The sequence below is a fragment of the Streptomyces sp. NPDC088733 genome (assembly GCF_044751185.1).
GTDB lineage: Bacteria > Actinomycetota > Actinomycetes > Streptomycetales > Streptomycetaceae > Actinacidiphila.
In genome coordinates, this window is sequence record NZ_JBIVLH010000003.1 from 435418 (window position 1) to 491733 (window position 56316).

51 protein-coding genes, 1 tRNA gene and 3 pseudogenes (1 of these 55 only partly in view) are annotated in these 56316 nt (G+C 73.5%); 34 read left to right on the forward strand and 21 right to left on the reverse strand.

What is annotated here, in order from left to right; all coding sequences use genetic code 11:
* From ACIP64_RS08020 to ACIP64_RS08050, 7 genes and pseudogenes are all read left to right on the forward strand, one after another.
* A protein-coding gene (locus ACIP64_RS08020; RefSeq protein WP_360905924.1) for a LacI family DNA-binding transcriptional regulator crosses the window boundary here: on the forward strand, window positions 1–494 show its end. 520 nt of this gene lie to the left of the window's left edge; only the last 494 of its 1014 coding nucleotides appear in the window; its start codon lies beyond the left edge, outside the window; the stop codon is at window positions 492–494.
* A gap of 26 nt (window positions 495–520) precedes the next feature.
* The gene (locus ACIP64_RS08025) at window positions 521–2059 is read left to right on the forward strand and encodes a sugar ABC transporter ATP-binding protein (RefSeq protein ID WP_401583215.1); all 1539 of its coding nucleotides are present in this window, start codon (window positions 521–523) and stop codon (window positions 2057–2059) included.
* Window positions 2049–3024, forward strand: a pseudogene (locus tag ACIP64_RS08030) (ABC transporter permease); the annotation flags it as partial. The gene ACIP64_RS08025 and the pseudogene ACIP64_RS08030, both read left to right, overlap by 11 nt.
* A gap of 123 nt (window positions 3025–3147) precedes the next feature.
* A pseudogene (locus tag ACIP64_RS08035) lies at window positions 3148–4011 on the forward strand (D-ribose ABC transporter substrate-binding protein); the annotation flags it as partial.
* Window positions 4012–4054: 43 nt separating this feature from the next.
* A complete protein-coding gene (gene rbsK, locus ACIP64_RS08040) occupies window positions 4055–4957 on the forward strand; it encodes a ribokinase (RefSeq protein ID WP_401582952.1) in 903 nt (300 codons plus the stop codon).
* Complete coding sequence (rbsD, locus tag ACIP64_RS08045; protein WP_401582954.1) at window positions 4954–5343, forward strand: D-ribose pyranase; 390 nt, start codon at window positions 4954–4956, stop codon at window positions 5341–5343. Before rbsK ends, rbsD begins: the two co-directional genes overlap by 4 nt.
* A 66-nt stretch (window positions 5344–5409) precedes the next feature.
* Complete coding sequence (locus ACIP64_RS08050; RefSeq protein WP_401582955.1) at window positions 5410–5853, forward strand: DUF937 domain-containing protein; 444 nt, start codon at window positions 5410–5412, stop codon at window positions 5851–5853.
* 265 nt (window positions 5854–6118) lie between these two features.
* On the opposite strand, the gene ACIP64_RS08055 is transcribed toward ACIP64_RS08050, so the two are convergent.
* From ACIP64_RS08055 to ACIP64_RS08065, 3 genes are read right to left on the reverse strand one after another with little or no spacing between them, the layout of a single operon-like run.
* Window positions 6119–6970, reverse strand: a complete 852-nt coding sequence (locus ACIP64_RS08055) for a sugar phosphate isomerase/epimerase family protein (RefSeq protein WP_401582957.1) — start codon at window positions 6968–6970, stop codon at window positions 6119–6121.
* A gap of 2 nt (window positions 6971–6972) precedes the next feature.
* On the reverse strand, window positions 6973–8148 hold the full coding sequence (locus tag ACIP64_RS08060; protein WP_401582958.1) for a dihydrodipicolinate synthase family protein: 1176 nt from the start codon (window positions 8146–8148) through the stop codon (window positions 6973–6975).
* Window positions 8145–8768 carry a hypothetical protein gene (locus tag ACIP64_RS08065; protein ID WP_401582960.1) on the reverse strand — a complete coding sequence of 208 codons (624 nt, stop codon included), beginning with the start codon at window positions 8766–8768 and terminating at the stop codon, window positions 8145–8147. Before ACIP64_RS08065 ends, ACIP64_RS08060 begins: the two co-directional genes overlap by 4 nt.
* A gap of 236 nt (window positions 8769–9004) precedes the next feature.
* Here ACIP64_RS08065 and ACIP64_RS08070 point away from each other — a divergent pair, with 236 nt between their 5' ends.
* From ACIP64_RS08070 to ACIP64_RS08105, 8 genes and pseudogenes are all read left to right on the forward strand, one after another.
* Window positions 9005–10111 (forward strand): LacI family DNA-binding transcriptional regulator, encoded by a 1107-nt coding sequence (locus ACIP64_RS08070; protein ID WP_401582962.1) that lies wholly within the window; start codon window positions 9005–9007, stop codon window positions 10109–10111.
* A 110-nt stretch (window positions 10112–10221) separates the two neighbouring features.
* On the forward strand, window positions 10222–11145 hold the full coding sequence (locus tag ACIP64_RS08075; RefSeq protein WP_401582964.1) for a GNAT family N-acetyltransferase: 924 nt from the start codon (window positions 10222–10224) through the stop codon (window positions 11143–11145).
* A 10-nt stretch (window positions 11146–11155) separates the two neighbouring features.
* On the forward strand, window positions 11156–11956 hold the full coding sequence (locus ACIP64_RS08080) for a sugar phosphate isomerase/epimerase family protein (protein WP_401582966.1): 801 nt from the start codon (window positions 11156–11158) through the stop codon (window positions 11954–11956).
* A gap of 157 nt (window positions 11957–12113) precedes the next feature.
* Window positions 12114–13025, forward strand: a complete 912-nt coding sequence (locus ACIP64_RS08085) for a LysR family transcriptional regulator (protein ID WP_401582968.1) — start codon at window positions 12114–12116, stop codon at window positions 13023–13025.
* 43 nt (window positions 13026–13068) lie between these two features.
* Window positions 13069–13371 (forward strand): annotated as a pseudogene (locus ACIP64_RS08090) (LysR substrate-binding domain-containing protein); the annotation flags it as partial.
* Between the two features lie 64 nt (window positions 13372–13435).
* Complete coding sequence (locus ACIP64_RS08095; RefSeq protein WP_401582970.1) at window positions 13436–14425, forward strand: hypothetical protein; 990 nt, start codon at window positions 13436–13438, stop codon at window positions 14423–14425.
* Window positions 14426–14517: 92 nt separating this feature from the next.
* Complete coding sequence (locus ACIP64_RS08100; RefSeq protein ID WP_401582972.1) at window positions 14518–16314, forward strand: glycoside hydrolase family 3 protein; 1797 nt, start codon at window positions 14518–14520, stop codon at window positions 16312–16314.
* Between the two features lie 98 nt (window positions 16315–16412).
* Entirely contained in the window at window positions 16413–17039 is a 627-nt protein-coding gene (locus ACIP64_RS08105; RefSeq protein ID WP_401582974.1) for a hypothetical protein, read from the forward strand.
* A gap of 64 nt (window positions 17040–17103) precedes the next feature.
* On the opposite strand, the gene ACIP64_RS08110 is transcribed toward ACIP64_RS08105, so the two are convergent.
* Together ACIP64_RS08110 and ACIP64_RS08115 are read right to left on the reverse strand one after the other, a co-directional pair.
* Window positions 17104–20949, reverse strand: a complete 3846-nt coding sequence (locus ACIP64_RS08110) for an ABC transporter ATP-binding protein (protein WP_401582976.1) — start codon at window positions 20947–20949, stop codon at window positions 17104–17106.
* 75 nt (window positions 20950–21024) lie between these two features.
* Window positions 21025–21660, reverse strand: coding sequence for a TetR/AcrR family transcriptional regulator (locus ACIP64_RS08115; RefSeq protein ID WP_401582978.1), 636 nt, complete (start codon window positions 21658–21660; stop codon window positions 21025–21027).
* A gap of 54 nt (window positions 21661–21714) precedes the next feature.
* Here ACIP64_RS08115 and ACIP64_RS08120 point away from each other — a divergent pair, with 54 nt between their 5' ends.
* A complete protein-coding gene (locus tag ACIP64_RS08120) occupies window positions 21715–22293 on the forward strand; it encodes a GNAT family N-acetyltransferase (RefSeq protein WP_401582980.1) in 579 nt (192 codons plus the stop codon).
* Window positions 22294–22333: 40 nt separating this feature from the next.
* On the opposite strand, the gene speB is transcribed toward ACIP64_RS08120, so the two are convergent.
* Window positions 22334–23296 (reverse strand): agmatinase, encoded by a 963-nt coding sequence (gene speB / locus ACIP64_RS08125; protein ID WP_401582982.1) that lies wholly within the window; start codon window positions 23294–23296, stop codon window positions 22334–22336.
* Between the two features lie 181 nt (window positions 23297–23477).
* On the opposite strand from speB, the gene ACIP64_RS08130 reads away from it, so the two are divergent.
* Window positions 23478–24983: a PucR family transcriptional regulator ligand-binding domain-containing protein gene (locus tag ACIP64_RS08130; protein WP_401582984.1), complete on the forward strand. Its 1506-nt coding sequence runs from the start codon at window positions 23478–23480 to the stop codon at window positions 24981–24983.
* Between the two features lie 117 nt (window positions 24984–25100).
* Window positions 25101–25901: a phosphatase gene (locus tag ACIP64_RS08135; RefSeq protein WP_360905942.1), complete on the forward strand. Its 801-nt coding sequence runs from the start codon at window positions 25101–25103 to the stop codon at window positions 25899–25901.
* 31 nt (window positions 25902–25932) lie between these two features.
* On the opposite strand, the gene tesB is transcribed toward ACIP64_RS08135, so the two are convergent.
* Genes tesB through ACIP64_RS08150 form a run of 3 tightly spaced genes read right to left on the reverse strand, consistent with a single transcriptional unit; the run spans window position 25933 to window position 28673 of the window.
* The gene (gene tesB, locus ACIP64_RS08140; RefSeq protein WP_401582987.1) at window positions 25933–26817 is read right to left on the reverse strand and encodes an acyl-CoA thioesterase II; all 885 of its coding nucleotides are present in this window, start codon (window positions 26815–26817) and stop codon (window positions 25933–25935) included.
* A 34-nt stretch (window positions 26818–26851) separates the two neighbouring features.
* Window positions 26852–28009: an acyl-CoA dehydrogenase family protein gene (locus ACIP64_RS08145; protein WP_360905944.1), complete on the reverse strand. Its 1158-nt coding sequence runs from the start codon at window positions 28007–28009 to the stop codon at window positions 26852–26854.
* 40 nt (window positions 28010–28049) lie between these two features.
* A complete protein-coding gene (locus tag ACIP64_RS08150; RefSeq protein WP_401582989.1) occupies window positions 28050–28673 on the reverse strand; it encodes a TetR/AcrR family transcriptional regulator in 624 nt (207 codons plus the stop codon).
* Window positions 28674–28812: 139 nt separating this feature from the next.
* On the opposite strand from ACIP64_RS08150, the gene ACIP64_RS08155 reads away from it, so the two are divergent.
* The 6 genes from ACIP64_RS08155 to glmS all read left to right on the forward strand — a co-directional run bounded on the left by ACIP64_RS08155 (window position 28813) and on the right by glmS (window position 36856).
* Window positions 28813–30441 (forward strand): carboxyl transferase domain-containing protein, encoded by a 1629-nt coding sequence (locus ACIP64_RS08155; RefSeq protein ID WP_401582991.1) that lies wholly within the window; start codon window positions 28813–28815, stop codon window positions 30439–30441.
* A 22-nt stretch (window positions 30442–30463) separates the two neighbouring features.
* Window positions 30464–32476, forward strand: a complete 2013-nt coding sequence (locus tag ACIP64_RS08160; protein WP_401583216.1) for an acetyl/propionyl/methylcrotonyl-CoA carboxylase subunit alpha — start codon at window positions 30464–30466, stop codon at window positions 32474–32476.
* 29 nt (window positions 32477–32505) lie between these two features.
* Window positions 32506–33429 carry a hydroxymethylglutaryl-CoA lyase gene (locus ACIP64_RS08165; RefSeq protein WP_401583218.1) on the forward strand — a complete coding sequence of 308 codons (924 nt, stop codon included), beginning with the start codon at window positions 32506–32508 and terminating at the stop codon, window positions 33427–33429.
* 8 nt (window positions 33430–33437) lie between these two features.
* Window positions 33438–34604, forward strand: coding sequence for an acyl-CoA dehydrogenase family protein (locus ACIP64_RS08170; protein ID WP_401582992.1), 1167 nt, complete (start codon window positions 33438–33440; stop codon window positions 34602–34604).
* A 72-nt stretch (window positions 34605–34676) separates the two neighbouring features.
* Window positions 34677–34952, forward strand: a complete 276-nt coding sequence (locus ACIP64_RS08175; RefSeq protein WP_360905948.1) for a hypothetical protein — start codon at window positions 34677–34679, stop codon at window positions 34950–34952.
* A gap of 89 nt (window positions 34953–35041) precedes the next feature.
* Entirely contained in the window at window positions 35042–36856 is a 1815-nt protein-coding gene (gene glmS / locus ACIP64_RS08180) for a glutamine--fructose-6-phosphate transaminase (isomerizing) (RefSeq protein ID WP_401582994.1), read from the forward strand.
* Between the two features lie 72 nt (window positions 36857–36928).
* Here glmS and ACIP64_RS08185 read toward each other — a convergent pair whose 3' ends face one another.
* Both ACIP64_RS08185 and ACIP64_RS08190 read right to left on the reverse strand, forming a co-directional pair.
* The gene (locus tag ACIP64_RS08185; protein ID WP_360905950.1) at window positions 36929–37525 is read right to left on the reverse strand and encodes an acetate uptake transporter; all 597 of its coding nucleotides are present in this window, start codon (window positions 37523–37525) and stop codon (window positions 36929–36931) included.
* Between the two features lie 107 nt (window positions 37526–37632).
* The gene (locus ACIP64_RS08190) at window positions 37633–38154 is read right to left on the reverse strand and encodes a universal stress protein (RefSeq protein ID WP_360905951.1); all 522 of its coding nucleotides are present in this window, start codon (window positions 38152–38154) and stop codon (window positions 37633–37635) included.
* A 740-nt stretch (window positions 38155–38894) separates the two neighbouring features.
* On the opposite strand from ACIP64_RS08190, the gene ACIP64_RS08195 reads away from it, so the two are divergent.
* The 3 genes from ACIP64_RS08195 to ACIP64_RS08205 all read left to right on the forward strand — a co-directional run bounded on the left by ACIP64_RS08195 (window position 38895) and on the right by ACIP64_RS08205 (window position 41195).
* The gene (locus ACIP64_RS08195; RefSeq protein ID WP_401583219.1) at window positions 38895–40415 is read left to right on the forward strand and encodes a helix-turn-helix domain-containing protein; all 1521 of its coding nucleotides are present in this window, start codon (window positions 38895–38897) and stop codon (window positions 40413–40415) included.
* A gap of 5 nt (window positions 40416–40420) precedes the next feature.
* Window positions 40421–41032, forward strand: a complete 612-nt coding sequence (gene orn / locus ACIP64_RS08200; protein ID WP_401582996.1) for an oligoribonuclease — start codon at window positions 40421–40423, stop codon at window positions 41030–41032.
* A 90-nt stretch (window positions 41033–41122) separates the two neighbouring features.
* Window positions 41123–41195 (forward strand) — tRNA-His (locus tag ACIP64_RS08205).
* A gap of 134 nt (window positions 41196–41329) precedes the next feature.
* Here the strand turns inward: ACIP64_RS08205 and ACIP64_RS08210 are convergent.
* Both ACIP64_RS08210 and ACIP64_RS08215 read right to left on the reverse strand, forming a co-directional pair.
* Window positions 41330–42124 carry an SAM-dependent methyltransferase gene (locus ACIP64_RS08210; RefSeq protein WP_401582998.1) on the reverse strand — a complete coding sequence of 265 codons (795 nt, stop codon included), beginning with the start codon at window positions 42122–42124 and terminating at the stop codon, window positions 41330–41332.
* Window positions 42125–42250: 126 nt separating this feature from the next.
* Window positions 42251–42460 (reverse strand): hypothetical protein, encoded by a 210-nt coding sequence (locus ACIP64_RS08215; protein WP_401582999.1) that lies wholly within the window; start codon window positions 42458–42460, stop codon window positions 42251–42253.
* A 108-nt stretch (window positions 42461–42568) separates the two neighbouring features.
* On the opposite strand from ACIP64_RS08215, the gene ACIP64_RS08220 reads away from it, so the two are divergent.
* Entirely contained in the window at window positions 42569–43348 is a 780-nt protein-coding gene (locus ACIP64_RS08220) for an isocitrate lyase/phosphoenolpyruvate mutase family protein (RefSeq protein ID WP_401583001.1), read from the forward strand.
* A 7-nt stretch (window positions 43349–43355) separates the two neighbouring features.
* Here ACIP64_RS08220 and ACIP64_RS08225 read toward each other — a convergent pair whose 3' ends face one another.
* The 6 genes from ACIP64_RS08225 to ACIP64_RS08250 form a co-directional block, all read right to left on the reverse strand.
* Window positions 43356–43859 carry a pyridoxamine 5'-phosphate oxidase family protein gene (locus ACIP64_RS08225; RefSeq protein WP_401583002.1) on the reverse strand — a complete coding sequence of 168 codons (504 nt, stop codon included), beginning with the start codon at window positions 43857–43859 and terminating at the stop codon, window positions 43356–43358.
* 55 nt (window positions 43860–43914) lie between these two features.
* Entirely contained in the window at window positions 43915–44103 is a 189-nt protein-coding gene (locus tag ACIP64_RS08230) for a hypothetical protein (RefSeq protein WP_360906048.1), read from the reverse strand.
* Between the two features lie 120 nt (window positions 44104–44223).
* The gene (locus tag ACIP64_RS08235; protein ID WP_401583004.1) at window positions 44224–45252 is read right to left on the reverse strand and encodes a LacI family DNA-binding transcriptional regulator; all 1029 of its coding nucleotides are present in this window, start codon (window positions 45250–45252) and stop codon (window positions 44224–44226) included.
* Window positions 45253–45306: 54 nt separating this feature from the next.
* The gene (locus ACIP64_RS08240) at window positions 45307–45585 is read right to left on the reverse strand and encodes a DUF397 domain-containing protein (protein WP_401583006.1); all 279 of its coding nucleotides are present in this window, start codon (window positions 45583–45585) and stop codon (window positions 45307–45309) included.
* On the reverse strand, window positions 45582–46379 hold the full coding sequence (locus tag ACIP64_RS08245) for a Scr1 family TA system antitoxin-like transcriptional regulator (protein WP_401583008.1): 798 nt from the start codon (window positions 46377–46379) through the stop codon (window positions 45582–45584). Before ACIP64_RS08245 ends, ACIP64_RS08240 begins: the two co-directional genes overlap by 4 nt.
* 51 nt (window positions 46380–46430) lie before the next feature.
* Window positions 46431–47201 (reverse strand): GNAT family N-acetyltransferase, encoded by a 771-nt coding sequence (locus ACIP64_RS08250; protein ID WP_401583009.1) that lies wholly within the window; start codon window positions 47199–47201, stop codon window positions 46431–46433.
* A gap of 191 nt (window positions 47202–47392) precedes the next feature.
* On the opposite strand from ACIP64_RS08250, the gene ACIP64_RS08255 reads away from it, so the two are divergent.
* The 4 genes from ACIP64_RS08255 (at window position 47393) to ACIP64_RS08270 (ending at window position 52654) form a co-directional block, all read left to right on the forward strand.
* Window positions 47393–49147 (forward strand): nucleic acid/nucleotide deaminase domain-containing protein, encoded by a 1755-nt coding sequence (locus ACIP64_RS08255; protein WP_401583011.1) that lies wholly within the window; start codon window positions 47393–47395, stop codon window positions 49145–49147.
* Window positions 49148–49214: 67 nt separating this feature from the next.
* Entirely contained in the window at window positions 49215–49787 is a 573-nt protein-coding gene (locus tag ACIP64_RS08260; RefSeq protein ID WP_401583012.1) for an SUKH-4 family immunity protein, read from the forward strand.
* A 51-nt stretch (window positions 49788–49838) separates the two neighbouring features.
* Window positions 49839–50660 (forward strand): nucleic acid/nucleotide deaminase domain-containing protein, encoded by an 822-nt coding sequence (locus tag ACIP64_RS08265; protein ID WP_401583013.1) that lies wholly within the window; start codon window positions 49839–49841, stop codon window positions 50658–50660.
* Between the two features lie 23 nt (window positions 50661–50683).
* On the forward strand, window positions 50684–52654 hold the full coding sequence (locus tag ACIP64_RS08270; protein WP_401583015.1) for a hypothetical protein: 1971 nt from the start codon (window positions 50684–50686) through the stop codon (window positions 52652–52654).
* 214 nt (window positions 52655–52868) lie between these two features.
* On the opposite strand, the gene ACIP64_RS08275 is transcribed toward ACIP64_RS08270, so the two are convergent.
* A complete protein-coding gene (locus ACIP64_RS08275) occupies window positions 52869–54212 on the reverse strand; it encodes a tetratricopeptide repeat protein (RefSeq protein WP_401583017.1) in 1344 nt (447 codons plus the stop codon).
* Between the two features lie 261 nt (window positions 54213–54473).
* Here ACIP64_RS08275 and ACIP64_RS08280 point away from each other — a divergent pair, with 261 nt between their 5' ends.
* Window positions 54474–54839, forward strand: coding sequence for a hypothetical protein (locus ACIP64_RS08280; protein WP_360906054.1), 366 nt, complete (start codon window positions 54474–54476; stop codon window positions 54837–54839).
* Between the two features lie 31 nt (window positions 54840–54870).
* A complete protein-coding gene (locus ACIP64_RS08285; protein ID WP_401583019.1) occupies window positions 54871–55725 on the forward strand; it encodes a spermidine synthase in 855 nt (284 codons plus the stop codon).
* 12 nt (window positions 55726–55737) lie between these two features.
* On the opposite strand, the gene ACIP64_RS08290 is transcribed toward ACIP64_RS08285, so the two are convergent.
* On the reverse strand, window positions 55738–56304 hold the full coding sequence (locus ACIP64_RS08290; RefSeq protein WP_401583021.1) for a hypothetical protein: 567 nt from the start codon (window positions 56302–56304) through the stop codon (window positions 55738–55740).
* Between the last annotated feature and the right edge of the window lie 12 nt (window positions 56305–56316).

A 56316-nucleotide genomic window follows, 5' to 3' on the forward strand; every position in this document is an offset into this window, starting at 1 on the left:
ACGCCCTCGGGCACCGCCGGCTGGCGATCATCTCGGGCCCGGCCGCGACCACCACCGGCCGCGAGCGCGTGAAGGCCTTCCGCGACGCGCTCGAGGCATTCGGCCTCGCCCTGCCCGACGACTACATCGGGCAGGGCGACTTCCAAGCGGACAGCGGCCGCCGGGCCACGGCCCGCTTCCTCGACCTCCCGGTCCCGCCGGACGCGGTCTTCGCCGCGGACAACCTGATGGCGCTCGGCGCCATGGACGAGATCCGCGCCCGCGGCCTGCGGGTCCCGCAGGACATCGCGCTCGCCGCGTTCGACGACATCCCGTGGTTCCTCCACACCGATCCGCCGATCACGGCGATTTCCCAGCCCACGGGCGAGCTCGGCCGGGCGGCCGTGCGCTCGCTGATCGACCGGGTGGAGGGCCGGCCCGCACCGTCGGTCACCGTCTCCGCCCGCCTCGTAGTGCGCCGCTCCAGCGGCGCGTCCGAAGGGAGCCCCCGTTGAGCACGACCAGCCCCGAGATCCTCCGCATGGAGGGAGTCCGCAAGGTCTTCCCCGGCGTGGTCGCCCTCGACGGCGTCGACTTCGACCTGCACGGCGGCGAGGTGCACGTCCTGCTCGGTGAGAACGGCGCGGGCAAGAGCACCCTCATCAAGATGCTGTCCGGCGCCAACCGCCCGGACGGAGGGCGCCTGCTCGTGGACGGCCGGGAGGTGCGCATCCACGGCGCGCAGGACGCCGAGCGGCTCGGCATCGCCACCATCTACCAGGAGTTCAACCTCGTCCCCACGTTCAGCGTGGCCGAGAACATCTTCCTGGGCCGCCAGCCGCGCCGCTTCGGCCTGCTGGACCGCAAGAAGATGAACGCCGACGCCGCCGCCCTGCTCCAGCGCGTCGGCGTGGACGTCGACCCCCGCACCCCGGTGGGGGAACTGGGCATCGCCCGCCTGCAGATGGTGGAGATCGCCAAGGCGCTCAGCCTGGACGCCCGGGTGCTGATCATGGACGAGCCGACCGCGGTCCTCACCAGTGAGGAGGTCGAGAAGCTCTTCGCGATCGTGCGCCAGTTGCGCACCGACGGCGTCGGCATCGTCTTCATCACCCACCACCTGGAGGAGATCGCCGCGCTCGGCGACCGTGTGACGGTTCTGCGCGACGGGCGCAGCGTCGCCCAGGTGCCCGCGGCCACGCCCGAGGACGAACTCGTGCGGCTCATGGTGGGACGCAGCATCGACCAGCAGTACCCGCGTGAGCGCTCCGACGCCGGCGCGCCGCTGCTGCGGGTCGAGGGCCTCACGCGCGGCGGCATCTTCCAGGACGTGAGCTTCGAGGTGCGGGCCGGCGAGGTGGTGGGCCTGGCCGGGCTCGTCGGCGCCGGGCGCACCGAGGTCGTGCGCGCGGTCTTCGGCGCCGACCCCTACGACTCCGGGACCGTCGAGGTGCTCGGGAAGCGGCTGCGCCGGCACGACGTGAACGCCGCCATGGACGCGGGCATCGGCCTGGTGCCCGAGGACCGCAAGGGCCAGGGCCTGGTCCTGGACGCCAGCGTCCAGGAGAACCTGGGCCTGGTCACCCTCGGTCGCGCCACCCGGGCCGGTTTCGTCGACCGGACGGGGCAGCGCAAGGAAGCCGACCGCATCTCGGGGCAGCTCAAGGTGCGCATGGCCGGCCTCCACCAGCACGTGCGCACCCTGTCCGGCGGCAACCAGCAGAAGGTCGTCATCGGCAAGTGGCTGCTGGCCGACACCAAGGTGCTGATCCTCGACGAGCCCACCCGCGGCATCGACGTCGGCGCCAAGGTGGAGATCTACCAGCTCGTCAACCAGCTCACGGCCTCCGGCCACGCCGTGTTGATGATCTCCAGCGACCTCCCCGAGGTGCTGGGCATGAGCGACCGCGTCCTGGTGATGTCCCAGGGCCGGATCGCCGGCGAACTCCCCGCGGACCAGGCCACTCAGGACTCGGTCATGGCCCTCGCCGTCGGCGCGGGCACCCCTGGCACCGCGGACAACGGCAACAGCAACACCACTGCGACGAAGAAGGATGTGGAGGGCTCCCGTGGCCACTGACACGCTCAAGAAGACGACGGACACGGGTGGCGTCGCCGCGGCTCGCCGCGTGCTCCTCAACAACGGCGCCCTCAGCGCCCTGGTCGTTCTGCTCGTGGCACTGTCGTTCCTGTCGGGCGACTTCCTGAGCACGCAGAACCTGCTCAATGTCGGCGTCCAGGCGGCCGTCGTGGCAATCCTGGCCTTCGGCTCCACCTTTGTGATCGTCGCGGCCGGCATCGACCTGTCGGTCGGCTCCGTCGCGGCGCTCTCGGCGACGGTGCTGGCCTGGAGCGCGAGCTCCGCGGGCCTGCCGGTGTGGCTGGCGGTCGTGCTCTCCGTGGCCACCGGTGTAGCCAGCGGCCTGCTCAGCGGCCTGCTGGTCTCCTTCGGCAAGCTGCCGCCCTTCATCGCCACCCTGGCGATGCTCTCCATCGGCCGCGGCCTGACCCTGGTCATATCCCAGGGCAGCCCGATCGCGTTCCCCGACTCCGTCTCCCACCTGGGCGACACCATCGGCGGCTGGCTGCCGGTGCCCGTCCTGGTGATGATCGTCGCCGGCGTCGCCACGGCCGTGATCCTGGGCCGCACCTACATGGGCCGCGCCATGTACGCGATCGGCGGCAACGAGGAGGCGGCCCGCCTCTCCGGCATCCGCGTCAAGCGCCAGAAGCTCGTCATCTACGGCCTGTCCGGTCTCTTCGCGGCCGTCGCGGGCATCGTCCTGGCCTCCCGGCTCGCCTCGGCGCAGCCGCAGGCGGCGTACGGCTACGAACTCGACGCCATCGCCGCGGTCGTCATCGGCGGCGCCAGCCTGTCCGGCGGCGTCGGCAAGGCCTCGGGAACCCTGATCGGCGCGCTGATCCTCGCCGTGCTGCGCAACGGCCTCAACCTGCTCTCGGTCTCCGCCTTCTGGCAGCAGGTCGTGATCGGCGTCGTCATTGCCCTGGCGGTCCTCCTGGACACCCTGCGGCGTCGTGGCTGACGCCACGCTCCGCCCTTCCGCACACCACCCTCATCACACCCGCAAGGAACGACCCATGCGTATCAAGAAGATCACGGTCACCGCAGTCGCCGTCAGCGCCCTCGCCCTCACCGCCGCCGCCTGCAACTCCGGCTCCGGCTCGTCCTCCGGCACGAAGGTCGGCCTGTCGGTCTCCACCCTCAACAACCCCTTCTTCGTCCAGCTCAAGGAGGGCGCCCAGGCCGAGGCGAAGAAGGAGGGCGTGAACCTGACCGTGACCGACGCGCAGAACGACGCGTCCCAGCAGGCCAACCAGCTGCAGAACTTCACGAGCCAGAACGTGAAGGCGATCATCGTCAACCCGGTGGACTCCGACGCGGCCGGCCCGTCGGTGAAGGCCGCCAACAAGGCGAACATCCCCGTCGTCGCCGCCGACCGCGGCGTCAACAAGGCCGACCTCGCGACCACCGTCGCCTCCGACAACGTCGAGGGCGGCCGGCTGGCCGCCAAGACGCTGGCCGAGTCCCTCGGCGGCAAGGGCACCGTGGTCGTGCTCCAGGGCACCGCGGGCACCTCCGCCGCCAACGAGCGCGGCCAGGGCTTCGACGAGGGCATCAAGGCCTACCCCGGCATCAAGGTGGTCGCGGAGCAGGCCGCGGACTTCGACCGCACCAAGGGCCTGGACGTCATGACCAACCTGCTGCAGGCGCACTCCGACGTCACCGGCGTCTTCGCGCAGAACGACGAGATGGCCCTGGGCGCCATCAAGGCGCTCGGCTCCAAGGCCGGCAAGACCGTCAAGGTCGTCGGCTTCGACGGCACCCCCGACGGCCTGACCGCGGTCAAGGCGGGCACGCTCACCGCGTCCGTGGCCCAGCAGCCCAGCGAACTGGGCAAGCTGGCCGTGCAGAACGCCGTGAAGGCCGCCAAGGGCGACAAGCTCCCGACCCTGGTCAAGGTGCCGGTCAAGGTCGTCACGGAACAGAACGTCGCGGGCTTCACGTCCTGACGCGACGCACCGTTACGGCCGATTCCGCGAAGGGAACACAAAGATGCACGGCTACGACCTGCTGGTCGTGGGGTCGGCCAACGCCGACCTGGTGATCCACGTCGACCGCCGCCCGGCGGCGGGCGAGACCGTCCTCGGCTCCGACCTGGCCACCCACCCCGGTGGCAAGGGCGCCAACCAGGCCGTCGCCGCGGCCCGCCTGGGCGCGCGCACGGCGCTGCTGGCGCGGGTCGGCGACGACGCGCACGGGCGGCTGCTGACCGGGTCGCTCAGATCGGCCGGCGTGGACACCTCCGGCATCCTGGTCGGCGACACCCCCACCGGGGTCGCGCTGATCACGGTGGACCCTTCCGGCGACAACAGCATCGTCGTCTCGCCGGGCGCCAACGGGCGCCTGGGGACGGCCGATGTGGCCGGGGCGCACGAGCTGCTGGCCGCCGCCCCCGTCGTGTCGCTGCAACTGGAGATCCCGCCCGCGACCGTGGCCGCCGTCGTGGCGGCGGCCACGGAGGCCGGGACGCGGGTGGTGCTCAACCCGTCGCCCCCGGCGCCGCTGCCGCCGAAGGTGCTGGAGGGCTGCGATCCGCTCGTGGTCAACGAGCACGAGGCGCGCTTCCTGCTGGGCGAGGACGCGGGGGCCACTCCGGAGGACTGGGCACGGGGGCTGCTCGCCCTCGGGCCGCGCTCGGTGGTCGTCACCCTGGGCGCCGGGGGCGCCCTCGCGGCGACGACCGACGGCACGGTGCTCGTGCCCAGCCTGCGCGTGGAGGCCGTCGACACCACCGGGGCCGGTGACGCGTTCACCGGGGCGCTGGCCTGGCGGCTGGGCGCCGGCGACGACCTGGAGACCGCCGTGCGGTTCGCGGTGCGCGTCGGCGCCGCGGCCGTGACCAAGGCGGGTGCGCAGGAGTCCTTCCCCACCCTCGACGAGACGGAACAGCTGTGAAGAAGTCCGGAATCCTCAACCGCCACCTGGCGGGCGCGCTCGCCGCGCTCGGTCACACCGACCTGGTCGTCGTCTGCGACGCGGGCCTGCCTATCCCGCCCGGCCCCGTCGTCGTCGATCTCGCCTTCCGCGCCGGGACGCCCTCGTTCGCCGAGGTGCTGGGGGGGCTCCAGGAGGAGCTGGTGATCGAGGGCGCCGTCGCCGCCAAGGAGGTGCGCGACCACAACCCCGAGGTCACCGCGCAGCTCGAGGAGGCGTTCCCGGACCTGGAGCTGGTCCCCCACGAGGACTTCAAGGCGCTCACCCACCAGGCCAGGCTGGTCGTCCGCACCGGGGAGGCGCGACCCTACGCGAACGTCATCCTGCGCTGCGGTGTCCCCTTCTGAGCGGGGTACATCCGTCCGGCTGCGGTCGGCGGGCCGAGCGGGCGATTCGCAACTAACGTCCGGAGCATGAGCGATCGACCGCTGAAGGACGAGGTACTGGAGGAGCTGGGCGAGGACCGGCTCCGGGAGATCGCCGCGCTGCTCGGTACCGACGCCGACGAGACGCGGCAGGTCGTGGGCGGTTCCGTGGCCTCGCTCACCGGGGTGCTCACCGACGACGCGGTGACCCCCGGCGGAACGGCCGAACTGTGCCAGGCCATGGAACAGGCGGCGAACGCGACCGAATCGCTGCCCGCCGCGGCCGCCGGCTTCGCCGGGGTGCAGGGCGGCGCACAGGGCGGAAGCAACAGCGGCGCCCTCGTGGCGGTCCTGACGAAGGTCGCCGCTCCGGCGGCGCGGGCGGTGGCCAAGCGGACCGGGCTGCCGGAGGAGGCGGTCGCCGGGGCACTGGAGTCGATCATCCCGGTGGTCGCGGCGGTACTGGCCCGGCGGGCGCGCGAGAAGCGCTGACCGCCTGCGGGACCGCGGGGCGCGGGGCCCGTACACCGCCCCGTGAACGGCGAAAGGGGTCCGGCTCGGCCGGACCCCTTAAGCGTTCCCCTCCCTCTGCGTGGTGTCCCGAGCCCCCTCCGGACACCGCGCCTCCCCCTCACTCAAGACCCGTACGAGGCCCCCCTCAGGGTCTTGACGCTACATAGACCCGCGAGCCCGGGGGATGGTTGCACGCCCTCCAGAAGAAATTTCAAAGTTTTCCGATCACCCCTCGGAGGCCCGTTCACACCACGTGGGAGCGGTACCTTGCGATGGTTTCGTCCAGAACGTCCCCGCCGTCACGGGCCCACAGGGCCGGGTTGAAGATCTCTACCTCGACGGGCCCGGCGAATCCGGTCGCGTCCACCTGCTCGCGGAACCCCCGCAGATCGACGCACCCGTCGCCGAGCTGCCCGCGCCCCAGCAGGACGCCCGCGGGCAGCGGGGTGATCCAGTCCGCGACCTGGAAGCAGGCGATGCGACCGCCCTCCCCGGCCCGCGCGATGCCCCGGCCGGCGAGGTCGTCCCACCACAGGTGGTAGGTGTCCACAACGACGCCGACCCGCTCGGCGGGGAAGCGCTCGGCGATGTCCAGGGCCTGGGCGAGGGTCGACACGACACAGCGGTCCGAGGCGAACATCGGGTGCAGCGGCTCGATCGCGAGGCGGACACCCCGCTCGCCCGCGTACGGGGCGAGTTCGGCCACGGCGTCGGCGACCCGCTCGCGAGCGGCGGCGAGATCGCGCTCCCCGGCCGGGAGGCCGCCGGAGACCAGCACGAGCGTGCCGGTGCCCAGCGCCGCGGCCTCCTCCACCGCCGCGCGGTTGTCGGCGAGCGCGGCGGCCCGCTCACCGGGGTCGGAGGCGGTGAAGAAGCCGCCGCGGCACAGCGAGGTGACCGTGAGCCCCGCGTCGCGGACGAGCTTCGCGGCGGCCTCCACACCGAACTCGCGGACCGGTCCGCGCCACAGGCCGACGCCCGGCACACCGCGCGCGGCGAGGCCGTCGACCAGTTCGGGAAGGGCGAGTTGGCGCACGGTCTCCTGGTTGACGCTGAGCCGCACGAGATCGTCCGGGACGCGATTGTCAGTACCCACTGTCACACTCCGTACACAGAGAGCAAGTTCCGCATGCGGGACACGGCGAGTGCCGGGTCGGGGAACAGTCCGACGCGGTCGGCCAGTTCGTACGCGCGGGCCAGATGGGGAAGGGGGCGGGCCGAGTGCAGACCGTCGAGCATCGTGAAGTGCGACTGGTGGCCGGCGAGCCAGGCGAGCAGGACGACACCGGTCTTGTAGTGGCGGGTGGGCGGCCCGAACAGGTGCCGGGCCAGCTCGACCGTCGGGTCGAGCAGCGCGCGGAAGGCCGCGGTGTCACCGGAGTCCAGCGCGCGGAGGGCGTCGGCGGCCAGGGGCGCGAGCGGGTCGAGGACGCCGAGGAGGGCGTGGCTGTGGCCCTGCTCGTCCCCGGCGATCAGCTCGGGATAGTGGAAGTCGTCGCCGGTGTAGCAGCGCACACCGTCCGGGAGGAGGCGGCGCAGCCCGATCTCGCGCTCCGCGTCCAGCAGGGAGATCTTGACCCCGTCGACCTTGCCGGGGTGCGCCGCGACCAAATCCAGGAAGGTGCGGGTGGCGGCGTCGAGGGCGGTGCTTCCCCAGTAGCCCTCCAGCGCGGGGTCGAACATCGGCCCGAGCCAGTGCAGGACGACGGGTCGCGCGGACTGCCGCAGGAGATGGCCGTACACCTCCAGATAGTCCTCGGGCCCCTTGGCGACCGCGGCGAGGGCGCGGGAGGCCATCAGCACGGGCCGCCCGCCGGCGTCCTCGACGAGCGCGAGCTGCTCCTCGTACGCCCTGCGGACGTCGTCCAGGCTGTAGGGGTAGCCGATCTCGGTCACGGGCAGCTGGTCGGTGCTCACGCCGCACACGATGCGGCCACCGGCGGCCCGGGCCTCGGCGCAGGAGCGGCGCGTCAACTCGGCAGCGGCAGGCCAGTCCAGGCCCGAGCCGCGCTGCGCGGTGTCCATCGCCTCCGCCACCCCCAGTCCGTGGGACCACAGGTGGTGGCGGAAGGCCAGGGTCGCGTCCCAGTCGACGGCCGCCGGCAGACCGGGGGCGGTGCGGAACGGGTCCGCGACGACGTGCGCCGCCGCGTACACGACGCGGCTGCGCGGCGCGGCGCTGCCGGCTGGTGCGGAGAAGTGGCCCGCGGGTTCGGTGCGCGGCCGGTACGGCCGCAACTCCCCCGACGCGTCGGGGAGACGGATGGTCGTCACAGGGTCAGCTCCGGTACGTCGGGACGGCGGCCCGCGGTCGGGGATCCGAGGGCCGGCTCTGCCGGTGGGGCGAGTTCGGTGGGTTCGGCGAGTTGGGCGAGTTCGGCGGGTTGCGCTCCGCGGGCGCCGGCCGGCAGATCGCGGGGCGAGGACCCGCCGGGCAGGACCTGGCGCGGGAAGAGTTCCCCCTGCGGCCGGAAACCACGCGCGTCGGGTTGCCGCGCCGGTTCCGGCGCGCGGCAGCGGTGCCGGGTACGGCAGTTGCGCAGGCCGTCCTCCCGGACGACGCGGTGCCGGACGCCGGTGGACGTGGCCGCGTGGGCCGGTCGCGGTGGGGCCGCCGGCCGGGGGGCGGCCGGATGTTCCCCGCGAACGCCCGTGACCCGCACGGCGATGCAGCCGCCGGCGGCCGGGCCGGCGAGCACCGGGGCGCGGCCGATGGGGACCTGAGCCGGTTCCGGGCCGGGCCGTCCGGCGAGGGCGCGCTCCGGCCGCGGAGTGCCGCCGTCGCCGGGACCGCCCCGCCCGCGAGGGGCGAGGACCGGGCGGACCCGATGCCGGCGGAAGCCCGTGCGGCCGGTGACGCCGTCCGTGGTGATCCGAACTGCCTTGCGGACCACAGCAGTTCCTCTCTTCGGCGGCGGGGTGCCGAGGGGGTGACCATGACAGCAAGCGCTTTCTCGTCCCTCACGCTAGCCATCGCCACGACAATCGACAAGAAGCACCACCTTCTGACAGACAGCGCTTTCTGCCCTTCGGGCCGGGCCGGACCCGCTCCCCGAGCCGCTCCGGGATGAGAACATGTGCGGCCACGGGCCGAGGGCCCGAAACGGACCGAACCGGAGGAAGCAGAAGCATGGCAGTGACCCTGGCCGACGTCGCGGCGCACGCCGGAGTGTCCGCCGCAACCGTGTCGCGCGTGCTGAACGGCAACTACCCGGTCGCCGGGAACACCCGCGAGCGCGTCCTGCGGGCCGTGGACGATCTGGACTACGTCGTCAACGGCCACGCCCGCGCGCTCGCCGCCGCCACCTCCGACCTGGTCGGCGTGCTCGTCAACGACGTCGCCGACCCCTTCTTCGGTCTGATCGCCAGTGCCGTGCAGAGCGAGATCAGCGGCGGCCCGGACACCCCGGCCGGGGTGCCGGCGGGCGCCGGGAAGCTCGCCGTCGTCTGCAACACCGGCGGCTCGCCCGAGGCGGAGCTCAACTACCTCACCCTGCTGGCACGGCAGCGCGCGGCAGGGGTGGTGCTCACCGGCGGCGCCGTGGAGGGCACCGAGCACTCCGCCGCCGTCGCCGCCCGGCTCGCCCGGCTCGCCGCCTCCGGCACACGGATCGTGCTGTGCGGCCGGCCCCCGCTGCCCGAACTCGCCGCGCTCCCCGGCTCCGCGGGCGACGCCGTCGTGACCGTGGCCTTCGACAACCGCGGCGGCGCCCAGCGCCTCACCGAGCACCTGCTCGCCCTCGGCCACCGCACCATCGGCTATGTCGCGGGCCCCGCCGAACGGACCACCACGCGGCACCGGATCGAGGGCCACCGCGCCGCCCTCGCGGACGCGGGCCTCGCCGGCTCCGCCGCGGAACTCGACCGCCTCACGGTGCACGGCTACTACGACCGCTCCTCCGGTTACGACGCCGCCCACGAACTGCTGCGCCGCGAGCCCCGCCTCACCGCGGTCCTCGCCGCCAACGACAGTGTCGCGCTGGGCGTCTGCGCCGCCCTGCGCGAACGCGGACTGCGGATCCCGGAGGACGTCTCGGTGGCCGGTTACGACGACCTGCCGTTCAGCGCCGACGCCTCCCCCGCGCTCACGACCGTGCGGATCCCGCTCCAGGAGGCCGGGGCCCGCGCCGGACGCCTGGTGATGGGACGTCAGGTACCGCCGCCCGGAGGGCTCGCGACCGTTCGCACGGAGCTCATGGTGCGCGCCTCCACCGCGCCGCCGCGGCAGGACGCGTAGCGGGCCCGGAACGGGACGCGGCGGCACACCGCGCGGCACTGGCGGAGTGCCCCCACGGCGGAATACCTTTGACTGAGTCAAAGGATTTCCCCGGGAGAGGCACAGGGACCGTGACCGTTCAGGAGATCAGGGCGTTCAACCGCTTCTACACCAACCTCATCGGGGCGCTGGACTACAGCCGACATCTGCACACCCCGTACACGCTCACCGAGGCCCGCGTCCTGTACGAACTCGCCCACGCCGACGGGCTCGACGCGGCCGATCTGCGGGCAGCGCTGTCCGTCGACGCCGGGCAGCTCAGCCGCATGCTCGCGGCCTTCGAGCAGCGCGGGCTGGTGACCCGGACCCCCTCGCAGCGGGACGCCCGGCGGCAGCGGGTGGACCTGACACCGGACGGCCGGGCGGCCGCCGGGCTGCTGGAGGAACGGTCCCGGGACGCCGTCTCGTCCATGGTCGGCGGCCTGGCCCCGCGCGACCGCGAACGACTGACCGGCGCCATGCGCACGGTCCGCGAGGTCCTGGGCGGAGCCACCGCCCCCGAATCCGCCCCCGAATCCGCCCCGGAAGCCGCTGAGCGGGTCCGGCTGCGCGGGCCGCGCCCCGGCGACCTGGGCTGGGTGGTGCAGCGCAACGCGGAGGTCTACGCCGAGGAGTTCGGCTGGAACGCCGAGTACGAGACGCTCGTCGCCCGGATCGTCGCCGACGGCCATGAGCGCGCGTGGATCGCCGAACTGGACGGCGAACGCGCCGGCTGCGTCTTCTGCGTACCGGGCGAGCAGCCCGGAACGGCCCGGCTGCGCCTGCTGCTGGTGGACCCCGCGGCCCGCGGCCACGGCATCGGCCGGGACCTGGTCGACGCCTGCGTCCGGCACGCCCGCGGGACCGGCAGGCGCGAGCTGGTGCTGTGGACGAACGACGTCCTGGCCTCGGCCCGCCGGATCTACCAGGCGGCCGGATTCGAGCTGACCGGGCAGAAGGCGCACCACAGCTTCGGCAAGGATCTCGTCGGGCAGGACTGGCGACTTGTGCTGTAACGTCCGGAAAGTGAAGCTGGCGTTCTCGACCCTCGGCGTGCCCGGGCTGCCCATGGCGGACGTGGCCCGGCTGGCGGCCGGGCACGGCTGGCACGGCGTGGAACTGCGGGCCGGTCACGACGAGCCGGTGCACGCCGGCCTGACGGAGCGCGAGCGGGCCGCGGTGCGCGAGGAGTTCCGGTCCGCCGGGGTCGACGTCGTCGCGGTCGCCTCCTATGTGCAGGTGGCCGCTCCGGGCGAGGACGAGCCCGTACTGCGCGGGCTGCGCGACCACATGCGGCTCGCCGCCGGCCTCGGGGCACCGCACCTGCGGGTGTTCCCGGGCGCGGGGAACGGTTCGCAGCCGGACAGCGCGGACACCCGCGCGGCCCGCCGCCTGGCCGCGGTGGCGTCGGAGGCGGCGGACCTGGGTGTACGGCTGCTGCTGGAGACCCACGACTCGCACCGCACCGGCGCGGACGTGGCCCGGGTCCTGGGGCTGGTGGGCCATCACAGCGCGGGTGCCCTCTGGGACGTGCTGCACCCGTGGCTCGGCGGGGAGCAGCCGGAGCACACCTACCCGGTGCTGGCGCCGTATCTGGGCTATGTGCAGGTCAAGGACGTCTCCTCGGCGCAGGACACCACCCCGGTGCCGCTCGGCCGCGGTGCCGTGCCGCTCGCCGGGACGGTGGAGGTGCTCAGCCGGGCGGGCTGGGACGGCTGGCTGTGCTGGGAGTACGAGCGCCGCTGGTATCCGCAGGTGCGGGCGCTGCCGGAGCTGCTGTCGCGGGGCCGTTCCCATCTGCTGGGGCTGCTCGGCGAGTCGGCCTGACTCGCCCACCGCTCGTACGGCGGGCGACGCGAGCACGAGGCGCGCGTCACATCGTCCCGGCACCGGGCGCCGTATCCTGCGGTCCCGGCGACTCTTCAGCAACCGCACCTGTCGCCGCGCGATCGGATTCACGATCTCTGAACGATGGGGTGAACGGATGCTGGACCTGGCCCGGCTGCGCGCGCTGCACGCGGTGCATGTGCACGGCTCCGTCGGCGCGGCGGCGACCGCCCTCGGCTACACCGCTTCCGCGGTCTCGCAGCAGATCACGAAGCTGGAGCGGGAGACCCGCACCACGCTGCTGGAACGCCAGGGCCGCGGGGTGGCGCTGACCGAGGCGGCACAACTGCTGGCCGAGACCGCGCAGGAGCTGATGGCCATCGTCGAGCGGGCCGAGGTCGCCCTGGAGGAGCGGCGCGGCAGGCCCACCGGCCGGCTGACGACGGTCGCCTTCCCCACCGCCGCGCGCGGGCTGCTGCCGGCTGTCCTCGCCGAACTGGCCGCGGCCCACCCGTCGCTGGAGCTGCGGCTGCTGGAGGAGGGCGCACACCTGGCCGTCGACCTGGTCGCGCGCGGCGTGGTCGACCTGGCCGTGGTGCACGACTGGGACATCGCGCCGCTGCCCGCCCCCGAGGGGCTGGAGCGGGTGGAGATCGGCGAGGACCACTGCGACATCCTGGTGCCCGCCGCGCATCCCCTGGCGGCCCGCGGCCCCCTGGCCCGCGAGGACCTCGTCGACCAGCGGTGGATCTGCCAGCCGCCCGGGCACGTCTGCCACGAGTGGCTGGTGCGGACCCTGCGGGAACTGGGCAGCGAGCCCGACCTCGCGTTCCAGGTCGCCGAGTACCAGACGCAGCTGGAACTGGTCGCCGCCGGACTCGGGATCGCGCTGGTGCCCCGGCTGGGGCGCGGGCCGGTGCCCGCGGGCGTGGCCGTGGTGCCGCTGGAGCCGGCGCCGGTGCGGCGGCTGTACGCCTTGTGGCGCACGGGGGCGTCACGGCGTCCCGCCATCAGTGAGACGGTCCGCGTGTTGCGGGAGCACTACCCGCGGGTCGTTGCCCGACCATAGGCGGATGTCCTCCACACGCAGGGAACCGTTCCGGGCCGCGTCCCGTCCAACCCACGTGCTGCTGGTGCGGACCCTGCGGGAACTGGGCAGCGAGCCCGACCTCGCGTTCCAGGTCGCCGAGTACCAGACGCAGCTGGAACTGGTCGCCGCCGGACTCGGGATCGCGCTCGTGCCCCGGCTGGGGCGCGGGCCGGTGCCCGCGGGCGTGGCCGTGGTGCCGCTGGAGCCGGCGCCGGTGCGGCGGCTGTACGCCTTGTGGCGCACGGGGGCGTCACGGCGTCCCGCCATCAGTGAGACGGTCCGCGTGTTGCGGGAGCACTACCCGCGGCTCGTTGCCCGACCATAGGCGGATGTCCTCCACACGCAGGGAACCGTTCCGGGCCGCGTCCCGTCCAACTCACGTGCTGCTGGTGAGTCTCCGCAAAGCGGTGTCGGTCACGCTGCTGGCTGCGTCGCTGACAACCCTCTCCGCCGCCTGCGGCCGGCAGCAGTCCGCCACCGGTGCGCCCCCCTCCGAGAGCGCCGGTGGCGGCCCCGCGTCGTCCGCCGTCGTCACGCCGACCTCGGATCCCAAGCCCCCGGCCTCCACCTCCACTTCCGCCTCCCCGTCGGTCCCGGTCGCCCCCTCGGCGCCGCGCCAGGGCGGGATCGCCTCGCACCGGGTGTACTTCTCGTCGTCCGTCCGGGCCCCGTCGCTCCACACGGTGCTGAACGACGAACGCGACGCGGGCCGGTTCCCGGGGTGGTTCGCCGCGTCGGACCCCGCGGTGGGCGCGGAGATCGGCAAGCGGGCCGCCGCCACGGACTTCTCGCGCTATGTGCTGGTCGCCTGGAACCGCACGACCGGGTGCAGCGCCGCCACGGACGCGCAGCTGTTCCGCAGCGGCGACCGGCTGGTGCTCGGGCTCGACCAGCCGCCTCCACCGCCGGAGTGCTTCGCGGCCCACCAGGTCGTCACCGTCTTCGAGGTGCCCCGCGACCGGATGCCCGCGCATCCGCGGTTCGCCCAGGAGCCCAGCCCGCAGCCCGACCCGGCCGGACCGGGCCGGACGGTGGCCTTCGGCCGGCTGGACGGCGGTGAGCCCGCGCCCGCCGCGCGGAACGCCGAGGTGACCTCGGGCCGGCAGCTCGACGCCTTCCTCGCCACGCTCTCCCCCAAGGACGCCAGGACCGTGCGCAAGCAACTGGCGGGCCATCCGTCCCGGCCGGGCGAGCGGCGCTTCGCGTTTGTGCTGACGGGCTGCCGGCCGACCGGCGCCTGGCTGATGATCAGCCGTCAGGAGCTCTCTGCCGTCACGACCGGGGACGAGACGATCCGCTGCATCCAGGCACAGCGCTGGACGGCGGTCCTGGCCGTGCCGTCCTCGTTGGTGCCGGAACGCGCACGCCTCATTGACTGACAATAACTTTCCGGCTAAGCGTGTCTGCTTGAAGGTTTCTTTCAGGGTCACCTTCGGTGTGTCCCGCCTCCTCCTGCCGGAAGGAGTCCGTCATGCACAGCCCTCCCCGTCCGTCCCGCCGTGCCCTCCTCGGCACCGCCGCGGCCGCCTCCACCGCCCTCGCCCTCGGCGTCCCGGGCACCGCGGGCGCGGCCGCGGCGAACGACCGCAGACGCGTCCGCGCGATCATCGACCGGATGAGCATCGAGGAGAAGATCGGCCAGCTCTTCGTGATGCGGGTGTACGGCCACTCGGCCACCGCACCCGACCCCGCCGACGCGGCCGCCAACCAGGCCGAGATCGGCGTCTCCAGTGCCGCCGAGCTCATCGCCAAGTACCACGTCGGCGGCATCATCTACTTCGCGTGGGCCCACAACACCCGTGACCCGCACCAGATCGCCGACCTGTCCAACGGCATCCAGCGCGCCTCGCGCGTCCCGGTGCTGATCTCCACCGACCAGGAGCACGGCGCGGTCACGCGCGTCGGCTCGCCCGCCACGCTCTTCCCCGGCGGGATGGCGCTCGGCGCCGCCGGGAGCGTGCGCGACGCGCGCACCGCCGCCTCCGTCGCGGGCGCCGAACTGGCGGCCATGGGCATCAACCAGGACTACGCGCCGGTCGCCGACGTCAACGTCAACCCCGCCAACCCGGTCATCGGCGTACGGTCCTTCGGTGCCGACCCCAAGGCCGTCGCCGCGCTCGTGGCCGCCCAGGTGGCCGGCTATCAGGGCGCCGGGGTCGTCGCCACCGCCAAGCACTTCCCCGGACACGGCGACACCGGCACCGACAGCCACTTCGAACTGCCGGTCATCACGCACTCCCTGGAGGAGTGGCGGCGCCTGGACGCACCGCCGTTCCGGGCCGCCGTCGCCGCCGGCATCGACTCGATCATGACCGCGCACATCCTGGTGCCCGCCCTCGACGACTCCGGCGACCCGGCCACCCTGTCCCGGCCGATCCTGACCGGCATCCTCCGCGAGGAGCTGGGCTACGACGGCGTGGTCGTCACCGACGCCCTCGGCATGGAAGGTGTGCGCCAGAAGTACGGGGACGACCGCGTCCCCGTCCTCGCCCTCAAGGCGGGCGTCGACCAACTGCTCAACCCGCCGCTGCTGGAGACCGCCTGGCAGGGCGTGCTGGCCGCGGTGCGCTCCGGCGAGCTGACCGAGGAGCGCATCGAGCGGTCGCTGGAGCGCATCCTGACCCTCAAGGCCCGCCGGGGCCTGCTGGACGACCCGTACGTCACCCACCGCGGCGTGGACAAGGCCGTCGGCACCCGCGCCCACCTCGCCGCCGCCGACCGGATCACCGACGGCACCGTCACGCTGCTGGCCAACAACGGTGTGCTGCCGCTGGCCGCCCGGCGCCGGCTGCTGGTGGCCGGAGCCGATCCGGCGGCGCCCTCGGGCACCGGCGGGCCGCCGACCGCCGTGCTGGCGGCCGCGCTCACCGCGCTCGGGCACCACGCCGAGGCGGTGTCCACCGGGATCGCGCCCGACCAGGCGGCGATCGACCGGGCGGTGGCCGCCGCGCGCGGCACCGACGCGGTGGTCGTGGCCACGTACAACGTCGGCTCCGCCGCGGACCGCCAGATCGCCCTGGTACGGGCGCTGGCCGCCACCGGTGTGCCGGTGGTGCAGATCGCGATCCGCAACCCGTACGACGTCGCGCGGCTGGACGGGACGGCGGCGGCACTGGCCACCTACGGGTGGACCGACGTGTCCCTGCGCGCGGCGGCCCGGGTGCTGGCGGGCCGGGTGCGGCCGAGCGGGAAGCTGCCGGTGGCGGTGGTCCGCGCGGACGACCCGGCACGGGACCTGTATCCCGTCGGGTGGGGTCTGGGGTACTGACAGGGAGCGCGCACGGCGGCCCCTCCCGGAACCGGTCCCGACCCCTTATCCTCCCCAAAAGGGGCACCGTCGCCCGGGGGAAGTGGTGGGGGGCCGCCGTGCGTATTCAGACGATCTCGGGTCAACTGCTCGGCGGGGCCTGGCTGCTCGCCGTTCTGCTGGCGTCCTGCACACCGGGCCCGGGCGGGACCGGCAGCAGCGCCGCCGGACCGAGCCTGACGCCGACCACGCAGGACGGGGTCTTCCTCGCCCAGGACGAGTGCGCGACCAGCGACCCGGTCGGCTCCTACCGCGAGATCGCCTGCGACGACCCGGCCGCCCTGGCCCGGGTGGTCGCCCGGCTGTACGGGCTGCTGCCCGCCTCGCCGTCGCCCTCGACGAAGAACGCCGCGCGGCCGGGCGACCGCTGCCCGGCGACCACCGACTTCCTGCTGACCGTCAGCGCCGCCCAGCCGCAGGGCTATGCCTGCATGCGCAACCTCATGGCCCCTCACCCGGGCGACCCGGGCGAGGGCGGGGGACCGCAGACCATCGCGGGCGACTGCGTGTACACCTCGCGGCAGGGCGAGGTGAAGGAGACCACCTGCGACGGTTCCGCCACGCACAAGCCGCAGTACCAGGTCACCCGCCTCGCCGGCAGCCGCGCCGCCTGCCCGAAGGACACGGTGCTCTACGTCCGGGTGGGCGGCGGGCCCGACGGCGTGGGGTGCGCCCGCCGGCTCTGACGCGCGCCCGGACCGTGGCCCGCGGGCGGCCCGCACCGGTCGGCGCGGACCGCCCGCACGGGGGTCAGGCCGCGGCCTCGCTGTTCTCGTCCTCGCCGACGAAGGTGCGCCACAGCGCGGCGTACCGGCCGTCGGCGGCGAGCAGTTGCTCGTGCGTGCCGTCCTCGACGACGCGGCCGTGGTCCATGACGACGACCCGGTCCGCGCGGGCCGCGGTCGTCAGCCGGTGCGCCACCACCAAGGTGGTGCGGCGCACCGCGAGCCGGTCGGCGGCCTGGTTGACCAGGGCCTCGGTGGCCAGGTCCAGGGCGGCGGTCGCCTCGTCGAGCAACAGGACGTCCGGGTCGACCAGTTCGGCGCGGGCCAGGGCTATGAGCTGACGCTGTCCGGCCGAGAGGTTCCGGCCGCGTTCGGCGACGGTGTGCAGATAGCCGCCGTCGAGCGTGGCGATCATCTCGTGGGCTCCGACGGCGCGCGCGGCGGCCTCCACCTCCGCGTCGGTGGCGTCCATCCGCCCGTACGCGATGGCGTCGCGGACGGTGCCCTCGAAGAGGTACGCCTCCTGCGGGACGACGCCGAGCCGCTGACGGTAGCCGGTCAGGTCGAGTTCGCGGAGGTCCTGGCCGTCGACGAGGACCGCGCCTGAGGTGGGGTCGTAGAACCGGGCAACCATCTTGACCAGGGTGGACTTGCCCGCCCCGGTCTCGCCGACGAAGGCGACGGTCTGCCCGGCGGGTATCCGCAGCTCGATGCCGGCCAGCGCCTCGGCGGCGTCCTTCGCATAGCGGAAGTGCACGTCGCGGAAGGTGATCTCCCCGCTCAGCCGGCCCACCTCGCGCGGTGCCTCGGCGGCCGGGGTCGTCGTCGGGGTGCGCAGCAGTTCACGGATGCGGCCGAGGGACACCGAGGCCTGCTGGTAGCCGTCGAAGACCTGGGAGAGCTGCTGCACGGGGGAGAAGAACAGGTCGATGTAGAGCAGGTACGCCACCAGGGCGCCGGCGGTGAGGGTGCCCGCACCGATCCGGTGCGCGCCCACGATCAGCACCAGGGCCGCGGCCACGCTGGACAGCAGCTGCACGAAGGGGAAGTAGACGGAGATCAGCCACTGCCCGCGCACCCGCGCCTGGCGGTAGGCGTCGCTGCGGCCGGCGAACCGCTTCGCCCCGCCGCGCTCGCCGCGGAAGGCCTGGACGACGCGGAGCCCGGCGACGTGCTCCTGGAGGTCGGCGTTGACGACGCTGACGCGCTCGCGGGCCAGTTCGTACGCCTTGACCGACCTGCGGCGGAACACCCACGTGGCCACCAGCAGCACAGGCAGCGTGGCGAAGACGATCAGGGCCAGCTCCACGTCGATCACGAGGAGCGCCACCAGGATGCCGAGGAAGGTGAGCAGGCTGACCAGGGCGGTGACCAGCCCGGTCTGCAGGAACGTCGACAGGGCGTCGACGTCCGTGGTCATCCGCGTCATGATCCGGCCGCTCAGCTCGCGCTCGTAGTAGTCGAGCCCGAGCCGGTGCAGGTGCGCGAAGATCTTCACGCGGAGCGTGTAGAGCACGCGCTCGCCGGTCCGGCCGGTGAGGCGGGTGGATCCCCACTGGGCGGCCCACTGCGCGGCGACGACGGCGAGGCCGAGCAGCGAGGCGGCCCAGACCGCGCCGAGCGCGGCCAGCCGGACGCCGGAGTCGATGCCGTGCCGGATGAGGACCGGCAGCAGCAGTCCGGCGAGCGCGTCCACGGCGACCAGCAGCAGGCTGAAGAGCAGCGGCCCGCGGAAGCCGCGCAGCATGCTGCGCAGGCCGAAGTCCTTGTCGACGTCCGCGGCGGCCTTCTCGTCGACGTCCGGGACGTCATCGGCCGGCGGCAGCGCCGCGACCTGGGCGAGGAGTTCGGGTGTGGCGGGCATGCCGGCCATGGCCGAGGCCATGCTGCCGGGGCCGCCCCGGGCGGCCGCCGCCGCGGGAGCCGCACCCCTGCGGTCGGGGGTCTCGTCGCGGTGGCGGCGATCCTCGGGCCACAGCTCCGGGGTGACGCCGCCGGCCGGGGGCGCGGCCGGGGCGGCGGGGCGGTCGAGCAGACCGGTGATCGCGCCCTCTCCGGGCCACGGGGGCGCGGCGGCGATCTCGCCGGCCGGGTCGTGGGTGACCACGTCGGCGCCGAGTTCGTCGGGGTCGGTCAGCAGCCGCCGGTACAGCGCGCAGCGGTCCTGCAGTTCCTCGTGGGTGCCGATGTCGACCAGCCGGCCGGCCTCCAGGACGGCGATGCGGTCGGCGAGCGCGAGGGTGGAGCGGCGGTGCGCGATCAGCAGGGTGGTGCGGCCTGCCATGACCTGGCGCAGGGCGTCGTGGATCTCGGCCTCGACGCGGGCGTCGACGGCGGAGGTCGCGTCGTCCAGCACGAGCAGCCGGGGGTCGGTGAGGATCGCGCGGGCGAGCGCCACACGCTGGCGCTGGCCGCCGGAGAGGGTCAGGCCCTGTTCGCCGACCACGGTGTCGTAGCCCTGCGGCAGGGCCGAGATGAACTCGTGGGCCTGGGCGTGCCGGGTCGCGGCGAGGACCTGCTCGTCGGTGGCGTCGGGGTGGCCGTAGGCGATGTTGGCGCGCACGGTGTCGGAGAACAGGAAGCTGTCCTCGGGCACGAGTCCTATCGCGTCGCGCAGCGAGTCGAAGGTCAGCTCGCGCACGTCCTCGCCGCCGACGCGCACCGCGCCGCCCGTGACGTCGTAGAAGCGCGGCAGCAGCAGCGAGACGGTGGACTTGCCGCTGCCGGAGGCGCCGACGACCGCCACGGTCTCGCCGGGGGCGACGCCGAGGGAGAAGTCGTCCAGCACCGGGCGTGCCGGGTCGTAGCCGAAGCTCACGTGGTCGAACTCGACGGTGGCCGCGGCCTCGCGGGGCAGTTCCCGCGAACCCTCGCGCAGGCTGGGCCGGGTGTCGATGAGTTCGGTGACGCGCTCGACGCCGGCCCGGGCCTGCTGGCCGACGGTCAGCATCACGGTGAGCATCCGCACCGGGCCGGTGAGTTGCGCGAGGTAGGTGGAGAAGGCGACGAAGGTGCCGAGCGTGATCTGGCCGCGTACCGCCATCCAGCCGCCGAGCGCGAGCATGCCGACCTGGCCGAGGGAGGGAACGGCCTGGAGCGCCGGGCTGTAGCGCGCGGTGAGTCGGACCGTGCGCAGCCGGCCGGCGAACAGCCGCTCGCTGACGGCGCGCATCTTGGACATCTCCTGCTGCTCCTGGCCGAAGCCCTTGACCACGCGGACGCCCGTGACCGAGCCGTCGACGATGCCGGCGACCGCCGCCGCCTGCCCCTGGGCGTACCAGGTGGCGGGGAACAGGGTCCGCCGGCTGCGGTCGGCCAGGAACCACAGGGCGGGCGCGACGGCCAGCGCGATCACCGTCAGCAGGGGTGAGAGCACCAGCATGACGACGAGCGAGAGCAGGAACAGCAGGACGTTGCCGATCATCATCGGGGCCATGAAGAGCAGGCCCTGGATGAGCTGGAGGTCACTGGTGGCCCGGCCGACGACCTGGCCGGTGTTGAGCTCGTCCTGGCGCACGCCGTCGAGCCGGGTGAGCGAGTGGAACATCTCCGTGCGCATGTCGTGCTGCACGTCGAGCGCGAGCCGGCCGCCGTAGAAGCGCCGTACGAAGGTCAGCACGTACACCACGACGGCGGCGGCTATGAGCACGGCCGCCCAGGGCGCGAGCGGCTTGTCGTGCTTGACGATCACGTCATCGATGATGATCTTCGGCACGAGCGGCACCAGGGCCATCACCGCCATGCCGCCGAGCGACGAGCCGAGTGCGAGCAGGACGTTCCGCCGGTACCGCCAGGTGTAACCCGTCAGCCGGCGCAACCATCCCGGCCCGGCCGTACCGCTCTTCTGCCCGCCGTCCCTTGCCGCCACCACGGTCCTCTCGTCGGTTCTTCTCCGCCAGAGGATCACAACGCCCCGATGTGCGGATTTCATCCTCCCGAAACAACGCTACGACGCGGGTCCGACAGCGGTCGGGTCCGCGGACCCCGTCCGGGGGGCGCGCAGCCCCGCGAGGAAGTCGTCGACGAGGGCGGTCTGCCGGGCGGGCGGAAGGGCCGCCGGGTCGAACAGCGCCTGCACGACCAGGCCGTGCACGAAGGCCACGGCCGTCGCCGCGAGCCCGCCGGGATCGGCGTGCGGGGGCAGTTCCCCCAGCGCGACGGCCTCGTCGAGGTGGGTGCGCAGCCCGTCCCGCATGCGTGCGTAGCGCTCCGCCTGGTCGCGGCCGAGGCCGTCGTCGGACAGGGCGACGTCCCAGGAGGCGACCCAGATGCGGTTGCGGTCGGCGGCGTCCGGGGCGAGCGGGAGGATGTCGATCAGGACCGCGCGCAGGGAGGCCAGGCCCGGGGAGGGGCGCTCGCGCCGGGGGCGTTCGGCGGTGCGCTGCTCCAGGATGCCGAGGGCGTGCGCCACCAGGGCCCGCTTGGTCGGGAAGTAGTGCATCAGCAGGCCGGTGGACGCGCCCATCTCGGCGGCGACGGCACGGAGCGTGAGCCCGGCGAAGCCCTTGGCGGCGAGCACCTGCCACACCGCCTCCGAGACGTCCTGGCGACGGGCTTCATGGTCTCCACGGGCTGGCGGCACGGGTGTAGCTTACCTACCGAACGCTCGTTACGTACGCCGGAAAGGCCGCCGCCCATGTTCGCGATCCCGCTCACCGACGACGCCGTGCTCCGCCCCCTGGAGCCGTGGCGGACCGAGGAGTTCCTCGCCCACATCGACCGGGCCCGGGAGAACGTCGACCCCTGGATCCCGTGGGCGACACGCAGCACCGACGCGGACTCCGCGCGGGCGGTCCTCCAGCGCTACGCCGACGGCCAGGCCCAGGACGGCAACCGCATCTACGGCATCTGGCTGGACGGCACCCTGGTGGGCGGCGTGATGTTCGTGTCCTTCGACGCCGCCGCGGGCCGGTGCGAGGTCGGCTGCTGGCTGGAGGCGGCCGGCCAGGGCCGGGGCCTGGTCACCCGGGCCGTGCGGGTGCTCCTGGACTGGGCGTTCGGCGAGCGCGGCCTGCACCGCGCCGAATGGTGGGCCGCCGCGGGCAACGAGCGCAGCATCGCCACCGCCCGGCGGCTCGGCATGACGCGGGAGGGAGTGCTGCGGCAGCACTCCCCCTACCGCGGGGTGCGCCACGACTACGAGGTGTGGGCCGTGCTCGCCGACGAGTGGCCGCCGACCGGGGACGGGGCGGGCGCGCGGAACACGGCGGGGTGATCCGGCCCCCGCCCGCGCAGTACGCGGCCCTTCGGCCGGGTCAGGCGCGGCTCGCCGCGATCTGCCGGGTCATGATCGTGGTGAGTTCGTACGCGGTGTGGGAGGCCGCGACGCTGGTGATCTCGGCGTGGTCGTACGCGGGGGCGACCTCCACGACGTCGGCGGAGACCAGGTTGCAGGACGCCAGACCGCGCAGGATCTCCAGCAGCTCGCGGGAGGTGATGCCGCCTGCCTCGGGGGTGCCGGTGCCGGGGGCGTGGGCAGGGTCGAGGACGTCGATGTCGACGGAGATGTACAGCGGGCGCCCGCCGATGCGCTCGCGCAGCTGCTGGGCGACCTCGTCGGCGCCGCGCCGGTAGACGTCGGCGGAGGTGACGATGCCGAAGCCCATCTTCTCGTCGTCGGTGAGGTCCTTCTTGCCGTAGAGCGGTCCGCGCGTGCCGACGTGGGACAGCGCCGAGGTGTCGAGGATGCCCTCCTCCACGGCCCGGCGGAACGGCGTGCCGTGGGTGTACTCGGCGCCGAAGTAGGTGTCCCAGGTGTCGAGGTGGGCGTCGAAGTGGAGCAGCGCGACCGGCCCGTGCCGCCGCGCCATGGCGCGCAGCAGCGGCAGGGAGATGGTGTGGTCGCCGCCGAGGGTCATCAGCCGGGCGCCGGTGCCGAGCAGGTCGTCGGCGGCGGCCTGGATCGTCTCGACGGCCTCGTTGATGTCGAACGGGTTCGCCGCGATGTCGCCGGCGTCCGCGACCTGGGCGAGCGTGAAGGGCGAGGCGTCCTGCGCCGGGTTGTAGGGCCGCAGGAGGCGCGAGGCCTCGCGGATCGCGTTGCCGCCGAAGCGGGCGCCCGGGCGGTAGGAGACCCCCGCGTCGAAGGGCACGCCGACCACGGCGACGTCGGCGGCGCCGACCTCGTCCAGGCGCGGCAGCCGCGCGAAGGTGGCGGGTCCGGCGTAGCGCGGGACACGGGAGGAGTCGACGGGGCCGCGCGGTGCGCTGCTGCTCATGGGTGCCTGCCTTTTCGTGCACGTGATGCGTTCGTGGTGGCTCCGCCCACGGCCTCGGACGAGAGCCTGCCGCATGCCGCCGGTACGGCCGCGGTCCACTCCGGCGACATTAAGTGGCTACCAAGGTGTCCTGAAGTGTACGTTTCCTCCATTCACCCTGGCCCCAATGAAGGAAACGCACATGTCGTCCCCGCGCCAGGACCTCGCGCCGCCCGCCCCGCAGATCCCGCTGTCGGTGCTGCTGGCCCTGCCCGACCTCGGGCTGCGGCAGGTGGCCGGACCGCGGGCGGCGGAGGCGGACGTACGGGTCCAGTGGGTGCACGCCAGCGAGATGCAGGACCCCGTCCCCTATCTCCTCGGCGGCGAGCTGGTGCTCACCGCCGGCGTGCACCTCACCGCTGCGGTGGACGCCGGGCCCTACCTGGACCGGTACGTGGCGCGCACGGTGGAGGCGGGCGCCGCGGCGCTGGGCTTCGGCCTCGCCCCGGTGCACGACCGGATCCCGGCGGCGCTGGCCGAGGCCTGCGACCGCCACGGGCTGCCGCTGCTGGAGGTGCCGCCGCGGACGCCGTTCACGGCCGTGGCCCGCGCCGTCTGGCAGGCCATGGGCGAGGCGCGGACCCGTGAGCTGCGGCACGTGACCGAGGCGCAGCAGGCGCTCGCCGCGGCGGCCGCCCGCCCCGACCCCGTCCCGGCCGTGCTGCGCCGGCTGGCCGGGCGCCTCGGCGCCTGGGCGGCGCTCGTCGGACCGGACGGTTCGGAGGTGTACGCGGCCGGGACCGCGCCGGACGCCGGAGTCCGCGCGGCGGCGCACCGGCTGGCCCGCGTGGTCGGCGACGCCGGGCCCGCGGACGCCGCCCGTCCGCCGTCCTCCGCCACCGACGCCCACGACGGGACACGGCTGTCCGCGTACGCCCTGGCGGGCGGCGGCACAGAGGGGCGGCCCGCGCTCGTCCTCGCCTCCGCGCACCCCGACCCGGCCGACCACGCGGTGGCCAATGTGGCGGCCGTCCTGCTCTCCCTGCTCACCGGGCCGCACCTGGGGACGGCGGAGGCCGCGCGGTCGGCCGCACTGGTGCGGCTGCTGCTCGGCGCGGCCCCCGAGGAGGTCGCCCCCCTGCTGGGGCCGGACGGGCCATGGCTCGTCGTGCACGCCCTGCGCCGCGGCGCCCCGGCCGACCCGCGGGCCGCCGCCGCACTCGGCGCCGCCCTGGGCACGGCGTTGCTGGAGGCGGGGGACGAGGCGGTGCGCCTGCTGCTCCCCGCGGACCGGGAGGTCGCGGCCCAGCCCGGCTGGACGCTCGGGGTGAGCGCGCCGGTGCCCGCCGCCGCGCTGGCCGACGGGGACCGCCAGGCGGCGGGAGCGGCGCGCCGGGCCGTCGCGGGCCGCGACGCGCTGGTGCGGCACCGGGGCGGGCACGGCGGCATGGCGGACCTGGTCGCGCCCGACGACGCCAGGGCGCGGGCGCACCAGGTGCTGGCTCCCGTCGCCGGCTCCCCCGCGCTGGTGGAGACCCTGCGCACCTGGATCGGGCTGCACGGCAGCTGGGACCGCACCGCCCTCGCGCTCGGCGTGCACCGCAACACCGTGCGGCAGCGGATCGCCCGCGCCGCCGCCGCGCTGGACGTGGATCCGGACGACCCGGACGTGCGCATGGAGCTGTGGTTCGCGCTGCGCTGGCTGTGAGCGGGAGCCGGGCGCGGCCGGACCGCCCGGCTTCCTGACGCCCCGGCAGGAGATCACGCCTCGGCGTCGATCCCGTCCCGGCCGCACGGACCTTCGGCGGCACGGGAGAATGGGGGCATGCTGCCCCATGTCACCGTGCCCTCCCGTCAGGAACTCGCCGACCACCTCGTCGCCACGCGCATAGCGGGCGACGTCGCCACTCCCCGCGAGAACAACCGCTCCCACTACGCCCGGCTCGCCGAGGGCGACCGCCACTACTGGCTCGGCCTGGAACTCGCGGACCGGTGGACGGACGAGGAGGCGGTGCTCGCGGTGATGGCCGAGCGCTGCGGCGTCGTGGCCGACCCCGGGTACCGCGTCGGCCAGGACACAATCGACCCCGAGCTCACGATCAGCGCTCTGGAGCGGGCCGCCCGCGTGCTCTGCAAGGCCGTGGAGGACGGACAGCGGGTGCTGTTCGCCACCGGCCACCCCGGCGGCCTCCTGGACGTCCACCGCACCCTGGCCGCCGCCCTGCGCGCGGCGGGCTGCGAGGTCATGTCCGTCCCCGGCGGCCTGTCCACGGAGGAGGGCGGGGTCTTCCAGTTCTGCGACGTGACGATGCTGGAGCGCGGCGCCACCTTGTGGCACACGCACTCCCCCGCCCCCATGGCGGCGGTCCTGGACGCGCTGGAGGCGCAGGACCTGCCGCTGCCCGACCTGGTCGTCGCCGACCACGGCTGGGCCGGATGCGCGGGACAGCGCGGCATCACCGCGATCGGCTTCGCCGACTGCAACGACCCGGCGCTCTTCCTGGCCGAGGCCGAGGGCACGGTGTCCGTCACCGTCCCCCTCGACGACCACGTCACCGACCCGCGCTTCTACGACCCGATGACCGCCTTCCTGCTGGACGCCGCGGGCCTGAACCGCCCGGCGTGACCGCGGGTCCCCCTGGTGCGGGGCGGAGCGGTCAGGACGTGCGCGGGACCCGGACCAGGCCCTCCTGGATGACGGAGACGGCCAGCCGCCCGTCCTGGGTGTAGATGCGGGCGGTGCCGAGCCCGCGGCCGCCGGAGGCGGACGGGCTCTGCTGGTCGTACAGCAGCCACTCGTCCGCACGGAACGGCCGGTGGAACCACATGGCGTGGTCCAGGCTCGCGCCCACCACGTCGCCGAGCGCCCAGCCGCCGCGTCCGTGCGCGAGGAGGACGGAGTCCAGCAGCGTCATGTCCGACACATAGGTGGCCAGGCAGACGTGGAGCAGGGGGTCGTCGGCGAGCTTGCCGTTGGTGCGGAACCACACCTGGGAGCGGGCCTCGCGCGGGCCGCGCTCGTGGGCGAGGAACGGCGGCTCGTCCACGTACCGCAGGTCGACGGCGGCCCGCGCCTCCAGGAGGCGGTCCACGACCGTGGGGTCGGGGAAGAGGCCCGCGTGCGGCCGCAGCAGTTCCTCGCCGGTGGGCAGGGACTCCGGGTCCGGGGCGGCCGGCATCGGCTCCTGGTGCTCGAGCCCCTCCTCGTACGTCTGGAAGGACGCCGAGAGGTGGAAGATCGGCTGCCCGTGCTGCACCGCCACCACCCGCCGGGTGGTGAAGGAGCGGCCGTCGCGGATCCGGTCGACCTGGTAGACGATCGGGGCGCCGGGGTCGCCCATGCGCAGGAAGTACGCGTGCAGGGAATGGGCGTCGCGCCCCTCGGGCACGGTCCGCCCGGCCGCCACCAGCGCCTGGGCGGCGACCTGGCCGCCGAAGACGCGGGGCACGACGGCCGAGCGGCTGGCGCCGCGGAAGATGTCCTGCTCGATCCGCTCCAGGTCGAGCAGATCGAGCAGGGACAGCAGGCTCGCGTTGGTCACAGTGCTCTCTCGGGCCGGGCGGCGGACCGCTCGGTCACAGGCCCATCGACTTGGCGATGATCGACTTCATGACCTCGCTGGTGCCGCCGTAGATGCGGTGCACGCGGTTGTCCGCGTACAGGCGGGCGATCGGGTACTCCAGCATGTAGCCGTAGCCGCCGTGCAGCTGGAGGCAGCGGTCGATGACCCTGGCCGCCGTCTCGGTGCAGAACAGCTTGGCACGGGCGGCGTCGGCGGCGTTGAAGTCGCCCTGCTCGTGGGCTTCCAGCGCGCGGTCGACGACGGCCTGCATGGCGTCCACGTCCGAGGCGCACTCGGCGAGCACGAACTTGGTGTTCTGGAACTCGGCGACGGCCTTGCCGAACACCTTGCGGTCGCGCACGTACTGGCCGGCGAAGCGGACCGCCGCGTCGGCCTGCGCGTAGGAGCCCACCGCGATCGCGAGGCGCTCGACCGGCAGGTTGTGGGCCAGGTAGGAGAAGGCCTTGCCCTCCTCGCCGAGCAGGTCCTCGACGGGCACCTTGACGTCGCTGAAGGACAGCTCCGCGGTGTCGGAGGTGCGCAGGCCGATCTTCTCCAGCTTGCGGCCGACCGCGTACCCCTCGCTCTTGGTGTCGACGACGAGGATCGACAGGCCGCCGCGGCGGTCCTCCGCGGTGGCGGGCGCGGTGCGGCAGACCACGAGCACGCGGTCGGCGACGACGCCGCCGGTGATGAAGGTCTTGGCGCCGTTGAGGACGTAGTGGGTGCCGTCCGCGGAGAGCTTGGCGTTGGTGGTCATGCCGGCCAGGTCGGAGCCGGTGCCGGGCTCGGTCATGGCGATGGCCGTCATCATGTCGCCGCTGATGAAGTCGGGCAGCCAGCGCTTCTTCTGCTCCTCGTTGGCGAACTCGAGGAGGTACGGGAGCACCAGGCCGGTGTGCACGCCGCTGCTGCCGAAGCTGACGCCGGCGCGGGCGCACTCCTCGGTCACCACGGCGCTGAACTTCCAGCCGGTGACGCCGGCGCCGCCGTACTCCTCCGGCACCTCGATGCCGAAGATGCCCAGTTCGCCGAGGCGGTTGTAGAACTCACGGGGCGGGTAGCCGGACTCCTCCCACTGGGGGTAGACCGGCACGACCTCGCGGGCGATGAAGTCCCGGACGGTCTCCCGGAACGCCTCGTGGTCCTCGTTGAACACCGTGCGACGCACGTGGCGCCTCCTCTGCAGACCGAGCGAAATAAGCAAGCGCTCAGTAAGTTACTTCCCGGTCGCGCGGACTGTCCAGAGCGGCAAAGGCGCCCAGGGCCAGCCGGCGCAGCAGCACGGCGGTCGCCGCACGCCCGGGCAGCCCGCCGTGCGGACCGAGGTGCGGCGTGGAGTTGAGCAGGCCGAAGACCGCGTGCACGGCCGCCCGCGCCTCGGCCTCGGCGGCCCCCGGGTGGACCTGCCGGACGACCGTGACCCACTGCTCGACGTACTGGCGCTGCAACTGGCGGACCAGCTTGCGGTCGGACTCGCGCAGCCGGTCCAGCTCCCGGTCGTGCAGGATGATCAGCGCCCGGTCGTCCAGGGCGAAGTCGATGTGGCCCTGGACCAGCGCGTCCAGCGCGGCGGCGGGGTCGCCCGCCTCGGCGACGCGCATCCGGCCCGCCGCGTGCAGCCGGCCGCTGATGCCGACGAGCAGCTCGGCCAGCATCGCGTCCTTGCCCGCGAAGTGCCGGTACAGGCCCGGGCCGCTGATGCCGCAGGCCGCCCCTATCTCGTCCACACCGACGCCGTGGAACCCGCGTTCGGCGAAGAGCCGCGCGGCCTCCTGAAGGATCTGGTCGCGTCTGCCGCTTGCCGCCCTCGCGGCCGTCCTCGTGGGCTCCACACCGCACCTTTCCGGGCGGCGTCCGGCGTCCGGCCGCCCCCGCGATCTCGTGGTCCTCATATTCTAGACAGCCGTGTTAACGACCGCTAACGTAGGGGGCATCACAGTTAACGACCGCTAACACCCGGGGGCCCGCGACATGGAAGCACCCGTCCTCGCCAGCGCCGCGGATCCGGCGGGCGAGGCCTTTCACGCCAACGCCAAGGCACACGAGGAGCTGTCCGCGCAGCTGCGCGAGAAGCTCGCCGCGGCCGCCCTCGGCGGCGGCGAGCGAGCCCGCGCCCGGCACACCGCGCGCGGCAAACTGCTCCCCCGTGACCGCGTGGACGGACTGCTCGACCCCGGATCGCCCTTCCTCGAACTGGCGCCGCTGGCCGCCGACGGGATGTACGACGGGCAGGCCCCGGCCGCCGGCGTCGTCGCCGGGATCGGCCGGGTCTCCGGGCGCGAGGTCGTGATCGTCGCCAACGACGCCACGGTCAAGGGCGGCACCTACTACCCGATGACGGTCAAGAAGCACCTGCGCGCGCAGGAGATCGCCCTCGACAACCGGCTGCCCTGCCTCTACCTCGTGGACTCCGGCGGCGCCTTCCTGCCGCGCCAGGACGAGGTCTTCCCCGACCGCGACCACTTCGGCCGGATCTTCTTCAACCAGGCCACCATGTCGGCGCGCGGCATCCCGCAGATCGCCGCCGTGCTCGGCTCGTGCACGGCCGGCGGTGCCTATGTGCCCGCGATGAGCGACGAGGCGGTCATCGTGCGCGGCCAGGGCACGATCTTCCTGGGCGGCCCGCCGCTGGTGAAGGCCGCCACCGGCGAGGTCGTGACCGCGGAGGAGCTGGGCGGCGGCGAGGTCCACTCCCGTGTCTCCGGTGTCACCGACCACCTGGCCGAGGACGACGCCCACGCCCTGCGCATCGTGCGGAACATCGTGGCGACCCTGCCGGCCCGCGGCGCGCTGCCCTGGACGGTCGCGCCCGTGGAGGAGCCCGCCGTCGACCCCGAGGGGCTCTACGGCGCGGTCCCGGTCGACCCGCGCACCCCGTACGACGTCCGCGAGGTGATCGCCCGTATCACCGACGGCAGCCGCTTCTCGGAGTTCAAGGCCGAGTACGGCACCACCTTGGTGACCGGCTTCGCCCGCATCCACGGCCACCCGGTCGGCATCGTCGCCAACAACGGCATCCTGTTCTCCGAGTCCGCCCAGAAGGGCGCGCACTTCATCGAGCTGTGCGACCAGCGCGGGATCCCGCTGCTCTTCCTCCAGAACATCTCCGGCTTCATGGTGGGCCGTCAGTACGAGGCGGGCGGCATCGCGAAACACGGCGCCAAGATGGTGACCGCGGTCGCCACGACCCGGGTGCCCAAGCTGACCGTCGTCATCGGCGGCTCCTACGGCGCGGGCAACTACTCGATGTGCGGGCGCGCCTATTCGCCGCGCTTCCTGTGGATGTGGCCCAACGCCAAGATCTCCGTCATGGGGGGCGAGCAGGCGGCCTCCGTGCTGGCCACGGTCAAGCGCGACCAGATCGAGGCGGCCGGCGACACCTGGGCGGCGGAGGACGAGGAGGGCTTCAAGTCCCCGATCCGCGCGCAGTACGAGGAGCAGGGCAACGCGTACTACGCGACGGCCCGGCTGTGGGACGACGGCGTCATCGACCCGCTCCAGACCCGCCAGGTGCTCGGGCTCGCCCTCACCGCCTGCGCCAACGCGCCCATTCCGCAACGCGATCCCGAGGCGCCCGGCTACGGCGTCTTCCGGATGTAGGGGGACGACCGTGACTCCGCAGATGTTCGACACCGTCCTGGTCGCCAACCGCGGCGAGATCGCGGTCCGGGTGATCCGCACCCTGCGGCGGCTCGGGGTGCGCTCGGTCGCCGTCTTCAGCGACGCGGACGCCGACGCCCGCCATGTGCGCGAGGCCGACACCGCCGTGCGCATCGGCCCGGCGTCCGCCGCCGAGAGCTACCTGTCCGCCGAGCGGCTGCTGGAGGCGGCCGCCCGCAGCGGCGCCCAGGCCGTCCACCCCGGTTACGGCTTCCTCGCCGAGAACGCCGCCTTCGCCCGCGCCTGCGAGGACGCCGGGCTCGTCTTCATCGGCCCGCCCGCCCGCGCCATCGAGCTGATGGGCGACAAGATCCGCGCCAAGGAGACCGTCCAGGCGGCCGGGGTGCCCGTGGTGCCCGGCAGCAGCGGCAGCGGCCTCACCGACGAGCAACTGACCGCCGCCGCGCTGGAGATCGGCACCCCTGTGCTGCTCAAGCCGTCGGCGGGCGGCGGCGGCAAGGGCATGCGCCTGGTGCGCGACCAGGCGCTGCTCGGCGAGGAGATCGCGGCCGCCCGGCGCGAGGCGCGGGGCTCCTTCGGTGACGACACACTGCTGGTGGAGCGGTGGATCGACCGCCCCCGGCACATCGAGATCCAGGTGCTCGCCGACGGCCACGGGCATGTCGTGCACCTCGGCGAGCGCGAGTGCTCACTGCAGCGCCGCCACCAGAAGGTGATCGAGGAGGCGCCCTCCGTCCTGCTGGACGAGGAGACCCGCGCCGCCATGGGCGCCGCCGCCGTGCAGGCGGCGCTGTCCTGCGGCTACGTCGGCGCGGGCACGGTGGAGTTCATCGTCCCCGGCGCCGACCCGGCCGCGTACTGCTTCATGGAGATGAACACCCGGCTCCAGGTCGAGCACCCGGTCACCGAACTCGTCACCGGGCTGGACCTGGTGGAGTGGCAGGTGCGGATCGCGGCCGGCGAACGGCTGCCTCTCGCCCAGGAGGACATCGCCCTGGACGGCCACGCCGTCGAGGCTCGGATCTGCGCGGAGGTCCCCTCCCGGGGCTTCCTTCCCTCGGCCGGCACGGTGCTGGCGCTGCGGGAGCCCGCGGGCGAGGGCGTCCGGGTCGACTCCGGCCTGACCGAGGGCAGCGAGATCGGCACGTCCTACGACCCGATGCTGGCCAAGGTCGTCGCGCACGGCCCGGACCGCGCCACCGCGCTGCGCCGGCTGCGGGCGGCGCTGGCCGGCACGAGCGTGCTGGGCCTGGAGACCAACACCGGCTTCCTGCGGCGCCTGCTGGCGCACCCCGAGGTCGTCTCCGGCGAGCTGGACACCGGGCTGATCGACCGCGAACTGGCCGGGCTCGTACCGTCCGAGGTGCCCGAGGAGGTCTACGCGGCGGCGGCGCTGCTGCGGCACGCCGCCCTGGAGCCCGCGGGCCCGCCCTCGGTGTGGACCGACCCCTTCTCGGTGCCGGGCGGCTGGCGGCTGGGCGGCGAGCCCGCGTGGACGCCGCACTGGCTGCGCGTCCCGGGGCGGGAGCCGGTCGCGGTGCGCTTGCGCGGCCGGGCGGGGGACGCCACGGTGCGCGTCGGTGACGGCCCCGCGGTGCGGGCCCGGCTGGTCGCCGGGGCCGGCCCGCGGGTCACGGTGGAGTGGGACGGCGTCACCCATGCCTTCGACCACGCCGGCGAGTGGCTCGGCCGGGACGGCGACGGCTGGCACGTCCAGGCGTACGACCCGGTCGAGGCGGCACTGCGCGGCGGCGCGGGCGCCGGCGGGGTGGACACCCTCGCCGCGCCCATGCCCGGCACGGTGACCGTGGTCAAGGTCGGCAAGGGCGACGAGGTCACCGCGGGCCAGAGCCTGCTGGTGGTCGAGGCGATGAAGATGGAGCACGTCATCACCGCCCCGCACGACGGCACGGTCACCGAGATCGACGTGAGCCCGGGCAGCACGGTCGCCATGGACCAGGTGCTCGCCGTTGTCACGCCGCATCAGGACCCGCGTGAGGAGGAGGCGAAGTGACGGCCGGGGACGAACGTCTCGGACTGCCCATGTCGGTGCCCCTGGACGGGCTCCCGCGCCGGGTGCGCATCCACGAGGTGGGCGCGCGCGACGGCCTGCAGAACGAGAAGGCGACCGTGCCGACCGAGGTGAAGGCGGAGTTCGTGCACCGCCTGGCCGGCGCCGGACTGACGACCATCGAGGCGACGAGTTTCGTGCACCCCAAGTGGGTGCCCCAACTGGCGGACGCCGAGCAGCTGATGCCGCTGCTGGACGACCTCGGCGAGGGGGTGCGGCTGCCGGTCCTGGTGCCCAACGACCACGGTCTGGAACGTGCGCTGGCCCTCGGCGTGCGCGAGGTCGCCGTCTTCGGCAGCGCCACGGAGTCCTTCGCCAAGGCGAACCTCAACCGCACGGTGGAGGAGTCCCTGGCGATGTTCGCGCCGGTGGTCGCCCGCGCCCGCGAGGCCGGCGCCCGGGTCCGCGGCTATCTGTCGATGTGCTTCGGCGACCCCTGGGAGGGCGCGGTGCCGGTGGCCCAGGCCGCCTCCGTCGCCCGCCGCCTGTACGAGCTGGGGTGCGACGAGCTGAGCCTCGGCGACACCATCGGTGTGGCGACCCCCGGCCATGTGGTGGCCCTGCTGGACGCCCTGGCCGGTCTCGGTGTGCCGGTCGACCGGCTCGCCGTGCACTTCCACGACACGTACGGCCAGGCGCTGTCCAACACCCTGGCCGCCCTCCGGCACGGCGTCGGTGTCGTCGACGCCTCCGCCGGAGGTCTCGGCGGCTGCCCGTACGCCAAGAGCGCCACCGGCAACCTCGCCACCGAAGACCTGGTCTGGATGCTCGACGGCCTCGGCGTCGAGACCGGGGTCGACATCGGCCGTCTCACCGCCACCAGCGTGTGGATGGCCGGGCACCTGGGCCGACCCAGCCCGTCCCGTACCGTCCGCGCCCTCTCCCACCAGGAGTGATCACTGCCATGACGACCGCCCACCGGCTCCCCGCCGAGTACGAGGAACTCCGCCGCACGGTCGAGGAGTTCGCGCACGACGTCGTAGCGCCGAAGATCGGCGAGTTCTACGAGCAGGACGAGTTCCCCTACGAGATCGTCCGCGAGATGGGCCGCATGGGCCTGTTCGGGCTGCCCTTCCCCGAGGAGTACGGCGGCATGGGCGGCGACTACTTCGCCCTCTGCCTGGCCCTGGAGGAACTGGCCCGGGTGGACTCCTCGGTGGCGATCACCCTGGAGGCGGGGGTCTCCCTCGGCGCGATGCCGGTCTTCCGCTACGGCACCGAGGAGCAGAAGCGGGAGTGGCTGCCCCGCCTGACCGCGGGCGAGCAGCTGGGTGCCTTCGGCCTGACGGAGCCGGAGTGCGGCTCGGACGCGGGCGGCACGCGCACCACCGCGCGGCTGGACGAGGCGACCGGCGAGTGGGTGATCAACGGCACCAAGTGCTTCATCACCAACTCGGGCACGGACATCACCGCCCTGGTCACGGTCACCGCCGTCACCGGGCGCGCCGAGGACGGCCGCCCGGAGATCTCCTCGATCATCGTGCCGTCCGGTACGCCCGGCTTCACGGTGTCCAAGAAGTACAGCAAGGTCGGCTGGAACGCCTCGGACACCCGTGAGCTGTCCTTCGCCGACTGCCGGGTGCCCGCCGCCAACCTGCTGGGCGAGCGGGGCCGGGGCTACGCGCAGTTCCTGCGCACCCTGGACGAGGGCCGGATCGCGATCTCGGCGCTGGCGACCGGCCTGGCGCAGGGCTGTGTGGACGAGTCGCTGGCGTACGCCAGGGAGCGGGTCGCCTTCGGCCGCCCGATCGGCACCAACCAGGCGATCCAGTTCAAGATCGCCGACATGGAGATGCGCGCCCACACCGCCCGGCTCGCCTGGCGGGACGCGGCATCCCGGCTGGTGGCCGGTGAGCCGGTCAAGAAGGAGGCGGCGATGGCCAAGCTCTACTCCTCCGAGAGCGCGGTCACCAATGCCCGGGAGGCCACGCAGATCCACGGCGGCTACGGCTTCATGAACGAGTACCCGGTGGCCCGTATGTGGCGGGACTCCAAGATCCTGGAGATCGGGGAGGGCACGAGCGAAGTGCAGCGCATCCTGATCGCGCGCGAGCTCGGCCTTCCGGCGTAGTTTCCACCGCCCCCTGCCCGATATCGGGCAGGATTCTTGCAAACCCTCCCGCCCGTCCCTCAGTATCGAGCGGTGCTCGAACGCCGGACGCCGCATGACGACCTGGTGGACCACCTGGTGCGGACCACGCCGCTGAGCCGCGGCGAGGCCGCCCGGGTGGTCCTCGACGTCCTGGCGTACTTCGACGAGACGGCCGAGGACTTCGTACGGCGGCGTCACCGCGAGCTGCAGTCCAAGGGGCTGCAGAACGCGGAGATCTTCGAACGGATCACCGCCGAGCTGCCGCACCGCGCGGTGGCCCCGCCGGAGTTCTCGCTGCGGCAGCTGCGCCGCATCGTCTACGGCTGACGCACGGTCCGCGGGCGCCTCGCGTCCGGGGCCGGCCCGCCGCACCCCACGGCGTTCGGGCCGCACCACGATCGGGAGGGACAACCACCATGTGCGGAATCGTCGGATACATCGGCAGGCGCGATGTCGCGCCGCTGCTGCTGGAGGGCCTGCAGAGGCTGGAGTACCGCGGGTACGACTCGGCGGGCATCGTCATCACGGGCAAGTCCGGCGGCCTGAAGGCCGTCAAGGCCAAGGGCCGGGTCCGTGAGCTGGAGGCCCGCGTCCCCAAGCGCTTCGCGGGCACCACGGGCATCGCCCACACCCGCTGGGCCACCCACGGCGCCCCCAGCGACGAGAACGCCCACCCCCATCTGGACACCGAGGGCAAAATCGCGGTCGTCCACAACGGCATCGTCGACAACGCCGCCGAACTGCGGGCCAAGCTGACCGCCGACGGCGTGGTCTTCGCCTCCGAGACCGACACCGAGGTGCTGGCCCACCTCATCGCGCGCTCCGACGCGGAGACGCTGGAGGAGCGGGTCCAGCAGGCCCTGTCGCGCATCGAGGGCACCTACGGCATCGCCGTCCTGCACGCCGACTTCCCGGACCGCATCGTGGTCGCCCGCAACGGCTCCCCGGTCGTGCTCGGCATCGGCGAGCACGAGATGCTGGTCGCCTCCGACGTCGCCGCCCTGGTCCGCCACACCCGCCAGGTCGTCACCCTGGACGACGGCGAGATGGCCACCTTGAAGGCCGGCGACTACCGCACGTACACCACGGCCGGCAGCCGCACGTCGCCCGAGCCGACCACCATCGAGTGGGAGGCCGAGAACTACGACCTCGGCGGCCACGACACGTACATGCACAAGGAGATCGCCGAGCAGCCGGACGCGGTGGACCGCGTGCTGCGCGGCCGGATCGACGACCGCTTCTCCACCGTCCACCTGGGCGGGCTGAACCTCGACGCCCGCGAGGCGCGCGCGGTGCGCCGGGTGAAGATCCTCGGCTGCGGCTCGGCGTTCCACGCGGGCCAGATCGGCGCCCAGATGATCGAGGAACTGGCCCGCATCCCGGCGGACGCCGAGCCGGCCTCGGAGTTCCGCTACCGCAACCCGGTGGTGGACCCGGACACGCTCTACATCGCCGTCAGCCAGTCCGGCGAGACGTACGACACCCTCGCGGCCGTCCAGGAGCTCAAGCGCAAGGGCGCGCGCGTCCTGGGCGTGGTCAACGTGGTCGGCAGCGCCATCGCCCGGGAGACCGACGGCGGCATGTACGTGCACGCGGGCCCCGAGGTGTGCGTGGTGTCCACCAAGTGCTTCACCAACACCGCCGTGGCCTTCGCGCTGCTCGCGCTGCACCTCGGCCGGATCCGCGACCTGTCGGTCGCCGACGGCCGGCGGATCATCGAGGGCCTGCGGAAGCTGCCGGGCCAGATCGCCGAGGTCCTGGCCGGCGAGGACGAGATCAAAAGGCTGGCGGCGGAGTACGCGGACGCCAAGAGCATGATGTTCGTCGGCCGCGTGCGCGGCTACCCGGTCGCCCGTGAGGCCTCGCTGAAGCTCAAGGAGGTCTCCTACGTCCATGCGGAGGCCTACCCGGCGTCCGAGCTCAAGCACGGCCCGCTGGCGCTCATCGAGCCGTCGGTGCCGACCGTGGCGATCGTCCCGGACGACGAGCTGGTGGACAAGAACCGGGCGACGCTGGAGGAGATCAAGGCGCGCAGCGGCCGCATCCTCGCGGTGGCGCACCAGGTGGAGGCGAAGGCCGACCACACCATCGTCGTCCCGCGCAACGAGCCGGAGCTCGACCCGGTGCTGATGGGCATCCCGCTGCAACTGCTGGCGTACCACTCGGCGCTGGCGCTGGGCCGGGACATCGACAAGCCGCGCAACCTGGCGAAGTCCGTCACCGTGGAGTAGGCCCCGCGCCCCCGTGCACACGGAACGGCCCCCCGCGCCCTGCGGCGCGGGGGGCCGTTCCGTACCGGTGGGTCAGGCCGCGTGCCCGCGGTGCGGGACGCCCAGCCGCCAGCCGTCCGCCAGGGCCCTGCGGCCCCAGGCGGCGTTGGTGAGCAGTGCGGTGCCGCCGTACCAGGCGACCACGCCGGCCACCAGGCCGATCCAGCCGGCCACCTTGCCGAGTCCGCCGTTGGAGGCCAGGGCGGCGATGCCGGACAGCGCGGCGGAGACGGTCAGCAGCCCGAAGGCCGCCTGTGCCACGCCGCCCATCTGCCAGGCCGCCATCGTGAGGGTGAGTGCCAGCAGCGCCCACAGGAGCATGAACAGCCCGACGACCTCCTTGCTCGCACCCGCGCCGGACCCGCCGGACCAGGTCACCCAGAAGGCGCCCAGCGAGGCGAACGCGGTGCCGGTGAAGCCGTTGCCGCCGTAGAACTCCCACATGCCGGCGACGAATTGGGTGATGCCGCCGACGAAGAGCGCGAGCCGCGCGGCGTCGGCCGCCGCGGCGTTGTCGATGACGCCCGTGCTGAACAGCCCGTAGGCGATCAGTGTCAGGCCGAGTGCCAGATATCCCAGAGCCGCTGCGCCGACTCCTGCTGAACGTGCCGTGGAGACGTCGTTGTCCACCGCCGGCCCCCTTCGTGTTCGAGGGAAGAAACTGCAGGTGAGATACCCTTCACAAGGGCACAAGCAATCCCGCGGAGCCGACATTCACGGCAACTGGCGCCGAATCGTTATGGAATGACCACGACAGGCCGCTGGGCGCGCCGGGCGAGCCGTCCGGCGACCGATCCGAAGATCTTGCCGATGATCCCGTGCGTCCCGCCCACCACGATGGCGTCGGCCTCGTACTCCCGGCCGACCTCCTCCAGCTCGTGGCAGATGTCCCCGCCGCGCTCGACGAGGATCCAGGGAACCTCCGACAGGTGGTCGGCGCAGGCGAGTTCGAGGCCGAGCACCTCGGTGCGGTGGTCGGGGACGTCGACGAAGACGGGCGGTTCGCAGCCGGCCCACACGGTGGCCGGCAGGCGGTTGGCGACATGCACGATGATCAGCGCGGAACCCGAACGGCGCGCCATGCCGATGGCGTACGCGAGCGCCCGCTCGCTGGACAGGGAGCCGTCGAAGCCGACCACCACCCCGTGCCTGAAGGCGGGGTCGCAGGCAGCGCGCGGCTCGGAGTCCGCCTGCGGGACCGCCGCCGATTCGGCGAGCGGCTTTCCGTCGGCGGGCTCGGGGAGCTCGTAACCGGCCATGATGCGGTTTCTCGGCAAGGTCGGCGCCGGTGGCACCGAGAGGGCGGACAACAACAGTGCGGGGGCCGCGGGACCGACCGGATTTCGACCAGTAAGGGGCTGCCCTTCCCGCTCACTCCAGAGTACGGCGGCCCCGGTCCAGTGCCCAGAGGTGCGCGGACCCTCACAGCGTCCCCTTACCCCGGAGTTTCCAGGAGAATGCCGGAGCGAGGCGCCGAGCGCAACGCCACGTCGCCAACCGGACAAGTCGCCCCTCCGCCCCTTGTCCCGGCCTGTCCGCCACCGGCCATATCCGGAATCGTCCTCAGGGCTCCTTCGGGCCCTGGGGGCGCACTCGTTCATCGGCCACATGGGGGGCGCACGACGGGGCGCTGACCTGGGGCGCGTACACTGATTCCCCTCATTTTCAGCCAACTTCCTTGTGGCGAAGGCCACTTGGGACACACCACCGCCAACCGCCCTGTCGCCGGTGAGGAACCGGAATGAGGGGGCGCACAAGCCTTGTGCGCCTGTCCACCGCTTCAAGGCACACTTCACGAGCGGAACTCTTCGTGATCGAATGCTTCACGCCACGTGGTCATGTCGACATACCGGCAGGTGATGAACTTGCCATTGCGGATGCAACTGAGCCAGTAGATTCGATCTTGAGAGACAACGGCGGGGGATCCGTGCAGGACCGAGAGGACGAGTCGACCGAGGGGGGCCCCAGCTCCATGAACCAGGAGTCCAGGACCGGCACCATGGCGGAGATCCAGTCGGCCGCCGGCATGTCCACCGCACTGTCCGTGTCTTCGGGGGTCCCGGGTGCCCCGGGCGCCCCGGCCACTGCCGCAACTCCGGCGGCCCCGGCCGCCCACGGCTTCCCGAACCTCCCGGGAGTTCCGGCGGCACCGGCCGCCACCGCTTCCGCGGCGGCCCCGTCGGTCGCCTCGGCGGCCGGCCGCGCGCCCCGCAAGCTGTCGGCGCGGCGCCGTCAGGAGGTCGTGGCCGTCATGCTGTTCAGCGGCGGCCCCATCTTCGAGAGCTCGATTCCCCTGTCGGTGTTCGGCATCGACCGCCAGGACGCCGGGGTACCCCGCTACCGTCTGCTGGTCTGCGCCGGCGAGGACGGCCCGCTGCGCACCACCGGCGGCCTCGAACTGTCCGCGCCCTACGGGCTGGAGGCCCTCTCACGGGCCGGCACGGTCGTGGTGCCCGCCTGGCGCTCCATCTCGCAACCGCCGCCCCCCGAGGCGCTGGACGCCCTGCGCCGCGCCCACGAGGAGGGCGCGCGCATCATCGGCCTGTGCACCGGCGCCTTCGTGCTCGCCGCCGCCGGGCTGCTGGACGGGCGCCCCGCCACCACGCACTGGATGTACGCGCCGACACTGGCCAAGCGCTACCCCTCGGTCCATGTCGACCCCCGCGAACTCTTCGTCGACGACGGCGACGTGCTCACCAGCGCCGGCACCGCCGCCGGGATCGACCTGTGCCTGCACGTGGTGCGCAGCGACCACGGCAGCGAGGCCGCCAACGCGCTGGCCCGCCGGCTGGTCGTACCGCCGCGCAGGGGCGACTGGGGCGGCCAGCCACGGCATCTGGACCGCTCTTTACCGGAGGAGATCGGGGGCGATCCCCTCGCCGAGGTCGTCGCATGGGCCCTGGAGCACCTGCACGAGCAGTTCGACGTGGAGACCCTCGCCGCGCGCGCCTACATGAGCCGCCGCACCTTCGACCGCCGCTTCCGCACCCTGACCGGCAGCGCGCCCCTTCAGTGGCTGATCACCCAGCGCGTCCTCCAGGCGCAGCGCCTGCTGGAGACCTCCGACTACTCGGTGGACGAGGTCGCCGCCCGCTGCGGCTTCCGGTCCCCCGTCGCCCTGCGCGGCCACTTCCGCCGCCAGCTGGGCTCCTCCCCCGCCTCCTACCGCACCGCCTTCCGTGCCCGGCGCCCCCACGACGAGGCCGACGCACCCGCGGCCGCCAAGGACCCGCGCGGCCACGAGCCGTCCGGCGGCCCCGTGCCCGCGCCGCGCCGCGGCTCCCCGCAGCAGGCCGAGCGCTCCGGCGGCGTGCTCCCGATCCCGGGCCAGGGCGGTCCGCCGGCCGGCGCCGGCATCGTCAAGCAGGACCCCGACGGCTACGCGGCCCGCATCCCCGAGCAGGCCGGCAGCCGCTTCGACGCCCGCGAGGTGCACCCGCTGCGGCGGTCCCGCGACGGACGGGACGGACGGAGCAGGAACGCGGCTATGCCTGCTCCGCGGGATCGCCCCGTAGGGTGAGACGTATGAACGACCGGATGGTGTGGATCGACTGCGAGATGACCGGGCTCTCCCTGGCCCAGGACGCTCTGATCGAGGTGGCGGCGCTCGTCACCGACTCGGAGCTCAATGTGCTCGGGGAGGGGGTCGACATCGTGATCCGCCCTCCCGCGGAGGCGCTGGAGAGCATGCCCGACATCGTCCGCACGATGCACACCGCCTCGGGGCTGCTGCAGGAGCTGGACGGCGGCGTGACCCTGGAGGAGGCCGAGAAGCTCGTCCTGGACTACGTGCGCCAGTACGTGAGGGAGCCCCGCAAGGCGCCGCTGTGCGGCAACTCCGTCTCCACCGACCGGGGCTTCCTCGCCCGTGACATGCCGACGCTCGAGCAGCACCTGCACTACCGCATCGTGGACGTCTCCTCGATCAAGGAGCTGTCCCGCCGCTGGTACCCGCGGGCCTACTTCGCCAGCCCCGAGAAGAACGGCAACCACCGGGCGCTCGCCGACATCCGCGAGTCCATCGCGGAGCTGCGCTACTACCGCGAGGCGGTCTTCGTCCCCCAGCCGGGACCCGACACGGAGACCGCCCGCACCATCGCCGCGAAGCACGTCCTGCCTGCGGAAACGGCGAAGTGACCGACCCGCGGAAAAGGTAGGCGCGAGCACCCTCCCGGACCCTGTACACTTTTCCTCGGCCGGTGCGAAGGAAACAAAGCGCCGGACATGGTGGGTGTAGCTCAGTTGGTAGAGCACCTGGTTGTGGTCCAGGTGGCCGCGGGTTCGAGTCCCGTCACTCACCCTGAACGATCAAGGCCCGGTCTGCGCGAGCAGGCCGGGCCTTCTTCGTGCCGTACCGGGCCGCGCGGAACCACGAAGGGCCCCCCGCCGCGTCGCCGCGGCGCGGGGGCCCTCTCCCGGTCGTCCGGCCGGAGCCTAGGCCTTGCGGGCCACGCCGCCGTAGAAGCCGATCTCGCCGGAGCGCGGCGAGGGCTCGGTGTCCGGGTGCCAGAACGGGACCTGGACCAGACCGGGCGCGACCGGTTCGAAGCCGTCGAAGAAGCTCTCGACCTCGGAGCGGGAACGCAGGTTCAAGGAGGCGGTGGCCTTGCTGTAGACGGCCTGGGCCTCGCTGCGGTCCGCGAAGTCGCCCGTGGCGTGCGAGAGCACCAGGAAGCTGCCGGCCGGGAGCGCGTCGCGCAAGCTCGCGACGACCTGCCCGGGCTGCTCCGCGTCGGTGAGGAAGTGGAGCACGGCGACGAGCAGCAGGGCGACCGGCTCGTCGAAGTCGATGACCTTGCGGACGTCGGGGTGGTCCACGATCCCCTGCGGGTCGCGCAGGTCGGCGAGGACGACGCTGGTGGCGCCGGGCCGGCTGAGCAGCGTGCTGGCGTAGGTGTTCACGATCGGGTCGTTGTCGACGTACGCGATGCGCACGTCCGGCGCGGTCTCCTGCGCGATCTCGTGCACGTTCGGCGAGGTGGGCAGCCCGGTGCCGATGTCGAGGATCTGGCGGACGCCGCTGCCGACGACGTACCGGACGGCGCGCTGGAGGAAGCCCCGGTTGGCCTGTACGCCGATCCTCACCTCGGGTGCCGCGGCGGCAAGTTCGTCGCCCGCGTGGCGGTCCACCTCGTAGTTGTCCTTGCCGCCCAGCAGGTAGTCGTAGATCCGCGCGGGGTGCGGCCTGCTGGTGTCTATCTCCTCGGCGCGGAAGCCGTCCTGTCTCACGCTGCGCTCCTCTCGACGACCGTCCGGGCTCCCGGCCCGCGGACGGCAGACGACAGCTTCGCACATCAACATCGCAGGGCACGGCCCTGGTTGATCACCGTGCGGCACAGCGTGAGAGAACGCCGATCAGGGCTTCCAGTGGTACTTGGCGCCACCGACCCAGCGCACGACGGCCGGGTCGTCGAGGTCCACGTGGTCGATACCGGCCTGGTGGCAGATACGGACGACGTCGAGGAGGTCATGGGCGATGCCCACGGTCTCCCCGCCGATCTGGACGATCCGGAACGGCGGGTCCCCCTCGTGGACGAGGGAGACGACGATGGGGGTGTCGGTCACCCTTCCAGCTTGCGGCAGACCCGCGGCGGGCGCACCCGCCAGGTGGCCCACCGGGACGGGCCCCGATTGGACCGGGCGGCCGGGCGGCGGCCCGCCTACGGTGGGCCCATGAGCACCACGGACTCCTCCCCCGCGCGGCTCGCCGCCCGCCTGCGCGCACTGCACGTCCCCGGCCGCCCGCTGACCCTGCCCAACGTGTGGGACGCCGCCTCGGCCCGTGTGGTGGCCGAGGCGGGGTTCCCGGCCGTCGCCACCGGCAGCGCGCCCGTCGCGGCGTCCCTGGGCCACCCCGACGGGGAGGTCGTGCCACCCGCGGAGATGCTGGCCGCGGTCGCGCGCGTCGTGCGGGCCGCCGGGGTCCCGGTGACGGCGGACATGGAGCGGGGCTACGGATTCGCCCCGGCGGAGTTCGCCGAGCGGCTGGCCGCGACCGGGGCCGTCGGCTGCAACCTGGAGGACACCGATCCGCGCACGGGCCGCCTGGTGGACGCCGGGGAGCAGGCCGACTTCCTCGCCGCCGTCCGCGCGGCCGATCCCGACCTGGTGATCAACGCCCGCACCGATGCCCTGGTGCGGGAGCCGGCACCGGCGCACGAGCGGCCCGCGGAGGCCGCCCGGCGGATCCGGCTGTACCTGGAGGCGGGGGCGGACTGCGTGTACCCCTTCGGCCGGCTGGACGAGGAGACCACGGCGGCCCTGGTCGCCGCCGCCGGCGGACGCCCCGTCAACGTCCTTGCCCGGCCCGGCGGTCCGGCGACGCCCCGGCTGGCGGAGCTGGGCGTCGCCCGGATCAGTTACGGCCCTCAGCTCCACACCGCGGCCCTGCGGCACCTGGCGGACCTCGTCGCGGTCGTGCGCGACGGCGGCAGCCCCTTCGCGGCGGGCTGACCGGGACTCAGTCCCCCTCGCGCGGGGGCCCGTCGCCGGCGCCGCGCCGCAGGGTGCGCACGGGGCGGCCCGGCCGCCAGACCTGGAGCACGATGTCGGGGTCGTCGACGTACGTCCGCACGACCTCGTCCAGTTCGGCGGCGAAGAGGTGGAACGGGCCCTCCGGCACCGTCACCTCACCGGTGAAGCGGGCGACGGCCGCGGGGTCGGTGACCTCCACGGCGCGGCCGCTGATCCTGATGTCGCCGCCGTCCATGGAAGTGCCGGGACCGGGGTTCACATGGAGGGAGAAACGCGGGTCGCGGCGCAGGTCGAGGGCCTTGCGCGAGTTCGGCATCATGCCGAACCACAGCTCCCCGAGCCGGAACTCCGCCTCGATACCGGTCACCCGCGGGGAGCCGTCGGCCCGCAGCGTGGCGAGCACATGGTGCTTGTAGGGGCTGAATCGTGTGGTCACGGCCTGTGCGAGACCGGGTTCCGCGGCCTCGAAGTCCGCCCAGCGTGTCGTCATACGACGATGCTCCCCGGCATACCCGACATCTTGTGTCGGCATTGCCGGGGAGTTCCTACTCCTCGCCCTTGCGGCCCTGCGTGCGGCCGCGGCCGTGGCCCTGACGGGCGGCCTGCCAGATCGCGCGCAGGCGGTCCAGCTCGGCCAGTTCGGCGCGCGACCAGGTACGCCGGCCCGCCACATACCGCCGTATGGCCTCGTTGGCGGCCTCGACGGATCGGCGGTCCAGAACGGTCGGTGACATACCCGTGATGTTATCGGCCGGGTCCGACAGCGACCCCCGGCCGAGCCCCCCACCGGGCGATATCACACCGTGACCCTTCTCACTGTGGCGGGGGTCACTTCCGGGGAACCGGCCCCGGCGTCACGCCGATTCGCGCCGCACCAGCTCGGTCGGGAGCACGACGTGCCGTCGGGGCGCGGTGTCCGCCCCGATCTCCTCCAGCAGCACCCGGGCCATGGTGCGGCCCATCTCCTCGATGGGCTGGCGCACACTCGTCAGCGGCGGATCGGTGTGCCGGGCCACGGCGGAGTCGTCGAAACCGATCAGCGCCACGTCGTCCGGCACCCGGCGGCCGAACTCGCGCAGCACCTGCAACGCACCGCTCGCCATGACGTCCGAGGCGGCGAAGACCGCGTCGACGTCCGGCCGCCGCTCCAGCAGGGCGCGCATCGCGGCGCGGCCGCCCTCCTCGGTGAAGTCGCCGCGGGCGACCAGGTCGTCGTCCGGGACCAGCCCGGCGTCCCCGATCGCCTGCCGGTAGCCGTCGAGCCGGCAGCGGGCGACGTACATGTCCGGCGGCCCGGTGATGGTCGCGACCGCCCGGCAGCCGCGGCCCAGCAGGTGCTCCACCGCCGAGCGGGCGCCGCCGACGTTGTCGGAGTCGACGTACGCCACCGACTCCCGGTCCGAGCGGCGGCCGCTGAGCACCGTGGGCACCGCCATCTGCTCCAGCAGGTCGGGCAGCGGGTCGTTCTCGTGGACCGACACCAGCAGGACGCCGTCCACCCGGTGCGCCCCGAGGTACTGGGCGAAGCGCTGCCGCTCCTTGGGGGTCCGCAGCAGCGTCAGCAGCAGTTGCATGTCGGTGTCGGCCAGTGCGGCACCCACACCGCGGATGATGTCGGAGAAGTACGGCTCCGCGAAGAGCCGGGTCTCCTCCTCCGGGATGACCAGCGCGATGGCGTCGGTGCGGTTGGCCGCCAGGGCACGGGCCGCCCGGTTGGGCACATAGCCGAGTTCGGCGATGGCGGCCTCCACGGCGGCCTTGGTGTGCTCGCTGACCCGCGGCGACCCGTTGATCACCCGCGAGACCGTGCCGCGGCCCACACCGGCCCGCGCGGCGACCTCCTCCAGCGTCGGCCTGCCGCTGCGCCGTCCGCCCATCACCATTGCGGTCTCCCCATCACGAGTGGCAACGGCGCCACCTTAAAGCGTCGGCTCCCCTCAGGCGGGGCCCGGCAGGCCGATACCCGCAAAGCCGCCCCCCGCCGCGACGGCGGCGACGAACTCCGCCCAGGCGGCGGGCGCGAACGCGAGCGTGGGACCCTGCGGGTCCTTGGAGTCCCGGACGTGCACGGCGTCGACGGTCGGTGCGACCTCGACGCAGTCGCTGCCCTCGGTGTCGCTGTACGTGGACGTGCGCCAGGAGAGGGCGACCTCGACGCAGTTCCCGCCCTGGTCGTCGCTGTAGCTGGACTTGAACCACACGAACTGTGCGCTCACATCGCCTCCGCCACTCGCCCGATGAACTGCGCGGACTCCTCGACCCCAAGGGCCTGCATGCGGATGATGCCATGGCGCTGGGACAGCGTGCTGACCCTTGCGGGCTCCGAGTACAGCGCGCTGGTCTCGTAGTGCTCGTGATCCTCCGTCTCGAGCAGAACCAGCGAACCGCTGAGCGCGGGATAGGCGGCACGGTCGACCGGCAGTACCTGGACAGCGACGTTGCGCATGGCTCCTACCGCCAACAGGTGGTGCATTCGGCTCCGCATCACTTCGGGGCCACCCACCCCGGAATGCAGGGCGGCCTCATAGATGACAAAGCCGAACAGCACCGTCGGCTTCCGCCGGAGTCTTTCCTGACGTGCCATGCGAGCCGTGACACGCTCCTCGATGGTCTCGTCGTCGAGAGGCGGGCAGCTGTTGCCGATCAGGGCGCGGACATAGGCCTCGGTCTGCAACAGGCCGGGGATCAGCAGTGGCTCGCAGCCGTACAGTGCGACGGCCTCGGCCTCCGCCTGCATGAACTCCCGCGTGCGCTCCGGGAACTTCTCCGGTTTCAGGAACTCCTGGGCCGCCACCAGCTTGCCGCCCGCGCCGCACAAGTGGTCCGCCACCTGGAGCAGGCGCAGCATCGGACGCCGGCGCCCGAGCTCCATGGAGCGCACCGTCTCGATGCCGTAGCCCGCCTCGTCGGCCAACCGCTCGCGCGTGACGCCCGCTTGCTCACGCCAGAGCTTGACCTGGTTGCCGCAGTACCGCCACGCCATCGGCGGCTGGGTCACCTCGCCGGTCATCCGCACACATCCCCGCACGCTCCGTAGTCACCAGCCTACGGAAGGGCACCGTCAGTCGCGGGCGAAGCTGTGGAAACGGCCGATGACGGTGAAGCCGCGACGGCCGTACCAGTAGCGCGGCCAGTCGTCGGCGTCGGCGATGAGGAAGCGCGTGGCGCAGCCCGCGTCAACGGCCCGGCGCAGGGCGGTGGACAGGACGGCGTCGGCGTAGCCGCGGCCGAGGTGGTCCTCGGAGGTGATCAGGTCCTCGATCTGGGCGATGCCCGCCACGGGGTCCATGTAGAGATCGGCCCAGGACGCGACGTCGCCCTCCGCCGTCCGGGCACCGATGAAGCCGACGGAGTCCGCGCCGCGGCGCCGGGTCTCGCGGCGGTCCACGAGCTGCCGGACGGCATCGTCGTCGGCCGCCGGGAGGAAACCGCGCCAGCGCCGCGCGAGGGGGACGCGGAAGGCGTCGAGATCCACCTCCTCCGCCGGGCCGCCGTCCGGTACCGGGCCGGTGTGCAGCATGACGAGCTCGGCCGAGTGGCTGTAGCCGGCGCGGGTCAGGGGTCCGGCGCAGGCGGTGCCGGTCGCGTCGTCGAGCACGGTGATCGCGCGGTGCTTCAGATGGGCCAGCGCGTCGTCGGCGAGGGCGGGCAGCGCCTCGGGGTCGACGTCGCCGGGCGCGCCGTCGACGACGACGCGGTTGTTGCCGTGGGAGAACGCGAAGGCGTCGTCGAGCGCGGCGAAGCCGCCGGGCAGCTCGACGGTGCGGACCGCCTGGCGGCGGGCGAAGGCGGTGAGAAAGGCGCGGATCTGCCGCAGTTCCGGTCCTGACATGGCTGCAGCCTAGGCGGGGCCGCGCCGGCGTGTGCCGGGCCGTGACAACTGCGGGACGCCGGGGGCGGTTTCACGAGGGGGCACCGCAACCAGAATTGATCAAATCCGATGGAAACCGGCTTCGGCGCGGAACCCGATATGCTCACGAACCGTCAATACTTCTGCTGCCACGTACCAGTAGAGACACGGGGGTGCCCGCTGTGGGTGTCGTCCTGCCCGACGAGCTGGCCTATGTACTCGACCTGATCGGCGTGTCCTGGCCGAACGTGGACGAGGACGACTACCGCGAAATGGCCACGTCGCTACGGGACTTCGCGAGCGACATCGACGGTGGCGCGATGGACGCGAACGCCGCCGTGCAGGAGTTGCTGGGCGCGAACGCGGGCGCCGCGATGGACGCCTTCGAGGCGCACTGGGGCAGGGTCAAGGGCACGCATCTGGCCAATCTCGGCGAGGCCGCCCGGATGGGCGCCCTCGCGCTCGACGGGGTGGCGATAGCCATCGAGGTCGCCAAAGGTGCCGCGATCGTCCAACTGGGCATCCTGGCGGTGGAGATCGCCTCGGCCATCGCGTCCGCGCCCTTCACGCTCGGGTTGTCGAGCCTGGCCGGGGCGGCCGGGACCCAGGCCACCCGGATGATCGTCAAGAAGATCTTCCGCGAGGTGATCGACCAGGTCGTCGATCAGCTGATGTCCATCGCCACCGCCCCGGTGTACGCGGCACTGGAGTCGATGGCCGCCGATCTCGTCATCCAGGTCGGCTCGAACGCCCTCGGCCTCCAGAAGGGCGTCGACCTCGGCCGGACCGTCGGCGCCGGCAAGGAGGGCTTCGGTGAGGGCGTCGACGGTGCCAAGAAGCAGGCCGACGGCTTCGTCCTGGCCAGCGCCGGAGGCGGAGGCGGGGGCGGTGGCACCGGAGAAGGCGGAAGCGGCGGGGGAACCGGCGGCAGCGGCCACTTCCAGAGCGACGGCGACAGTTTCGACCGTGTCGACAGCCGGCTCGACGGCATCACCGGCTCCCTGCACGGCAAGTCCCGGGGGCACATGAGCCGCGCCCGCAACGCCAAGGGCCGCACCACCGGCGGGGGCGAGATCGCCGCGCACATCATGCCGATCGCCACGAAGATCGTGGACGGCATCGGCGAGGCGGCCGAGAAGGCCGTGGGCCACGTGCGCGGTGACATGCGCAAGGGCCTCAAGGAGATGCACCGCAACCACCGCGACAACGACGACAGGACCGCCACGGAGCTGGACGGCCTCCACAAGCTCCACTCGCAGGAGCAATTGCGCTCGTTCGGCGATTCGACGGACGTCTACCACATGGCGGACGACGGGACGATCACCCGCCTGACCGCGGACGGGCACATCCCCCTCACGGAGGCCGACCGGGACCGCATTGCCCTGAGGCTCGACGGCAAGGACTCGGTGGGGCGACGGCCGAAGGGGAAGTACAAGCTGCCCGAGCTCGAGAAGGGGAAGACGCGCCCCCGGAAGGACTCGGCCGAGGTGCCGCTCGGCGGCAGTCCCCTGGCGAAGGCCACCCAGCTCGCCCGGCACGCGGACAACAGCTACGGGAATTACTACAAGAAGTCCAAGGACTCCGACGAGAAGGTGTTCCAGAGCAACAACTACGCGGCGGTCCGCTACGGGAACGAAGGGGACGACGACGGTTTCATCCTGGTCGGACGCAGCCGCAATCCCGTGCATTCCGAAAGGGCTCTGGGAATTCCGTTCCTCAGGAATGACAGCCACGACGGGATAACGGAACTCTACACAGAGCGCGAACCCTGTTCCACCGGCGTCAACTGCTCCGCCTGGATGCACCATTACCTGCCGGACTCGGTGAACGTCTCGCACAGCGTCGAATACGGCGACACACCCGAGTCGCAGGTGAGAGGCAACTCGGCGATGGAGTCCTACCTCAACGGCCTCCAGCAGCTGCGCTGACCGGAGCGCCCGGTACGATGCCCCGCACGACAACGACGACCGATGAGCGAACGGACTGATCCTTCCCATGCCGCACGCAGTCGACCGCTCCGTCATGGAAGCGGCCTTCGGACCGGACGTGCTCGTCACTCTGGACGAGGACACGGTCTCCGGTGTCCCCCACGCCGCGACCCGCGCCTTTCTGGTCGACGTCGGCCTGCCCGACGAGACGGACAAGTGGTTCGAGTTGGACGAGGGTTTCTCCGAGGGAGATGTGCGGCTCGGCGAGATCTACCCCGAGGTCGGGGCCCATTACGGAAATCTTCCCGAGGGGGGCCTCGACTGGATCTCCCTGGGAGCGATCCCGTACGACGACATCGCCGTGGACCACACCACCGGGACCGTCTGGTGCCTGCCGGACGGGTCGTCGGAGATCTATCCGCTGAACAAGGACATCCACAGTTTCGCGGCGTTCCTGTGCGCCTTGGAGAGGGAACGGCCGAACTACGATCTCGCGGTGGCCGGCGGCATCGCCGACCCCGAGGCGGCGGCGGCCCGCCTGGCCGAGGAGTTCACCCGCCTCGACCCGACGTCCGTCGACAGGCCCGAGGGGACCTGGCAGCGCGTGCTGGGGTACGTGCGGGAGGCGATCCCGGAGTGAGTGAGACGTCCGTCCACGCACATGGCGACGCGGCCCCGTCGGGAGGGACCCATGACTGACCATCAGGCACCGGCGGCCCGCGTCGTGGCCCGGTTCGGCGACGGCGGGGTCCGGCGGTTCGTGACGGCGCCCGACGTGGTCGTTCCGCTCCAGGTGGGGCCGTACTGGACGACGTCCCCCGGGGAGCCGGAGGCCCTGGCCGACTTCGCCGAGGCGCTGGAGCTGGGCCTGCCCGAGCGGACGCTGGAGTACCTGCGCCTGGGCAGCGACCGGGGCTACGAGATCTGCCTCTCCCCGAGCGGCGACGTACGCGGTGTCCTGGCCGGCTACGACGAGCCGGAACGGCATGTGAACGGCTCCCTGGACGCGTTCGTCCAGGGCCTTGTGGCGCTGGACGAGACCCTCGCCGCCATCGCCGGCACCGACCGGCCCGGGACGGCGGCGCAGTCGTTCGCGGCGCTGGAGGCGCGGCTGCGGGAGCAGGACGCGACGGCGTTCGCGGACCGGGAGGACTGGTGGCCGCAGGTACTGGACGACATCCGTGACACCGCGAGCGCGGAGTGGTTCGCGGCGTTCGAGGTCGTGGACGCCGGCGGGGAGGCGAGGATCCTGACCTCCTCGGGCGGGATCTGCGTGCACCCCGAGGAACGGCTGTGGGCCAACCTGGCGGCGTCCGGGGTGGAACCGGAGCAGGTCCGGCGCGTCCACACCGAACTCGAGCCGTGCTTCATGCCGGGCCACTACTGCTCGATGACGCTCGAGAGGCTCTTCCCGGACGCCGCCTCGACGCACAACTTCCCCTACGGGGACACCGCCGAGTCGCGGGCCGCCGGGATCCGGAAACTGCGCGAGGCGGCGGCACAGGAGGACTGAGGAACATGACGGGGGAACCGGGCATGGCGAAGTGGCCTCTCCTCGGGGCCGGCCGGGGGCCCGCCGGCAGGCGCGTGCTGGACTGGGCGGTTTCGGGCGGCGGGGCGCCGCTGGTGGTGTCCGGTTCCGCCGGGTCCGGCAAGAGTCATCTGCTGGCCTGGTGGGTGACCGGTGGACAGCACGACCCCGCCACGACGGTGCACGGGCTCGCCCCCGCCCGCGGTCTGACCGCGGACGCCGTGGCCTGGGAACTGGGCCGGCAACTGGGCTACGGGCCGCTCTCCCCGGGTGGGCTGCTGGAGCGGATACGGACCGACCGGCGCCCGCTGACCCTCGGCTTCGCCGACCTGCACCGCGCGCGGCCCGGTTGCCACGAGGCCCTGGTGGAGCCCCTGCTCGGCTTCCCCCACGTACGTCTGCTGCTCGAGACGGCGGGGACCGGATACGTTCCGGACGGCGCCGTCGTCGTCGACCTGGACGACCCGACGTTCACCGATCAGGCGGAGTTCGCCGCCTGGTACGGCGAACAGGCCCCCGCCGCACCGGCCTTCACCGCGAACCAGGTCTTCCCGCACCCGGCGGCGGCCCGGCTCGCCGCGACAATCCCCGGACCGCCCGCGCGAGGTGACGTGGCGGCCGTGTGGTGGGAGCGGCTGCCGGAGGCCGCCCGACCCGCGCTGCAGACGCTCGCCGCGCTGCGCGGACCGGTTCCCGCGGACGTCTGGGAGCTGGTGCACGCGCGCCTGACCGGGGACCCCGCGCCGGGCGAGGCCGTCGGGGCCGCCGTGGCGCGCCTGCCCCGCGGAACCGTCCACGAGGTACCGCCGGGCGGCCCCCTCGTGGAGGGCGCGGACGCGCGCATCGTGGACATCCTCAAGTCCGAGGCCCTCACCAGCGCATATGCCCGCGATCATGTGCTCGGCCACGCCCTCGCCGCGGGCACCGCGGAGCGACTGCTGCGCGACGCGGGATTCCTCGTGCACGGCTCGGCGGCCGCCGTGGCCGCGGCTCTGGCGGACCCGGACACCGCGAGGGCCGCCCCCGCGGTGCTGGCCCCTCTGTGGCGCCGCGCGGCACCGGTACTGAGCGCCCCGGGCATGAGCGACCCCGAGCGCGCCGCCCTCCTGCACTGCGTCGCGCTCGCCGACGCGCCGCCCATGGCCGCGTTGCTGCGCCCCGTGGCCGAACGGCACGCCTGGACAGCCGTCTGGTTCGACCCGGGCCGGTCCTTCACCGCCCTCGGACCCGGCACGGGCAGCAGCACCGGCACCGTCGAAGGAGCGCTGCTCGCCGCGGACGCGATCGGCCGGGTGCACGCCCTCGACCCCGCCACGGGTGCGGAACTGCACCGGGTCCCCTCCCCCGCCGCCGTTCGGCCGTTCGCCCTGGCCGCCCTCGGCGACGGCCTGCTGCTCCTCGACCGCGAGCAGGTCCTGCACCTGTCCCCCGCCGACACGCCGGCCTTCGGCGAGGCCGCATACCTTCACAACCCGCAGGGCCCCTCGGCCCTGGCCGCGCTGCCCGCCACCGGTCACCTGGCCGTGGGTGACACCGCGGGCCGTGTCCACCTCTGGCGCTCCCCCGCGTACGACCCCGAGCCCCTGAGCCGACCGTTGCACAACGCTCCCGTCTCCGCGGTCGCCGTGGTCCGCTCGGCGCGGCACGACCTGACGTTCTGCCTCAGCGGCGGGCTGGACGGCACGCTGCGCCTGTGGGCGGCCCCGGACGAACCCATGCAGGCCCCCGTCGAGCGGCGCGACCGCGTCATCACCGCCCTGGCCGCCGCCGACACCCCCTCCCACGGTCCCGTCGCCGTCGCGGCCTGGTCCGACGGCCGGGCGAGTGTCTGGAACCTCCTCGACGCCCGGGTGCGGCCCGTGCCCCTCCCGCACCGGGCGGACGCGCTCGGCCTGCGACCGGACGGCCTGCTCACCGCCACGGGTCCTGGTGGCACCTACGCGCTCGGGCTCCACCTCGACAGGCTGTGGGCGTAGCGGTGGCCGAGGCGTACGCGGCGGCGGTCCGGCAGTGGCTGGAGGAACACGGCTGGTACGCCGGGCGGGACGTCCGCGACCGGATCGGCGAACATCTCGCCCACCGGCCGAGGAGCGCCGAGCGCCAGGGCTTCCCGCTCACCCCGCCTGCCGCCGCGGCGTTCCCGCACACGTACGGACTGCTTGGCCCGCGGGGCGCTGCCGGCCGCGTGCCTCAGGCGGTGCGCGACTCCGCCTGGCGGCGCAGGAACCCGGCGACGTCCGGGCGGCGGGCGTACGGCTGGAGGGTCTGGGCGGCCGAGGCGAGCATGCCCCGTACGCGCGGGGACTGGACGCGGCCCAGCAGGTCCAGGACGCGGGCGCCCGTGACGGCGGCCTCGTCGACGCGGTGCGCGCAGGCCAGGTTGCCGGCGAGTTCCGCGGTGTAGAGCGCGATGTTGCGGGTGAAGTGGGGGGCCTGGAGCCCGATGGCGCGGCGGGCGTGCTCCACCGCGCGGTGGTGGTCGCCGAGCGCGGCCCAGGACTGGGCCTCCAGGCCCGCGAGTTCGGCCTCGCCGTAGAAGGTCATCCACTGCGGATCGGCGTCGCGGGAGCCGCGGCCGAAGAGCGACTGGGCGCGCAGCAGGGCGCGTTCGCAGCCGGAGCGGTCGCCGAGCCCGGCCCGGCCGCCGGCCTCGCGCAGGGCCAGCAGGGAGAGCAGCCGCGGCGAGCCCAGGTCGCGGGCGGCCTCCTGGGCGGCCTGGGCGGCGCGGACGGCCTCGCGGGGGCGGCCGGCGTCGCGGGCGAGGAAGGAGGCGTTGCAGAAGGCGTGCGCCTCCAGGGCCTGGTCGCCGGCCATGCGGGCGGTGGCGAGGGCCTCGCCGTAGTAGGAGCGGGCCTCGGCGTGGCGGCCGGAGTCGTGGGCGAGCCAGCCGACGGAGATGGCCAGTTCGCCGGCGCCCGCGTGCAGGTCGTCGGCGACGGCCTGGCCGTAACTGCCCTCGTCCAGCAGGCGGTAGGCGGCGCCGAGCGAGTGGCCTGCCTGGCGGTAGAGCGCCCCGGCGCCGTGCCGGTCGTCGTGCAGCCGGATCTCACGGACGGCGTCCTGCACCGCGCGGACCTGGGATCTGCCGACCCGCCGCACCGGCTCCGCCGCGGCCGGCGGCCCCAGCACCCACGTGGTGGCGATGGCGGCCGGGCCGCCGGTCATGAACGCGCGACGCAGCACGTCGCTCTCCTCATCGGTTTCGGGCTCGCGGGGGCCGGCCGCCACCGCGAGCTGTGGTGCCGGGGGGCCGGCCGCACGCCGGCCGCGGACGGACTCGCGGGGCTCGAAGCCCAGGTCGGCGAGGCCGAGTCCGGGGAACATGTGCCGGAAGACCCGTTCGTACGCGTAGTTGGGGCAGCGGATCTCCCCCGACTCCACGCGTCCGATGTAGCGGGCGTCGCAGCTGACCTGCTCGCCGATCTCCCGGGCCGCGCGGCGGACGGCGGCGGCGAACTCACCGGGCGACCGGTCCGCGCGCAGCAGCCGGAAGGCGGCGTTGGGTGTGGTGGGGGTGGAAGGTGACGAGGGCATCGCCTGACTCCCGGGAGCGGTCGGTGCGGAGCGGTGCTTGTCGCGGTGCGCCGCCGTGCGGCAGCGGAGCGTAGCGGCAGGGGCGACCGTACTCGGTACCGGGAGGGGCAGAGCACCGGTTTGGCTACAAAAGGGATATCTCACCTACCATCCGCCATGAAACGCCACCCTCCCGGCGTCACAAGGGCGTTGCCGTTGACGCGGTGGGCGCGTTGGACAACAGGCAACCAACCGTGCGTCCGACTCCTAGGAGGACCCGCCTTGTTGGACGAGCCATGGGACCTGGTGACCGTCCCGGCCCGCCAGGGACTGGAAGCCGTGGACATCCTGCGCCTGCGGACCGGCCCGGTGCCGGGTCTGGGGCCCGTGCTGCACGACAGCTCGGGCGACAGCCTGGGCTTCCTCGTGCCGCCGGGCACGGCGGCCGGCTGGGACGTGCCGGGCAGCGCCTGCACCCAGACCTCGGGACGCGGCTTCGCGATCCCCGGGGAACTGCGTGAGCCGCCGGTGACGGGCACCGACTGGCTGGTGCCGCCGCAGAACGACGCCCCCGTCACGGACCCGGCGGTGCTCCGCGCCGCGCTGGGCGAGGCGGCCCGGATGATCGAGCTCGCGGACCGGTTCTGACCGGCGGCGGCACCGCGCCCATACTGGGTGCATGGCGCAGCGCAGGACGAAGGACCCGGAAGGGATACGCGAGCAGGTCGGCGGAGGTCTCGCCGAACTCGTACCGGACCGGGACCGGCCGCGCGGCCGCTCGCTGCTGATCGACGGCGCCCCGCAGTCGCACGTCGACCTGGACGACCCGGGCCATCTGGACTTCGCGTACCAGCGCCGGCTGGGCCATGTGATCGACCTCGCCGCGCCGCCCGGCCGCCCGCTCAAGGTGCTGCACCTCGGCGGCGGCGCGCTGACGCTGGCCCGCTACACCGCCGCCACCCGGCCGCGCTCGACCCAGCAGGTCGTGGAGGTGGACACCGCCCTGGTCGAGTTGGTCCGGCGGGAGCTTCCCTGGGACCGCACGTGGCGCATCAAGGTGCGCGGCGGGGACGCCCGGGCGGGTCTGGCGAAGGTGGCCGAGGGCTGGGCCGACCTGGTCGTCGCGGACGTCTTCAGCGGGGCGCGCACCCCGGCCCACCTCACCAGCACCGAGTTCCTCGCCGAGGTGCGCCGCACGCTGGCACCCGGCGGGCTGTACGCGGCCAACGCGGCCGACGGGGGCCGGCTGGAGTTCCTGCGCGGGCAGGTCGCCACCGTCAGGGCCTGCTTCCCGCACGCCTGCCTGGCGGCGGATCCCGCGGTGCTGCGCGGGCGGCGGTTCGGGAACGTGATCCTGGTGGCGGGCGACGGGGAGCTGCCCGTCGCGGAGTTCACCCGCCGGGTGGCCTCGGACCCGCATCCGGGGCGGGTCGAGCACGGGCGGGAGCTGGACGCCTTCGCGGGCGGCGCGGTGCCGGTCACGGACGCGACGGCGGCGGCGTCGCCGGCTCCCCCGGAGTCCGTGTTCCGTTAGCGGCGCCCTGCCCTACCGGCCCCCGGCCGTGTACGTCTCGACGGTCGGCGGGTGCCCGTTCCAGGTGCAGAACAGCGAGGACGTGGTGCCGCCGGAGGTGAAGTCGACCCGGATCCAGGCGGACGCGGACTCGTTCCAGACCTTCATCTCCCAACCGGCCTCGGGGGTCGCGGAGACCAGGGTGGCCGAGGTGTCGCCCAGGTCGAGCACGACCCGGCCGCCCTCGACCGGGTAGCTGTGGACATTGCCGGTGGCGGAGGACGCGGGCGTCGGGGTGCCCGGCGGCCGGGCGGGCGCGGAGACCGACGGCTTCACGGCGGGCGGCGTGCCCGGATCCGTGGCGGCCGGCGGGCGGGCCGGGCTCTCGCGGCGCCGGGAGGCGGAGTCGGAGGGCGCGGACGGCGGCGGGGACGAGGGCGGCGGAGGCGCCGACGCGGCCGCCGGTTCCGCCAGGGGCAGCGCGCGCGGCGGGTCGTACGCGGTGCCCGCGAGCACATGGTGGACGCCGAACCAGGACATCGCGACGGCGGCGCTCGTCGCCAATGTCCACGCTCCGGCGTGCGCCAGTCCTCTTCGCATGCGCCCATACTG

Coding starts and splice junctions, on each gene's coding strand:
- ACIP64_RS08165 (WP_401583218.1), top strand. CDS start 32,506: ATGTCGGTGCCCCTGGACGGGCTCCCGCGCCGGGTGCGCATCCACGAG.
- ACIP64_RS08235 (WP_401583004.1), bottom strand. CDS start 45,252: ATGGTGATGGGCGGACGGCGCAGCGGCAGGCCGACGCTGGAGGAGGTC.
- ACIP64_RS08250 (WP_401583009.1), bottom strand. CDS start 47,201: ATGTCAGGACCGGAACTGCGGCAGATCCGCGCCTTTCTCACCGCCTTC.
- glmS (WP_401582994.1), top strand. CDS start 35,042: ATGTGCGGAATCGTCGGATACATCGGCAGGCGCGATGTCGCGCCGCTG.
- ACIP64_RS08190 (WP_360905951.1), bottom strand. CDS start 38,154: ATGGCCGGTTACGAGCTCCCCGAGCCCGCCGACGGAAAGCCGCTCGCC.
- ACIP64_RS08155 (WP_401582991.1), top strand. CDS start 28,813: ATGGAAGCACCCGTCCTCGCCAGCGCCGCGGATCCGGCGGGCGAGGCC.
- rbsK (WP_401582952.1), top strand. CDS start 4,055: ATGCACGGCTACGACCTGCTGGTCGTGGGGTCGGCCAACGCCGACCTG.
- orn (WP_401582996.1), top strand. CDS start 40,421: ATGAACGACCGGATGGTGTGGATCGACTGCGAGATGACCGGGCTCTCC.
- ACIP64_RS08160 (WP_401583216.1), top strand. CDS start 30,464: ATGTTCGACACCGTCCTGGTCGCCAACCGCGGCGAGATCGCGGTCCGG.
- ACIP64_RS08070 (WP_401582962.1), top strand. CDS start 9,005: ATGGCAGTGACCCTGGCCGACGTCGCGGCGCACGCCGGAGTGTCCGCC.
- ACIP64_RS08130 (WP_401582984.1), top strand. CDS start 23,478: ATGTCGTCCCCGCGCCAGGACCTCGCGCCGCCCGCCCCGCAGATCCCG.
- speB (WP_401582982.1), bottom strand. CDS start 23,296: ATGAGCAGCAGCGCACCGCGCGGCCCCGTCGACTCCTCCCGTGTCCCG.
- ACIP64_RS08135 (WP_360905942.1), top strand. CDS start 25,101: ATGCTGCCCCATGTCACCGTGCCCTCCCGTCAGGAACTCGCCGACCAC.
- ACIP64_RS08265 (WP_401583013.1), top strand. CDS start 49,839: ATGACTGACCATCAGGCACCGGCGGCCCGCGTCGTGGCCCGGTTCGGC.
- ACIP64_RS08270 (WP_401583015.1), top strand. CDS start 50,684: ATGGCGAAGTGGCCTCTCCTCGGGGCCGGCCGGGGGCCCGCCGGCAGG.
- ACIP64_RS08245 (WP_401583008.1), bottom strand. CDS start 46,379: ATGACCGGCGAGGTGACCCAGCCGCCGATGGCGTGGCGGTACTGCGGC.
- ACIP64_RS08260 (WP_401583012.1), top strand. CDS start 49,215: ATGCCGCACGCAGTCGACCGCTCCGTCATGGAAGCGGCCTTCGGACCG.
- ACIP64_RS08170 (WP_401582992.1), top strand. CDS start 33,438: ATGACGACCGCCCACCGGCTCCCCGCCGAGTACGAGGAACTCCGCCGC.
- ACIP64_RS08225 (WP_401583002.1), bottom strand. CDS start 43,859: ATGACGACACGCTGGGCGGACTTCGAGGCCGCGGAACCCGGTCTCGCA.
- ACIP64_RS08230 (WP_360906048.1), bottom strand. CDS start 44,103: ATGTCACCGACCGTTCTGGACCGCCGATCCGTCGAGGCCGCCAACGAG.
- ACIP64_RS08195 (WP_401583219.1), top strand. CDS start 38,895: ATGGCGGAGATCCAGTCGGCCGCCGGCATGTCCACCGCACTGTCCGTG.
- ACIP64_RS08290 (WP_401583021.1), bottom strand. CDS start 56,304: ATGCGAAGAGGACTGGCGCACGCCGGAGCGTGGACATTGGCGACGAGC.
- ACIP64_RS08050 (WP_401582955.1), top strand. CDS start 5,410: ATGAGCGATCGACCGCTGAAGGACGAGGTACTGGAGGAGCTGGGCGAG.
- ACIP64_RS08025 (WP_401583215.1), top strand. CDS start 521: ATGGAGGGAGTCCGCAAGGTCTTCCCCGGCGTGGTCGCCCTCGACGGC.
- ACIP64_RS08100 (WP_401582972.1), top strand. CDS start 14,518: ATGCACAGCCCTCCCCGTCCGTCCCGCCGTGCCCTCCTCGGCACCGCC.
- ACIP64_RS08120 (WP_401582980.1), top strand. CDS start 21,715: ATGTTCGCGATCCCGCTCACCGACGACGCCGTGCTCCGCCCCCTGGAG.
- ACIP64_RS08220 (WP_401583001.1), top strand. CDS start 42,569: ATGAGCACCACGGACTCCTCCCCCGCGCGGCTCGCCGCCCGCCTGCGC.
- ACIP64_RS08285 (WP_401583019.1), top strand. CDS start 54,871: ATGGCGCAGCGCAGGACGAAGGACCCGGAAGGGATACGCGAGCAGGTC.
- ACIP64_RS08275 (WP_401583017.1), bottom strand. CDS start 54,212: ATGCCCTCGTCACCTTCCACCCCCACCACACCCAACGCCGCCTTCCGG.
- ACIP64_RS08085 (WP_401582968.1), top strand. CDS start 12,114: ATGCTGGACCTGGCCCGGCTGCGCGCGCTGCACGCGGTGCATGTGCAC.